The sequence below is a fragment of the Arthrobacter sp. RIT-PI-e genome (assembly GCF_001187915.1).
Lineage (GTDB): Bacteria > Actinomycetota > Actinomycetes > Actinomycetales > Micrococcaceae > Arthrobacter_D.
In genome coordinates, this window is the sequence record NZ_LGIU01000100.1 from 1 (window position 1) to 50,445 (window position 50,445).

Annotated in this window: 49 protein-coding genes and 2 pseudogenes; 22 read left to right on the plus strand and 29 right to left on the minus strand. The window is 70.4% G+C overall.

From position 1 onward, the window contains the following. The coding region (locus AC792_RS15315; protein WP_049831360.1) for a GAF domain-containing sensor histidine kinase at window positions 1-1,146 on the plus strand (1,146 nt) is incomplete at its 5' end. A 21-nt stretch (window positions 1,147-1,167) separates the two neighbouring features. On the opposite strand, the gene AC792_RS15320 is transcribed toward AC792_RS15315, so the two are convergent. Continuing rightward, window positions 1,168-2,883, minus strand: coding sequence for a sensor histidine kinase (locus AC792_RS15320; RefSeq protein WP_235436839.1), 1,716 nt, complete (start codon window positions 2,881-2,883; stop codon window positions 1,168-1,170). 246 nt (window positions 2,884-3,129) lie between these two features. On the opposite strand from AC792_RS15320, the gene AC792_RS15325 reads away from it, so the two are divergent. The 3 genes from AC792_RS15325 to AC792_RS15335 all read left to right on the plus strand — a co-directional run bounded on the left by AC792_RS15325 (window position 3,130) and on the right by AC792_RS15335 (window position 5,115). Further along, window positions 3,130-4,230 carry a PP2C family protein-serine/threonine phosphatase gene (locus AC792_RS15325; protein WP_049831362.1) on the plus strand — a complete coding sequence of 367 codons (1,101 nt, stop codon included), beginning with the start codon at window positions 3,130-3,132 and terminating at the stop codon, window positions 4,228-4,230. Between the two features lie 89 nt (window positions 4,231-4,319). Then, window positions 4,320-4,652, plus strand: coding sequence for an STAS domain-containing protein (locus tag AC792_RS15330; RefSeq protein WP_049831363.1), 333 nt, complete (start codon window positions 4,320-4,322; stop codon window positions 4,650-4,652). Further along, complete coding sequence (locus AC792_RS15335; RefSeq protein ID WP_082177810.1) at window positions 4,645-5,115, plus strand: ATP-binding protein; 471 nt, start codon at window positions 4,645-4,647, stop codon at window positions 5,113-5,115. Before AC792_RS15330 ends, AC792_RS15335 begins: the two co-directional genes overlap by 8 nt. 83 nt (window positions 5,116-5,198) lie before the next feature. Here the strand turns inward: AC792_RS15335 and AC792_RS15340 are convergent, their stop codons facing one another. Further along, on the minus strand, window positions 5,199-6,164 hold the full coding sequence (locus tag AC792_RS15340) for an alpha/beta hydrolase (RefSeq protein ID WP_082177811.1): 966 nt from the start codon (window positions 6,162-6,164) through the stop codon (window positions 5,199-5,201). A gap of 137 nt (window positions 6,165-6,301) precedes the next feature. Between AC792_RS15340 and AC792_RS15345 the strand changes: the two genes are divergently transcribed. The 3 genes from AC792_RS15345 (at window position 6,302) to AC792_RS15355 (ending at window position 7,900) form a co-directional block, all read left to right on the plus strand. Then, entirely contained in the window at window positions 6,302-6,937 is a 636-nt protein-coding gene (locus AC792_RS15345) for a trimeric intracellular cation channel family protein (protein ID WP_049831366.1), read from the plus strand. A 61-nt stretch (window positions 6,938-6,998) separates the two neighbouring features. Beyond that, on the plus strand, window positions 6,999-7,424 hold the full coding sequence (locus AC792_RS15350; RefSeq protein ID WP_049831367.1) for a hypothetical protein: 426 nt from the start codon (window positions 6,999-7,001) through the stop codon (window positions 7,422-7,424). Then, window positions 7,424-7,900: an HIT family protein gene (locus AC792_RS15355; protein ID WP_049831368.1), complete on the plus strand. Its 477-nt coding sequence runs from the start codon at window positions 7,424-7,426 to the stop codon at window positions 7,898-7,900. Before AC792_RS15350 ends, AC792_RS15355 begins: the two co-directional genes overlap by 1 nt. Window positions 7,901-8,026: 126 nt before the next feature. On the opposite strand, the gene AC792_RS17390 is transcribed toward AC792_RS15355, so the two are convergent. The 5 genes and pseudogenes from AC792_RS17390 to AC792_RS15380 form a co-directional block, all read right to left on the minus strand. Further along, on the minus strand, window positions 8,027-8,215 hold the full coding sequence (locus tag AC792_RS17390) for a DUF559 domain-containing protein (protein ID WP_049831369.1): 189 nt from the start codon (window positions 8,213-8,215) through the stop codon (window positions 8,027-8,029). A gap of 404 nt (window positions 8,216-8,619) precedes the next feature. Then, complete coding sequence (locus AC792_RS15365) at window positions 8,620-8,850, minus strand: hypothetical protein (RefSeq protein ID WP_049831370.1); 231 nt, start codon at window positions 8,848-8,850, stop codon at window positions 8,620-8,622. Window positions 8,851-9,046: 196 nt separating this feature from the next. Continuing rightward, window positions 9,047-10,141, minus strand: a complete 1,095-nt coding sequence (locus AC792_RS15370) for a polyprenyl synthetase family protein (RefSeq protein ID WP_049831371.1) — start codon at window positions 10,139-10,141, stop codon at window positions 9,047-9,049. 9 nt (window positions 10,142-10,150) lie between these two features. Continuing rightward, the gene (locus tag AC792_RS15375; protein ID WP_049831372.1) at window positions 10,151-11,467 is read right to left on the minus strand and encodes a geranylgeranyl reductase family protein; all 1,317 of its coding nucleotides are present in this window, start codon (window positions 11,465-11,467) and stop codon (window positions 10,151-10,153) included. A gap of 83 nt (window positions 11,468-11,550) precedes the next feature. Then, window positions 11,551-12,240 (minus strand): annotated as a pseudogene (locus AC792_RS15380) (demethylmenaquinone methyltransferase); the annotation flags it as partial. 109 nt (window positions 12,241-12,349) lie between these two features. Here AC792_RS15380 and AC792_RS15385 point away from each other — a divergent pair. The 4 genes from AC792_RS15385 to AC792_RS15400 all read left to right on the plus strand — a co-directional run bounded on the left by AC792_RS15385 (window position 12,350) and on the right by AC792_RS15400 (window position 16,176). Then, window positions 12,350-13,690 (plus strand): isochorismate synthase, encoded by a 1,341-nt coding sequence (locus AC792_RS15385; protein ID WP_049831373.1) that lies wholly within the window; start codon window positions 12,350-12,352, stop codon window positions 13,688-13,690. A 70-nt stretch (window positions 13,691-13,760) separates the two neighbouring features. Then, window positions 13,761-14,552 carry a transporter substrate-binding domain-containing protein gene (locus AC792_RS15390; protein WP_049831374.1) on the plus strand — a complete coding sequence of 264 codons (792 nt, stop codon included), beginning with the start codon at window positions 13,761-13,763 and terminating at the stop codon, window positions 14,550-14,552. A 74-nt stretch (window positions 14,553-14,626) separates the two neighbouring features. Then, window positions 14,627-15,412, plus strand: coding sequence for an amino acid ABC transporter permease (locus AC792_RS15395; RefSeq protein ID WP_049831375.1), 786 nt, complete (start codon window positions 14,627-14,629; stop codon window positions 15,410-15,412). A gap of 5 nt (window positions 15,413-15,417) precedes the next feature. Beyond that, a complete protein-coding gene (locus AC792_RS15400; protein ID WP_049831401.1) occupies window positions 15,418-16,176 on the plus strand; it encodes an amino acid ABC transporter ATP-binding protein in 759 nt (252 codons plus the stop codon). Here the strand turns inward: AC792_RS15400 and menD are convergent. Together menD and AC792_RS15410 are read right to left on the minus strand one after the other, a co-directional pair. Beyond that, window positions 16,173-17,948 carry a 2-succinyl-5-enolpyruvyl-6-hydroxy-3-cyclohexene-1-carboxylic-acid synthase gene (gene menD / locus AC792_RS15405; RefSeq protein WP_235436840.1) on the minus strand — a complete coding sequence of 592 codons (1,776 nt, stop codon included), beginning with the start codon at window positions 17,946-17,948 and terminating at the stop codon, window positions 16,173-16,175. The genes AC792_RS15400 and menD overlap by 4 nt on opposite strands. A 38-nt stretch (window positions 17,949-17,986) precedes the next feature. Continuing rightward, window positions 17,987-19,009 (minus strand): o-succinylbenzoate synthase, encoded by a 1,023-nt coding sequence (locus AC792_RS15410; protein WP_049831376.1) that lies wholly within the window; start codon window positions 19,007-19,009, stop codon window positions 17,987-17,989. Between the two features lie 87 nt (window positions 19,010-19,096). Between AC792_RS15410 and AC792_RS15415 the strand changes: the two genes are divergently transcribed. Further along, window positions 19,097-20,008, plus strand: a complete 912-nt coding sequence (locus AC792_RS15415; RefSeq protein ID WP_049831377.1) for a phosphatase PAP2 family protein — start codon at window positions 19,097-19,099, stop codon at window positions 20,006-20,008. Window positions 20,009-20,065: 57 nt separating this feature from the next. Here the strand turns inward: AC792_RS15415 and AC792_RS15420 are convergent, their stop codons facing one another. From AC792_RS15420 to AC792_RS15440, 5 genes are all read right to left on the minus strand, one after another. Next, entirely contained in the window at window positions 20,066-21,298 is a 1,233-nt protein-coding gene (locus AC792_RS15420; RefSeq protein WP_082177814.1) for an MFS transporter, read from the minus strand. 57 nt (window positions 21,299-21,355) lie between these two features. After that, a complete protein-coding gene (locus AC792_RS15425; RefSeq protein ID WP_049831379.1) occupies window positions 21,356-21,748 on the minus strand; it encodes a fluoride efflux transporter FluC in 393 nt (130 codons plus the stop codon). Continuing rightward, entirely contained in the window at window positions 21,745-22,140 is a 396-nt protein-coding gene (locus AC792_RS15430; protein WP_235436841.1) for a fluoride efflux transporter FluC, read from the minus strand. The genes AC792_RS15425 and AC792_RS15430 overlap by 4 nt, the downstream gene beginning before the upstream one ends. Window positions 22,141-22,212: 72 nt before the next feature. After that, window positions 22,213-22,959: a dienelactone hydrolase family protein gene (locus tag AC792_RS15435; protein WP_049831380.1), complete on the minus strand. Its 747-nt coding sequence runs from the start codon at window positions 22,957-22,959 to the stop codon at window positions 22,213-22,215. Window positions 22,960-23,034: 75 nt separating this feature from the next. Continuing rightward, window positions 23,035-23,559, minus strand: a complete 525-nt coding sequence (locus tag AC792_RS15440) for a GNAT family N-acetyltransferase (RefSeq protein WP_049831381.1) — start codon at window positions 23,557-23,559, stop codon at window positions 23,035-23,037. Window positions 23,560-23,614: 55 nt separating this feature from the next. Between AC792_RS15440 and AC792_RS15445 the strand changes: the two genes are divergently transcribed. From AC792_RS15445 to AC792_RS15455, 3 genes are all read left to right on the plus strand, one after another. After that, on the plus strand, window positions 23,615-24,163 hold the full coding sequence (locus AC792_RS15445; protein ID WP_049831404.1) for a GNAT family N-acetyltransferase: 549 nt from the start codon (window positions 23,615-23,617) through the stop codon (window positions 24,161-24,163). 42 nt (window positions 24,164-24,205) lie between these two features. Beyond that, window positions 24,206-25,822, plus strand: a complete 1,617-nt coding sequence (locus AC792_RS15450; RefSeq protein WP_082177816.1) for an SLC13 family permease — start codon at window positions 24,206-24,208, stop codon at window positions 25,820-25,822. 103 nt (window positions 25,823-25,925) lie between these two features. After that, window positions 25,926-26,894, plus strand: a complete 969-nt coding sequence (locus tag AC792_RS15455) for an NAD-dependent epimerase/dehydratase family protein (RefSeq protein ID WP_049831383.1) — start codon at window positions 25,926-25,928, stop codon at window positions 26,892-26,894. 22 nt (window positions 26,895-26,916) lie between these two features. Here the strand turns inward: AC792_RS15455 and AC792_RS15460 are convergent, their stop codons facing one another. The 6 genes from AC792_RS15460 to AC792_RS15485 all read right to left on the minus strand — a co-directional run bounded on the left by AC792_RS15460 (window position 26,917) and on the right by AC792_RS15485 (window position 34,015). Beyond that, complete coding sequence (locus AC792_RS15460) at window positions 26,917-27,825, minus strand: aldose 1-epimerase family protein (protein ID WP_049831384.1); 909 nt, start codon at window positions 27,823-27,825, stop codon at window positions 26,917-26,919. After that, window positions 27,822-29,333 carry an arabinosylfuranosidase ArfA gene (arfA, locus tag AC792_RS15465; RefSeq protein ID WP_049831385.1) on the minus strand — a complete coding sequence of 504 codons (1,512 nt, stop codon included), beginning with the start codon at window positions 29,331-29,333 and terminating at the stop codon, window positions 27,822-27,824. Before arfA ends, AC792_RS15460 begins: the two co-directional genes overlap by 4 nt. A 45-nt stretch (window positions 29,334-29,378) precedes the next feature. After that, window positions 29,379-30,308 (minus strand): carbohydrate ABC transporter permease, encoded by a 930-nt coding sequence (locus AC792_RS15470; RefSeq protein ID WP_082177817.1) that lies wholly within the window; start codon window positions 30,306-30,308, stop codon window positions 29,379-29,381. Window positions 30,309-30,311: 3 nt separating this feature from the next. Then, window positions 30,312-31,262 carry a carbohydrate ABC transporter permease gene (locus AC792_RS15475; RefSeq protein WP_082177818.1) on the minus strand — a complete coding sequence of 317 codons (951 nt, stop codon included), beginning with the start codon at window positions 31,260-31,262 and terminating at the stop codon, window positions 30,312-30,314. Between the two features lie 101 nt (window positions 31,263-31,363). Beyond that, window positions 31,364-32,713, minus strand: a complete 1,350-nt coding sequence (locus tag AC792_RS15480) for an ABC transporter substrate-binding protein (protein WP_049831386.1) — start codon at window positions 32,711-32,713, stop codon at window positions 31,364-31,366. 285 nt (window positions 32,714-32,998) lie between these two features. Next, window positions 32,999-34,015 carry a LacI family DNA-binding transcriptional regulator gene (locus tag AC792_RS15485; protein ID WP_049831387.1) on the minus strand — a complete coding sequence of 339 codons (1,017 nt, stop codon included), beginning with the start codon at window positions 34,013-34,015 and terminating at the stop codon, window positions 32,999-33,001. A gap of 143 nt (window positions 34,016-34,158) precedes the next feature. Between AC792_RS15485 and AC792_RS15490 the strand changes: the two genes are divergently transcribed. Further along, complete coding sequence (locus tag AC792_RS15490; protein WP_049831388.1) at window positions 34,159-35,424, plus strand: FAD-binding protein; 1,266 nt, start codon at window positions 34,159-34,161, stop codon at window positions 35,422-35,424. 158 nt (window positions 35,425-35,582) lie between these two features. Here AC792_RS15490 and AC792_RS15495 read toward each other — a convergent pair whose 3' ends face one another. Beyond that, window positions 35,583-36,443 carry an MBL fold metallo-hydrolase gene (locus AC792_RS15495; RefSeq protein ID WP_082177820.1) on the minus strand — a complete coding sequence of 287 codons (861 nt, stop codon included), beginning with the start codon at window positions 36,441-36,443 and terminating at the stop codon, window positions 35,583-35,585. A 227-nt stretch (window positions 36,444-36,670) separates the two neighbouring features. On the opposite strand from AC792_RS15495, the gene AC792_RS15500 reads away from it, so the two are divergent. Beyond that, the gene (locus tag AC792_RS15500; RefSeq protein WP_049831389.1) at window positions 36,671-38,866 is read left to right on the plus strand and encodes a S9 family peptidase; all 2,196 of its coding nucleotides are present in this window, start codon (window positions 36,671-36,673) and stop codon (window positions 38,864-38,866) included. Here the strand turns inward: AC792_RS15500 and AC792_RS15505 are convergent. The 6 genes and pseudogenes from AC792_RS15505 to AC792_RS15525 form a co-directional block, all read right to left on the minus strand. After that, window positions 38,797-39,876 (minus strand): LacI family DNA-binding transcriptional regulator, encoded by a 1,080-nt coding sequence (locus tag AC792_RS15505; protein WP_049831390.1) that lies wholly within the window; start codon window positions 39,874-39,876, stop codon window positions 38,797-38,799. The genes AC792_RS15500 and AC792_RS15505 overlap by 70 nt on opposite strands. Then, window positions 39,876-40,310 carry a family 1 glycosylhydrolase gene (locus AC792_RS18240; protein ID WP_442853629.1) on the minus strand — a complete coding sequence of 145 codons (435 nt, stop codon included), beginning with the start codon at window positions 40,308-40,310 and terminating at the stop codon, window positions 39,876-39,878. The genes AC792_RS15505 and AC792_RS18240 overlap by 1 nt, the downstream gene beginning before the upstream one ends. A 149-nt stretch (window positions 40,311-40,459) precedes the next feature. Then, window positions 40,460-41,341: pseudogene (locus AC792_RS18245) on the minus strand (glycoside hydrolase family 1 protein); the annotation flags it as partial. Continuing rightward, a complete protein-coding gene (locus AC792_RS15515; protein ID WP_049831391.1) occupies window positions 41,338-42,249 on the minus strand; it encodes a carbohydrate ABC transporter permease in 912 nt (303 codons plus the stop codon). The pseudogene AC792_RS18245 and the gene AC792_RS15515, both read right to left, overlap by 4 nt. Next, a complete protein-coding gene (locus tag AC792_RS15520) occupies window positions 42,246-43,232 on the minus strand; it encodes a carbohydrate ABC transporter permease (RefSeq protein WP_049831392.1) in 987 nt (328 codons plus the stop codon). Before AC792_RS15520 ends, AC792_RS15515 begins: the two co-directional genes overlap by 4 nt. A 3-nt stretch (window positions 43,233-43,235) precedes the next feature. After that, on the minus strand, window positions 43,236-44,528 hold the full coding sequence (locus tag AC792_RS15525) for an ABC transporter substrate-binding protein (protein WP_049831393.1): 1,293 nt from the start codon (window positions 44,526-44,528) through the stop codon (window positions 43,236-43,238). A gap of 454 nt (window positions 44,529-44,982) precedes the next feature. On the opposite strand from AC792_RS15525, the gene AC792_RS15530 reads away from it, so the two are divergent. Further along, complete coding sequence (locus AC792_RS15530; RefSeq protein WP_049831394.1) at window positions 44,983-45,870, plus strand: SGNH/GDSL hydrolase family protein; 888 nt, start codon at window positions 44,983-44,985, stop codon at window positions 45,868-45,870. Here the strand turns inward: AC792_RS15530 and AC792_RS15535 are convergent. Next, window positions 45,867-46,628 (minus strand): tyrosine-protein phosphatase, encoded by a 762-nt coding sequence (locus AC792_RS15535; RefSeq protein ID WP_049831395.1) that lies wholly within the window; start codon window positions 46,626-46,628, stop codon window positions 45,867-45,869. The genes AC792_RS15530 and AC792_RS15535 overlap by 4 nt on opposite strands. A 60-nt stretch (window positions 46,629-46,688) precedes the next feature. Here AC792_RS15535 and AC792_RS15540 point away from each other — a divergent pair, with 60 nt between their 5' ends. The 3 genes from AC792_RS15540 to AC792_RS15550 are packed head-to-tail and all read left to right on the plus strand — an operon-like array spanning window position 46,689 to window position 49,700. Next, window positions 46,689-47,642 (plus strand): 1,4-dihydroxy-2-naphthoyl-CoA synthase, encoded by a 954-nt coding sequence (locus tag AC792_RS15540; RefSeq protein WP_049831396.1) that lies wholly within the window; start codon window positions 46,689-46,691, stop codon window positions 47,640-47,642. Window positions 47,643-47,649: 7 nt separating this feature from the next. Continuing rightward, window positions 47,650-48,780 (plus strand): AMP-binding protein, encoded by a 1,131-nt coding sequence (locus AC792_RS15545; protein WP_049831397.1) that lies wholly within the window; start codon window positions 47,650-47,652, stop codon window positions 48,778-48,780. Between the two features lie 38 nt (window positions 48,781-48,818). After that, entirely contained in the window at window positions 48,819-49,700 is an 882-nt protein-coding gene (locus AC792_RS15550) for a 1,4-dihydroxy-2-naphthoate polyprenyltransferase (protein ID WP_049831398.1), read from the plus strand. A 30-nt stretch (window positions 49,701-49,730) separates the two neighbouring features. On the opposite strand, the gene AC792_RS15555 is transcribed toward AC792_RS15550, so the two are convergent. Beyond that, window positions 49,731-50,036 (minus strand): DUF4229 domain-containing protein, encoded by a 306-nt coding sequence (locus AC792_RS15555; protein ID WP_049831399.1) that lies wholly within the window; start codon window positions 50,034-50,036, stop codon window positions 49,731-49,733. A gap of 30 nt (window positions 50,037-50,066) precedes the next feature. Between AC792_RS15555 and AC792_RS15560 the strand changes: the two genes are divergently transcribed. Then, window positions 50,067-50,321 (plus strand): PLD nuclease N-terminal domain-containing protein, encoded by a 255-nt coding sequence (locus AC792_RS15560; protein WP_049831400.1) that lies wholly within the window; start codon window positions 50,067-50,069, stop codon window positions 50,319-50,321. Window positions 50,322-50,445: the final 124 nt, after the last annotated feature.

Here is a 50,445-nt window from a genome sequence, read left to right on the forward strand (position 1 = left end):
CCCGTGGAGCGGGCAGAGTACGAGACCCCGCCGGAACTGCTCGATCTGGTGAAACTGGCGGTGCGGGTCAGCGGCACGCAGTCCGGTGTCATCAACATCATCACCGCCGATCAGCAGCACCAGATCGCCGCGGTGGGCGTGGACGCGGGCATCTGCTCCCGCGAGGACTCCATGTGCTCCAAGGTCTTCCTCTCCCCCTCCATCACGGCTCTGGCCGACGCCTCGGCGGATCCGCGCTTCAGGGACAACCCCTTCGTGGACGGCAGGATCGCGACGGTCAGGTCCTACGCGTCCGTCCCGTTGGTGACGACGGACGGCTACGCACTCGGCAGCCTCTGCGTGTTCTCCCCGAACGTCGTGGCCCTCGACGACGAGCAGCGCGAGGGTCTCGAGATCCTCGCCCGCCAGGTGGTGGAGGTCCTCGAACTGCAGTTGAAGACCCGGCAGCTCATCGAGGCGCTCGAGGTGGTGCGGCGCAGCAACGAGGATCTGGCCGGTTTCGCCGCTCGTGTCAGCCATGACCTGAAGAACCCGCTGACGGCGATCCTCGGGTACACCGAACTCAGCGAGCAGGACACCGCGGTGCAGTCCGCGGGTCCGGCCGCACGCTACTTCAGCATCATCCGCGGGAGCGCGCACCGCATGCTCTCCACCGTGCAGGAGGTCCTCGAGTTCTCCCGGATCGGCGGGTCGATCACCCGGGAGGAGGTGCGGCTGAGCACGATACTGAGCGATGTGCTGCAGGACATCCTGCCGCTCACCACCTCGCACGACGCCGTGGTCCAGGTGCAGGAGGCACAGCTGCTGGTGGACCGGGCACAGGTCACGGCGCTGCTGCAGAACCTGGTCTCCAACGCCGTCAAGTACTCGGTCCCCGGTGTCCCGCCGCAGGTCCTGGTGCTCGCCGAGCGCGGTGAGCGCCAGGTCCTGCGGGTGATCGACCACGGGAAGGGGATCGACCCGGCGGACCGGCGTCGCGTCCTGGAACCGCTGGTACGGCTGCGGCGCGAGGACGACCCCGAGGGCAGCGGGATCGGCCTGGCGACCTGCGCGCGGATCGCCGTCGCGCACGAGGGGTCGATCGACATCACGGAGACCCCGGGGGGCGGCACCACCGTCACGGTGGACCTGGGACCGGCGTACTGACCGGACCGGCGGCTCCCGGCCTCAGGGCACCCGCGTCCCGTGGTCCGCGGGTTGCGGACCCTCGAGCGTCGCCGTGGGAGGGAGCCTGAAGGTGAAGGTGGACCCCCGGCCCTCCACGCTCCTGCAGCTGATCACGCCGCCGTGCTGTTCCACGATCGCCTTCGAGATGGCCAGGCCGAGCCCCACCCCGGGGATGGCGGCGTGGCGGGCCGCGGAGGTCCGGAAGAACTTCGAGAACACACCGTCGATCTCGTCCTCCGACATCCCGCTGCCCTGGTCCTCCACGCTGCACTCGATCCCGCCGTCCACCAGGGCCGCACCCACGCGCACGCGCCCGCCGTCGGGCGAGTACTTGACCGCGTTCGAGAGCAGGTTGTCGAGGACCTGGCCGATCCGCGCGGCGTCGCACCACGCCGCCATCCCGGCGGTGGTGAACTCCTCGAAATGCACCAGCGGGTTGACGTTGCGCTGGCGGGCCTGGTCCACCCGCTCGGCGACCAGGGCCGAGAAGTCGGTGCGGTCCGGGGCGATCTCGGGGGATTCCTCCGCGGAGGAGAGCAGGTCCACCACGAGCTTGTGGAGCCGCTCGGAGTTGCGGGAGACCACCTCGAGGCCCGAGGCCACCTCGGGTTCCAGGTCCGGGATGCTGGTGAGGAGTTCGAGATAGCCCCGGATCGCGGTCAGCGGTGTCCGGAGCTCGTGGGACACCGTGGCCACGAACTCGTCCTTCGCGTTCAGCGCCGTGACCAGCTCCGTGACGTCCGTGAAGGTCACCACGGATCCCTCGTGGGCACCCTCCTGGTTCCGCATGAGCCGTGACGACGTCGAGAGCACACGCTGCCCCGGACGTACACCCCACCAGATCAGGTAGTCGGAGAACACCTGGCCCTCACCGGCCCGCCGTGTGGGTCTGCGCGACGCGGGCAGCTCGGTGACGCCGTCCTGCTGGAAGATCGCGAGCCCGGCCTCACCGGTCCCCGCGTCCCCACCTGCGAGGGTACGCAGTTTCTCCAGCTTCCGGTTCGCGAGGACCTGGCGCCCCTCCTCGTCGACGGCGAGCAGCCCGGTGTCCACGCTGTTCACCACCGTGTCCAGCAGCCGCTCGCGACGGGCGCTCTCCTTCAGCAGCACCTGGAGTGCGGCGTCCTTCTCCTCCACGATCCGCTGCTGCGCCATCATGCTGCCGGTCATCACCCGGATGCTCACCCCGATGGCGAGCATGATGAAGGGCAGGAGGAAGGACTGGCTGAGCGATCCGGAGTTGACGGCGTCGTCGGTGAGGAAGAGGGGCAACCACACCACGGCGAGCGAACCGAGGAACCCCGCGGCGAGGGCGGCACGGGGGAACAGGCCCGAGGCCGCGAGCCAGACCACGGGGAAGACGCTGAGCAGGCCCACGCCCGTGATCACGTCCCCCGCGCCATGGCGCATGAGGCCGATCGGGACGAAGTCGAGGAGCGGGACGACGAGGAAGGTGGGGTGAGGGAGCCGGTCCCAGGGCACCAGGACGCAGACGGCGAGCAGGACCGCCTGGAGCCCGAGGCCGAGCAGGAAGACCTCGCTCAGGAAGAGCCGGGGGTGGAACAGGAGCCCGCCGACCACGATCAGCAGGACGGTGAGGAAAAGCGGCAGCTGACTGAGGACCACCCTGGCCCGGAGGGTCAGCTCGTGGAACTGCCGCGTGTTGAGCGTCAGGTAGGAGAGCACCTTGTCCATGAGCCGGCCTTGTCCTGTCATCGTCGAGCTGTCCCGTCCGTCTCCCGACGGCGCGGTCCCGGTGGCGGCGGACGAGCACGGGCGCGTCAGCCACCACAGAATAACGCGGCAGCCCGTTGATTCGGCTCGGATCATCGCGTTCCGTACCTCAAGATCAGGTCAGGTTCCGCTCAACAACCCGGGCATTCCGGCGAAGGTGCTCCACGTGTTCCCGGCGGAGGGCGCGGGAACGTCCGAGTAGTCGACAAGTAGCGTTTAATGAGAGCCATGACTGCCGCCCCGGAACACCGCCGCGCTCTGGTCGTCGAGGACGACGTCGACATCCGGAGCCTGCTCGTGCAGATCCTGAAGCGCGAGGGCTTCGAGGTGATGGAGGCCGGCACCGCGCGGGAGGGACTCGAGAAGGCCCGCGGAGGAGCGGATCTGATCACCCTGGACCTCAACCTGCCCGACGGCGACGGCGTGGAGGTGTGCCGCGAGGTCCGTGCCTTCTCCGACGCGTACATCCTGATGATCACCGCGCGGACGGACGAGATCGAGCGGCTCACCGGGCTGGAGACCGGCGCCGACGACTACATCAGCAAACCCTTCAGCCCCCGCGAGCTCGTGGCCCGCATCAACTCCCTGTTCCGCCGCCAGAGCCGGCAGGCCGCGGTGGACGTCGCCAACGCCGATGAGCGGCAGCGGGCGGCCGAGGTCCAGCACAACCTGCTGCCACGGGACAACCTGCGGTTGCCGGGGTACGAGCTGGCGGGCCGGTTCCGGCCGTCCAGGAGCGTGGCCGGGGACTTCTACGACTGGTACGGGACCGCGGACGGCCTGCACGTGACCGTGGCGGACGCCATGGGCAAGGGCATGGGCGCCGCCCTGATTGCCGCGACGGTCCGCGCCACCATGCGATCGGCGTCGCGGCAGCCGAGCATCGGCACCGCGTTCGAGATGGCTGCGCGCGCCACGGAGGCGGATCTCGAGCAGACCAGCTCCTTCGTCACGCTCTTCCACGGCCGCCTCGACGCCGCCACGGGCACGGTGGGCTACGTGGACGCCGGCCACGGGCTGGCCCTGCACGTCTCGGCCGGCGGGGAGGTGGCCCGGCTCGCCTCCTGCGGGCCCCCCGTCGGCGCGTGGCCGGACCAGACGTGGGTCCCGGGCAGCGTGGACCTCGCACCCGGCGACTCGCTCGCCATCATCAGTGACGGTCTGCTCGACATCTACGCGACGGTGGAGGAGTTCACCCTCGCCGTGGCCGGCGTGATCACCTCGGCGGCCTGCCCCGAGGAGGCCTGCGCCGTCCTGCTCGCTCTGGCGGACGTCCCCGAGGTGGCCGACGACGTCACCGTGGTGGTCCTGCAGCGGGCTCCGGTCTGACGGCGGACCCGGCGGGGCCGCCGGGACCGGTCGGTACGTCCGTGCGGACCGGAGATCCATGAACAGTGAACAGGAGAGAGGTACAGCAGATGGAATTCACCACGGAGGACAAGGGGCGCTACACGGAGGTCTCCGCCAACGGGCGCCTGAACATGGTGGCCGCACCGAAGCTGCGGGAGGTCATCGACGGCGTCGTGGGCGCCGGGGCGAAGCGGATCGTGGTCAATCTCGCGGACACCAGCTTCATGGACTCCTCCGGGCTGGGTGCTCTCATCGGCTGCCTGAAGCTCGCCCGGCAGTCCGGTGGCGACCTGCGGATCGCCGCGGTCCAGCCGCAGGTCAACATGGTGCTCGAACTCACCAGCATGCACCGGGTCCTCACCCCGCACGCCTCGCCCGCCGAGGCCTTCGGCAATGAATGAGCCGGTGGTGCAGCGCACCCTCGAGGAACCCGCCACCGAAGGGTCGATCGAGAACCTGCACGACATCCTCGACGACCTCTGGGTCGACGCGGACTTCGTCCCGCCGCTGGACCAGATGGCCTTCACCACCGCCGTGGTGGAGGCCGCGAGCAACGTGGTGCAGCACGGCGTCCCCGCCGCGGAGGCCCAGCTGCTGCTCGGGGTGGAGCTCACGGTGACGCGCGAACGGCTGCGCGCCGTGATCAGCGAGATCGGCGCCGCCCCGCTGCACGGTGTCGAGGGGTTCGGCGGCGACACCGCACCCGAGGGCTCGTCCTCGTCCGCTGACGACCTGCAGGAGAACCTCGACGAGTCCGGACGCGGCCTGTCCATGATCCGGGCGCTGGTCAGCACCGTGACGGTGGAGCGTCAGGGCACCACGAACAGGTGGGTGCTCTCGCGGGAGTCCGCGTCCAGGACCTGACCGCGGCCACCGCGCCCACCGCCGTCGTCGCCCCTGGTCCCGCTCCCCACGGGGTCACGGCACCCGTCGTCCTCCCGCAGCCCTCACGGAAGTGCCGGGCGCCCGAGGAACTCCTCGATGTCCGCGAACACCGCGCGCGACTCCGGCAGCCGGGGGAAGGCCGGGAAGACGTGGAACGCCCCCGGGTACACGCTCAGCCTCACATCCGCCCCCGCCGCGACCGCGCGATCACGGAACACCTTCGCGTCCGCCATGCACACGTCCCTGGTGCCCTGGTAGATCCGGGTCACCGGCACCCTGGACAGCAGCTCCTCCGGCGCGTGGGCCGGGCTCACCAGCGGGGTCCGCGGATCATCGCCGCCGGCCCACCACGACCCCGCCCGCACGCCTCCCGGGACGGAGAGCATGGGGTCCACGGCGTCGTACATCGGGATCTCCGGATTGGTACCGGTGACGTCGAGCCACGGTGAGATCGCGACCACCCGGCCCGGTGCGGGCAGGCCGGCGTCGCCGAATGCCCAGGTCTGGGCGATGGCGAGGTTGCCGCCGGCGGAATCGCCCATGAGGGTCACGTCCTCCGGCGCCGAGGTCCGCAGGACCTCCCGGTAGACGGACACCAGATAGGGGAACGCCTCCCGGTACGTGCTCTCCGGGGCCAGGCGGTACAGCGGCACCGTCACCGTGGCGCCCGTGCGCTTCGTGAGCTCGGCGATGATCCACCAGTGCGGTCGGCCCAGCTCGTTGATGAAGGTGCCGCCGTGCGTGTAGACGATGTGCGAACGCGTGGCGCCGAGCAGGGGCCGCACCGTGATGGTGCGCACGCCGTCGATCCGGCGCTCCTGGATGGTGTGGGTCTGCTTGAACGTCCACGGGAGGGCCGCCGTGGAGGGGTAGGCGCGATCCGGGTACGTCGCATCCACCCACTCGGTACCGCTCATGTTCCGCTTCGTGGGCAGCAGGCCGATCAGGCGGCACGCCAGGCGCATCGGCAGGGAACCGTCCCCCGTGCTCGGCCGGACGTCCTCGGGTGCTGCGGAAGGGCTCGTCATGGCCCCAGCCTAGTGCGGACCCCTCCCCGTGGCGCCTGCTCTGTCATGCTGGTCCAGGCCCTTCCCGCCCCGGTCCACGGACGTGCGGGCAGGGCCCGCCACCCGTACGGCCCGCTTCCCGATCCCCGGAGGAGACGATGGACGCAGCCTCCTCCGCGGGCCTCGCCGCGGATCTCCTCGGCGTGTTCTTCTTCGCCGTGTCCGGGTCCCTGCTGGCCGCCCGCAAGGGCTTCGACCTCGTGGGCTCGCTCCTCCTGGCCTCGCTGGCGTCCCTCGGCGGTGGCGTGGTGCGGGACCTCATCATCGGCGTACCGCCCGCGGCCTTCACCGCCCCGGTGTACCTCGTGCCGCCGCTGCTCGCCACCGTCCTGGTGTACTTCGTCCTCTCCGGCGTGGAGCGCGTGAAGCGCGTGCTCGTGGTCTTCGACGCCGGCGGGCTCGCCCTGTTCTGCATCACCGGGACCGTCAAGGCCCTCGAGGCGGGGCTCAACCCCTTCTCCGCCGCCCTCCTCGGGGTGACCACCGCCGTGGGCGGCGGGCTCCTGCGCGACGTCGTCGCGAACGAGATCCCCCAGCTCTTCGACCCCCGCGACATCTACGCGCTGCCCGCGATGCTCGGCGCCGCCGTCGTCACCGTCCTGTACGTGACGTCCACCTTCACGCTCGTGACCGGCATGCTGGCGGCGTCGCTCGTGTTCTCCCTGCGGGTGCTCGGGTGGCGCTACGGGTGGCGGGCGCCGCTCGCCGCCCGGGTGCAACGTGACCGGCGGTGAACCGCGCCGGGGGTGCGGCGGCTAGGATAGGAGCATCCCCACCACCACTCCTGGAGTACCTGTGACTGAGCTCTTCGCCGACAAATTCCGCGCCCTGGTACCGCAGTACTTCGAGGACGAGTGGGCGGAGGAGGACGGCCTGTCCGAGGCCGAACTCACGGAGTACCTCGAGGACAAGGACTTCGAGCTCCCGCTGGCCCTGTACGAGTTCTACCGTGCCGTCGGCGCCACCGAGGACGTCATGGAGGCCTTCCACTTCTTCTGGGACCCGGACGAGCTCGAGATCGAGGACGGCTTCCTCCTGTTCCTCGAGGACGAGGACGAGGAGTACACCTGGGGCATCCGGGTGGACCAGCTGGACGTCCCCGACCCGATCGTGTGGCGGCGGCACAACGCCCGCGGCGAGTGGCAGAGCGAGGAGGGCACGTTCACCGAGTACGTGCTGGATCTCTTCGAGTGGGTCTTCGAGGAGGACGAGGAGAACTGATGGAGTTCGCCCACCACGCCCCCGAGGGGTACCGGTGCCCGTTCTGCGATCTCGCCCGCGGGGACTTCGGCAACGAGAGGAACCTGTGCCGCCCCGGTGACCTGATCTACTCGGACGATCTCACGCTGGCGTTCATCGCGTCCCACGGCTTCGAGCCGAACCCGGGGCACGTGCTCATCACGCCGCGGGCCCACGTGGAGCTGCTGTACGAACTGCCCGACGACGCCGCGGCCCGGATCATGACCCTCACCCGGGACATCGCGATCGCCATCAAACGGGCGTGGGAGCCCGACGGCGTCTCCACGCGGCAGCACAACGAGCCCGCCGGCAGCCAGCACGTGTGGCACTACCACCAGCACGTCCTGCCGCGCTGGTTCGACGACGGCTTCTATTTCACCCCGAAGCGGCCCGTCGTGGACCCGGAGGTCCGGGCCCGGAAGGCGGCCGAGCTGAGGGCGTTCCTCCCGGCGTCGTAGGCCGGCCGAGGGCTGCGGCTGCGGCCCGCCGTCGTTCCCGCCTTCCCACCCGGACCAGCGTGTCGCGCGCCGACACGCCATGATACGGGCGTGTGAGCCGCGATACGCGTGAACGACGGCGACGCGTCACCGGATCGGTCGTCCCCCGAGGACCGCCAGGACGGCCGCGAGGACCCGGTCGGGGGAGAACATCACGTCCTCGTAGCAGAAGCGGAGCACCGTGTACCCGCTGATGATCGTCATGTTGTTCCGCTGACGGTCGCGGCGCAGTGCCTGCCGGCCGGTGTGGAAGGCGGCACCGTCGATTTCCACCACGAGGAAGTCCTCGACGAGGAGTCGACGCGCCCCACGTCCTTGATCAGCACCTGAGGCCGTACGGCCAGCCCCGCTCCGGTGAGCAGCAGGCGCACCACCACTTCGATGGCAGAGTCCGCCGAACAGTCCACCTTCGCCAGCGCCGCTCGCGCCTTCCCGTTCCGGGATCCGGGCAGCCGCGCCCGGAGGAAGGCCGGCACGGTGTCGCCCCGCCGTAGCGCGCATTCCACCACCGGCACCGATTCCTCCTCGGGCCGGCACTGCAGCACGTGCACGAGCACGTCGACGAGTCCGACGAGCGGCAGGCGGGGATGAACGGGCACCGAACGAGTGCGGTGATTCACGCATCCGGGCCCTGTGCCGTCCGGTCGGGAGAGGTGGAGTTCACCCGGCTCCCGTAGGCACTAGAGGCCGTAATGCCGTGCCGCCGAGACACAGGTGAGACGCGCGTGCTCGCTGACCGCTGTCACGAGATCGGACGGCGCGTCGGCCAGGGCGAGGATGCCCCGGCGGACCCTGATCACGCGATCCTCGTCGACACCGCGGGCGATCTCCCACCGGCTGATACCCCGGGCGTACAGGGCGTGCGTGGGGGCCGCTCCCCCGAGAGCGGTCAGGACGGTCTCGATCCTCATCCCGCCAGTGCACACCCTCGTCAGGAGGACGGAGGATACGCAGGAGCACTATGTGGACGAGCCTTGGCGACCAAGGGTGGTCTCAACGGCCATCGTCCGCGGTTTCAGGGACGCAGGGGCGTGTCGAGTCACGACACGCCGCATCCGGCCGCTGGTGCGTTCGAAGGCCGGCAACGACGGCGGGTGGGACCGCGGGTCAGACGTCCCTGCTGACCACGGCCTGCGCGAAGGCGGCCAGCGCCTGCTTGACCACGCTGTCCGGGAGGGGCTCCAGGGCGTCGACGGCGTCGTCCGCCCACTGCTGCGCCACGGCCCACGCCTGCTGCGTCTCGGGGTGGGAGCGGACGGCGGCCACGGCCTCGGCGAGGGCCTCGTCGGAGGTCAGGTCACCGTCCACGAGGGCGACGACGTCGGCCGCGGAGGCGTCCCCGGCGGCGGCGGCGCGGCGCAGCAGGATCACGGGGAGCGTGGGTACGCCCTCGCGGAGATCCGTGCCGGGGGCCTTGCCGGACTTCACCTTGAGACCCGTGACGTCGATGACGTCGTCGGCGAGCTGGAAGGCGACACCCACCTTCTCCCCGTAGGAGACCATGACGTCCACAACCTCGGGGGACGTGTCGGCGAACAGGGCGCCAAGCTGACCGGAGGCCGCCACGAGCGATCCGGTCTTGTCCGCGATCACCGAGAGGTAGTGCTCGAGGTCGTCCTGACCCTCGCGCGGTCCCACGGTCTCGTGCAGCTGCCCCAGGCAGAGCCGCTCGAAGGTGCGGGCCTGGATGCCGAGGGCCTCGCCGCCGAGCTCGGACACGAGGATGGACGCACGGGCGAAGATGAGGTCGCCGGTGAGGATCGCCACCGAGTTGCCCCACACGGCGTGGGCGGTGGGGGCGCCGCGGCGGTAGGGCGCGGAGTCCATGACGTCGTCGTGGTAGAGCGTGGCCAGGTGCGTGAGCTCGACGACGACGGCGGCCTGCACCACCTTGGAACGCGTCGGGTTGCCGAGGTGGGAGGCGAGGAGGGTGAGCAGGGGGCGGATGCGCTTGCCGCCGGCCTCCACCAGGTGCCGACTCGTAGCGTCGGCGAGGGGGTCCGAGTGGGAGATGGCCTCGCGCAGCTGCTTCTCCACCTCCGCGAGGCAGGAGGAGACGGACGGCCCCAGTTCCGGGTCCTCGGCGATGAGGGCGAAACCGGGGGGCAGTGGCAGTGAATCCCCGTCCACGGCGAGCTCCGTGGTGTCCAACGCGCCGGCACTGCCGCCGCTGGTCCACCCGGAGTTGAAGGAATGTGTCACGGACTAAGACTAACGAAGGAGGGCGGCGCTGCGCGCACGTGGGTGGTGCACCGCGGCGGGTTGGTTGGTGGTGGGCGGGACGAGGGACTCGAGCAGGTGGATCACGCGGTCCTCGAAGCCCCGGCCGCCGGCGTCCGTGAGATTCGCGAGCATGCGCACCACGAAGCGCATGAGCACCGGCACCGGCATGCCGGTGCGCAGGGCGAGCGAGAGGATGGCTGGTTTACCGATCAGCTGCGCGAAGATCCTGCCGAGGGTGAAGTGGCTGCCCCACTGCTCACGGACGTACGGCGCGTACCCGGACATCACCTGGTCCCGCCCCAGGGGTGAGCCCACGCCCTGCGACCGCTCGATGAACTCGGCCGCGTACCGCGCCGACTCCATGGCGTAGGAGATGCCCTCACCGTTGAACGGGGACACCATCCCGCCGGCGTCACCGAGGAGCAGGAGGCCGGGGCTGTAGTGCGGTGTGCGGTTGAAGCCCATGGGCAGTGCCGCGCCGCGGATCTCCCCCACCTGGTTCTCGGGGGAGAAACCCCATTCGGAGGGCATCCCGGCGGTCCAGTCCCGGAGCACCTGCTTGTAGTCCAGCTTGCCGAACTCCGCCGAGGAGTTGAGGATCCCGAGGCCCACGTTGGAGGTGCCGTCGCCCACGCCGAACACCCAGCCGTACCCGGGCAGCGGCCTCCCGGTGGCGTCGGGGAGCTCGAGCCAGCCCTCCATCCAGTCGTCGTCGGTGCGCGGGCTGGTGAAGTAGGTGCGCACGGCCACGCCGAGCGGGCGGTCGTCGCGCTTCTGCATCCCGAGGCTGACGGCGGTGCGGGTGGAGTTGCCGTCAGCGGCGAGGACGACGTCGGCGGTGAAGGTGCGCGTCTCACCCGTCCTCCGGCCGTCGGCGTCGAGCACGTTCGCGATGACACCGGTGACGCGACCGGCGTCGTCGCGGACGGCGGAGGTGACCGCGTGGCCCTCGAGGATGGTGGCACCGGCGGCACGGGCGTGCTCGGCGAGCGCTTCGTCGAAGCCGAGGCGCGTGCGGACCAGACCGTAGTCGGGGAAGTCGCTGAGCTCGGGCCAGGGCACCTCCACGGTGCGGGACCCGGCGATGAGGCGCAGGCCCCTGTTGCGGCGCCAGCCCTCGCTCTCCTCGTGCGGCAGGCCGAGCAACTGCAGTTCGCGCGTGGCCCGGGGCGTCAGTCCGTCGCCGCAGACCTTCTCGCGGGGGAAGAAGGTCTTCTCCAGCACCGTGACCTCGATGCCGGCGCGTGCCAGGTAGGAGGCGGCGGTGGACCCGGCCGGCCCTGCCCCGACGACGAGGACGGACACCTAGCCCGCCGCCGGCGTGGTACGGCGCCACCGGACCTGTCCCGGCAGCAGCGGCGGCTCCCCGTGCCCCTCCCCGGGCGCCCCGGCCTTGGGGGCGCGGGGCCGGCCACGACCCCGCCGTTGAGGTTCCGGTACTCGACGTCGCCCCAGCCGCTCTCCGCGATCCAGCCCGCGAGCTCGTCCTGGTCCGGCCAGGCGCGGATGGACTCGGCGAGATACACGTAGGCGTCGGGGTTGGAGCTGACCCTGCGGGCGATCGCGGGCAGCGCCCGCATCAGGTACTCCGTGTAGACGGTGCGCCACGGGGCGAAGGTGGGGGATGAGAACTCCGCGATGACCAGACGCCCGCCGGGACGGGTGACGCGCAGCATCTCGGCGAGCGCGCGCTTCGGCTCGTTCACGTTCCGCAGCCCGAAGGAGATGGTGCTCGCGTCGAAGGAGTCGTCCGCGAACGGCAGGTTCGTGGCGTCACCGGCCACGAAGTCGATGTCCGGGCGGCGCCGCTTGCCCACCTTCAGCATGCCCAGGGAGAAGTCGCAGGCGACGACGTCGATCCCGGCGTCCGCGTAGGGTTCGCTCGAGGTGCCGGTGCCGGCCGCGAGGTCGAGGACCCGCTGACCCGGCTCCGCGCCGACGGCGTCCACCACCACGCGCCGCCAGCGGCGCGTCTGTCCCATCGACAGGACGTCGTTCACGACGTCGTACTTGGGCGCCACGTCGTCGAACATGGCTGCCACTTCATCCGGGCGCTTCTCCAGCGATGCACGATTCACCCGACCATCATCTCAAAGAAACCCTCACCGCCCGAACTGCGGGAGGGGTGCGCGAGCTCACTCGTCGGCACCCGGGAGGCGCTCCGCCGCGGAGTACGCTGGGGGGATCATGAGCACTCCGTCCCTCGCCGCGCTGTCCCCTGCCTCCGGGCGGTCCCGCGGGCTCCGCAGCATCACGGTGAGCAGGACCAGCATGGACCCCCAGACCGGCCTCCTCGACCATGTGGTCCGCAACGATGCCCACACCTGGATCCGGCGCGGCGGCGGTCTGGTGGCCTACGGCGAGACGGCCCGCTTCACCGTCACCGGACCGGACCGCTTCACCCGCGCACAGGACTGGTGGCGCAACGAGCTCGCGGGCGCCGAGATCGTCGATCACCTCGGCGTCCCCGGCACCGGGCTGATCGCCTTCGGGTCCTTCGCCTTCTCCAAGACCTCCCCGCACGCCTCGCGCCTGATCGTCCCCGAGGTGGTGGTCGGGTGCAGCGAGGGTACGAGCTGGCTGACCCTGATCACGGACGACGCCGACGCCGAGCTGAGCGCGGAGGCGGCGGAGGCCGCCCTGGCCGCCTACCTGCTGGAGCCCGACGGTGATCGCTCCCCCGGATCCGGCGACCGCCTGGAGCCCGGGGTGGTGAGCGAGGAGGGGTACCGCTCCGCCGTGGCCGAGGGTGTGGAGCACATCCGTGCCGAGGAACTGACCAAGCTCGTCCTGGCACGGGACGTCGTCGCCCGGCTCGACACCCCGGTGGCCACCGCGCAGGTGCTCCGTGAGCTCGCGGTCCGGTACGAGGACTGCTGGACCTACTCGGTGGACGGCCTGATCGGGTCCACGCCCGAGATGCTGATCAAGGTGGAGGAGAACACGGCGCAGGCCCGGGTGCTCGCCGGGACCCTGGACCGCGCCCAGGCGCCGAAGGACGATCCGGGCTACGCCACGCGTGTTCTCGCCGGATCGGAGAAGCAGCTCCACGAGCACCGGATCGCGATCGACTCGCTCACCGGGACCCTGCGGCCGTTCACCCGCTCCATGACGGCTCCGAGCGAGCCGTTCGTGCTGCAGCTGCCCAACGTGTGGCACCTGGCCTCCGACGTCCGGGCGGAACTGGCACCGGACGAGGACGGGCAGATCCCCACCTCCCTGGCCCTGGTGCAGGCCCTGCATCCCACGGCCGCCGTCTGCGGCACACCGACCACCGTGGCCGGCGCGCTGATCCGCAAGATCGAGCAGCTGGAACGCGGGCCCTACGCGGGTCCGGTGGGGTGGATCGACGCCGCCGGCAACGGGGAGTGGGGCATCGCCCTGCGGGGAGCGGTGATCGAGGAACCCACGAGGATCAGGCTCTACGCCGGGTGCGGGATCGTGGACGGATCGCAGCCGGAGGCCGAGCTCGCCGAGACCTGGAGCAAGTTCCGGCCCATGATCGAGGCCCTCGGGCTGTCACGCTGAGCGCTGCCCGTTCCCGGATCGGTAGAATCGGTCACGATCTTTCCCACCAGTCCGTCCTGAAGAGGTACCCATGTCCACCAAGAAGACCGCCGTGCTGGCCGCCCTGGCCGCCGGCACCCTCGCCCTGAGCGCCTGCGGGGGCGGCGACGACGCCGGGTCCGGCTCCGAGGAGGAGAACGGCCTGGGCCTCGTGTCCGCCGGTTCGCTGACCGTGTGCTCGGACATCCCGTACCCGCCCTTCGAGTACGAGGAGAACGGCGAGTACACCGGCTTCGACATGGATCTCATGCGCGAGATCGCCACGGGCCTGGACCTCGAGCTCTCGGTGCAGGACGTCGGGTTCGACGGTCTGCAGAGCGGCGCCGTCCTGGGCGCACGGCAGTGCGACATCGGGGCGAGCGCCGTGACCATCACGCCGGAGCGCGAGGTGAACCTCGCCTTCTCCGATCCGTACTACGACTCCCTGCAGTCCGTCCTCGTGCCCGAGGACTCGGACATCACCTCGATCGACGACCTCGCGGGCAGGAAGGTCGGCGTGCAGCAGGGCACTACCGGTGCCACCTACGCCGAGGAGAACGCCCCTGAGGCCGAGCTCGTGCAGTACCCCTCCGACGCCGAGATGTACGCCGCGATCCAGGCAGGCAACGTCGACGCCCTCCTCCAGGACCTCCCGGTCAACCTGGGCCACACCGAGGACGGCGCCTTCACCATCGCGGAGGAGCTGCCGACGGACGAGCAGTACGGCTTCATCATGATCAAGGACGGCAGCGAGGACCTCGTCTCCGCCGTCAACGAGCAGCTGACCGAGCTGCGCGACAACGGCAGGTACCAGGAGATTTACGACACCTACTTCTCGGAGTAGACACATCGCACCGTTCGGCGTCGACGACGGCGCCGAACGGTCCCATCTCCTTCGAAGGAAGGTAGTTCCTCCGCGTGAAACGCTCGACCCGCAGACGCCTCACGCAGGGCGTCCTCTACGCGATCTTCGCAGCAGTCGTCCTCCTCGTCCTCCTGTCGATCGACTGGGGGAGGATCCAGCCCTACTTCTTCAATGTCGACGTGGCGCGGGACGCCTTCCCCGGGATCCTCACCATCGCGGCGAAGAACACCGTCGTCTACACCGCGATCGCCTTCGTGGGTGGCATGCTGTTCGGGCTCGCGCTCGCGCTCATGAAGCTCTCGCCGGTGCTGCCGTACCGCTGGCTCGCCACCGCCTACATCGAACTCTTCCGCGGACTGCCCGCCCTGCTCGTGATCTTCGGGTTCGCGTTCGCCGTGCCGATCGCCTTCTCCTGGCAGGCTCCGGGCGGCAGCGTGGGTGCCGGTCTGATCGGCCTCATCGTGGTCTCGGCGGCATACATCGCCGAGACCATCAGGGCTGGTATCGAGGCCGTGCCCAAGGGTCAGGTCGAGGCGGCACGGTCCCTCGGCATGAACCCCGCCTGGACCATGATCACGGTGGTACTCCCCCAGGCCTTCCGGATCATCACGCCTCCCCTGACCAACGAGCTCGTGATCCTCATCAAGGACACCTCACTCCTGTTCATCGCGGGTATGGCGATCGGCGACCGCGAGCTCACGACCTTCGCCCGCGACTCCCTGACGAACTCCGCGAACGCGACGCCCCTGGTGGTGGCCGCACTGCTCTACCTGGTGATCACGCTCCCGCTCACCCAGCTGGTCGCGAAGCTCGAGCGACACAACAAGAGAGGCCGGTGATCCCGGTGGCCCACACAGCATCCGGTAGCGCGGCGGTCCCCGCGATCGAGATCCGGGCGCTCCACAAGTCCTTCGGCGACAACGAGGTGCTCAAGGGCATCGACTTCCACGTGGACCAGGGCGAGGTGGTCTGCGTGATCGGCCCCTCGGGCTCCGGCAAGTCCACCCTGCTGCGCTGCGTCAACCGGCTCGAGGAGCCCACCAGCGGCACCGTGCTGGTGGAGGGCATCGATATCACGGACGGCGAGACGGACCTCGACGGGGTGCGCACGCGCATCGGGATGGTGTTCCAGCAGTTCAACCTGTTCCCGCACCTGAGCGTGCTGAAGAACCTGACCCTCGCCCAGCAGCGCGCGAAGAAGCGCAAGCGCGCCGAGGCCGTGGACATCGCCCGGCGGAACCTCGCCAAGGTGGGGCTGGCGGAGAAGGCCGATGCGTTTCCCGCGCAGCTCTCGGGTGGTCAGCAGCAGCGCGTGGCCATCGCCCGGGCCCTGTCCATGGACCCGGACATGATGCTCTTCGACGAGCCCACCAGCGCCCTGGACCCCGAGCTCGTGGGTGACGTCCTTGAGGTCATGAAGCAGCTGGCCCGCGACGGCATGACCATGATGGTGGTGACCCACGAGATGGGCTTCGCCCGCGAGGTGGGCGACCGCGTGGTGTTCATGGACGGCGGCGTGGTGGTGGAGCAGGGCAGGCCCGAGGACGTCCTGGGGGATCCGCAGCACGAGCGCACCAAGCTGTTCCTCTCGAAGGTGCTCTAGGAGCCTGGTGCCGGGGTGACCACTGCGGCGGCCACCACCGCCCGGACGCGGGCGTGGAGTTCCCGCAGGGTGGTGCGGTCGGCCTTGATCTCGAGGACCGAGCGTCCCCGGACGGGTTCCTCCAGCGCGGCGTCGAGCTCCTCCACCGTGCCGGCCCGCTGGTGCTCGAGGCCGTAGGCGGCGGCCAGGGCGGCGAGGTCCACGGTGTGCGGGGTGCCGAACAGGCGCTCGACGGCGGCACCGTAGCGCGCCGTCGTGGGCTCCGCACCGGGCGCGAGCAGACCGAAGATGCCGCCCCCGCCGCCGTGGAGCACCACGAGCTGCAGGTCCGGTTGCGGCTCGCCGACACCGAGGAGCAGCCCGCCGACGTCGTGCAGGAACGTCAGGTCCCCCATGAGGGCGCGGGTGGGGATGCCCGCGGCGAGCGCCACGCCCGTGGCCGTGGAGACGGTGCCGTCGATGCCCGCGAGGCCGCGGTTGGCGAACACCTCGAGCGGGTGCTGGTCCGTGGCGGCCACGAGATCCACGTCGCGGATCGGGTTGGAGGAGCCGAGCACCCGGTTGCCGTCCGTGTGCTCCCAGACGGCGTCGGCCACGTGCAGACCGTTGAGTCCCGGCCCCGCGGCGAGGAGTGTCTGCACCGCGGCCGCGGCGGCGGCGCCCGCCCCCCGCCCCGGGGCGGGCCGCCCCGCCCCGCCGCGGCCCGCGAAGCCCAGCAGCTCGGGCGGGGGGTGGATGATCCGCTCGGGGCGCCGCCCGTCCTCGAACCAGGCCACCGGCTCCGGGAGGTAGAGGGCGTGCTCGACGTCGGCGCGGGCCAGCAGCGCCGCGACCGGCCGGGACAGCGTGGGGCGGCCGAAGGTGACCACGCGGGTGATCATCGGCCCGAGGTGCTCGAGGAGCAGGCGATAGGGGGCGATCGCGCTGCCGCCGAACCGGGCGTTGGACGACGGCTCGGCGAGCAGGGGCAGTCCGAGGTGGGCGGCGAAGACCGCGGCGAGCTCTCCCGCCCCGTGACCGGCGACCACCACGGTCCGGCCGGTTCCGGGGTCCTCCGGCACGGACGCCTCGTGGTCCGTCCCGGGGGCCGGTTCGGCATCCTGCACCGGTGCGACGTCGGCCACGGGACCGCCGCCGTCCCGGGCGGAGGACGAGACGGAGTCCGGGACCAGCGGGTCGCGGAAGGCGAGCTTGAGGGGCACCGGGCCGGGCGGCAGCGCGGGCTCACCGGGTGCGGAGCGCCCGACGGCGGGGCGGCGCGCCCGCGCGACGCCGTGGTACGGGTCCACCCCCGCCGCGAGGTCGGAGCCGGCCCGCACGTGCACACCGAACAGGCCGGGCTGCACCGTGGTCTGGTTGGCGCCCGTGCCGCGCAGTTCCTCCGGGCGGTCCGCGGAGAGCACCACGAGGGGGACCGCCGCGTGGTTGGCCTCCATCACGGCCGGCAGCAGCTCGCCCACCGCGGTGCCCGACGTCGTCAGGACCGCTGCGGGCCGGCCGGCCCCGAGGGCCAGCCCGAGGGCCGTGAAGGCCGCCGACCGCTCGTCGATCCGGACGTGGAGGCGCACTTCCCCGGCGGCCTCCGCCTCCGCGAGCGCGTACGCCAGGGGCGCGCTCCGTGACCCGGGGGCGACGACGACGTCCGTCACGCCACCGGCGACGAGGGCCCGCACCACGCGGGCGGCGGATGCCGCCGCATCCAGGGGTGCCTTGAGGGATGCATCGCGGGCGGGGTCGAGCGGGGCGTCGGGAGCAGCGGGGATCTCGGTCACGGTCCCATCCTCACACCTCGGTCCCGGGCGCACCCCCTTCAGGAGCCGGCGAGCACCGCGTAGGTCCGCTCCAGCCTCCGTGACCACCACTCCACGCGGTCCTCGGGCGCGGCCAGCAGGCGTAGCCGCTCCTCGGAGACCCGCACCTCCCGCACCGGCAGGGCACCGTCCACCGGGACCAGGGACTCATCGGTGACGTCGTCGGCCATGCGGGACACCGTGGCGAGGCCGCACGCGAAGGGCAGCTCCGGCAGCGCGGCCGCGAGCGCCACCCCGGCCCCGATCCCCACGGACGTGTCCAGGGCCGAGCTGACCACCACGGGGAGCCCCGCCCGCCGGACGATATCCAGCGCCCGCCGCACCCCGCCGAGCGGGGCGGCCTTGATGACCAGGAGATCGGCGGCGTCCTCGCGGGCCACCCGCAGCGGGTCCTCCTGGCGCCGCACGCTCTCGTCCGCCGCCACGAGTGTCCGATCGCCGCGGCGGCGCAGCTCCAGGCGTACCTCCCGCAGTCCGGCGATGTCCGGGACCGGCTGCTCCACGTACTGGAGGTCGAACCTCCCGAGGGCCTCGAGGGCCACCAGCGCCTCCCGCACGTCCCAGCCGCCGTTGGCGTCCACCTTGATGCCCGCGTGCGGCAGGAGCCTGCGTACCTCGGCCACGCGCTCGACGTCGTCGGCCAGGGTCTGCCCCCGCTCTGCGACCTTGACCTTGACCGCACCCACCTCACCGAAGCGGGCCAGCACACTCTTCACCGGAGCCGGTCCGACGGCGGGGACGGTGGCGTTGACGGGGACCGACGTCCGGTGGGCCGCCGGGAAACCGTGCCAGGCGGCCTCGATCGCGGAGGCGAGCCAGGGAGCGGACTCGGCGTCGTCGTACTCGAGGAACGGGCAGAACTCACCCCAGCCCGCGGGCCCCTCGATGAGGAGCGCCTCACGGACCAGCACCCCGCGGAACTTCACGCGCATGGGGATCGATACCACCCGGGCAGCGGCGGACACCTCCTCCAGGGAGGGCAGGGAAACGGGGCCGGGAGGAGTGGGGTATTGCTCGTGCACGCCCTCAGGCTACGTGACCCCGGGGATACGCCCCGAGGTCACGGGAGGGGCACGGGACCTCCCCGATCGTGTGGAACCATGGGAAGGATGACGTCGCGGCCCACTTCCCCCCGGCAGCCGCGGGCACCGCGCTCGCCGCTGCTCTTCGTGGTGGCCGCGCTCGCCTGCGCCGCGGCCCTCGGCTGGACGTCCTGGGCCTTCGTGCGCACGAGCACGGGCCAGTTCGCCGACGCGGCCGCCTGGCGGGAGGCCGGGGTCAGCTCCCCGGACCTGCCGCTGCCGTTCCTGCAGGTGCTCGACCCCCTGCCCGCCGTCTCCCTGGTCATCGCCGCCGGTTCCCTCCTCTTCGTGGTGCTGGTGCGCCGCCGGTACGCCGCGGCCTCGGTGGCGGTGGGCGTGATCCTGGCCTCGACCCTGACCACGCAGCCCCTGAAGACCGGGGTGTCCGCCCGCCCCGATCGGGGCATCGACACCCTGGCCTTCAATTCATTACCGTCCGGGCATACAACCCTGGCGGCATCGGCGGTCGCGGCGGTCTTCCTCGTCGTCCCCCCGCGGCGGCGCCCCTTCGTGGCCGCCCTGGGCGGGGCGTACTCGATCGCCGCCGGCGCCGCGACGTACCTCAATCTCTGGCACCGGCCGGCCGACGTCGTCGCCGCACTCCTGGTGGTGGGCACCTGGACCCTCGTCGGCGGGCTGATCGTGCTGCGCACCGGAAATGGATGGAACCGGTGGCAGGGGTTCGGTGCGGGCTGGATGTCCTCCCGGGTCTGGCTCGCGCTGTGCTGGGTGCTCGGACTCGGCGGCCTCGCGGTGTCCGCCGTACTGTACTTCTCCGTCCAGGCGATCGGGCCGGCGCCCGTCCCGGGGACGGCGCGTCTTCCGCTCTTCTTCTGGTCGGGGCTCGCCCTGATCGTGGGCACGGGCTTCAGCCTGTCCGCCGCCGCCGGCTGGCTCTTCGCCTCGCAGGCGGTCCTGGTCAGGCCCGGCCGCCGCTAGGCGGCGGCTCGGTCAGGTTCCGGGTCAGCCCCGGACCAGCCCCGGACCAGCATCAGGTCAGCCGCGCGTCACCGCCTGCTCTGCGGACCCCGGCGCGGCCCGGGGGATCCAGTACCAGAGCACCCCCGCACCCAGGAAGCCCAATGCCGCCGTGGCCCAGATCCCCGCCGACAGCGTGGCCAGGGCGGTGACGAGCGAGAGCAGGGCCGGGCCCGCCATGGTCCCGGTGTCCGTGAGCAGGCGCCAGACACCCAGGAACTGCGGGCGGCCCGGGGACGGGGAGAGATCGGCGCCGAGAGTCATCACGATCCCGGAACCGATGCCGTTGCCGAAGCCGATGAGCAGAGCGACCAGGAGCAGCCCGACGGCGTCCCCCGTGAACGGCAGCAGGGTGAGGGAGGCCCCCATGATGAGCATGCACGGGACGGCGATCCAGCGGCGGCCCTTGACGTCCATGATCTTGCCCGAGGGGTAGAAGATCAGCATGTCGATCGCGCCGGAGAGCCCGTAGATCAGGGCCGTGGCGGAGGCGTCCAGCCCGATGCTCTCCGCCCAGAGCGGGAGGACCGCCTGCCGGGTGGCACGCACGGCGGCGATCAGGAGGACGCCCACCCCCACCGTGCAGAAGATCCTCGTGTGGCTGCGCAGGGTGGAGCGCACCGTGGGGGTCGGTGCGAGCACCGTCCCGAGCGGTGAGGTCGCGGTGAGTGCCACCCGTCCCGGCGCTCCGAGCTCGGGGACCCGCCAGCTCAGTGCGGCGGCCGCGAGACTCGCTCCCCCGCCCACCCAGTACGCGCCGCCGAGCCCCAGCGGTCCCATGGCCAGCGCCGCGGCGAAGGGGCCGAGGAAGATCCCGATCCGGGTCACCCCGCCGAGCGTGGAGAGCGCGCGTGCCCGGAAGTGCACGGGTACCGCCTCCGTGAGATAGCTCTGCCGCGCCAGCCCGAAGACGGCGCCGGCCATCCCCACCATGAACACTGCGGCGGCGAACACGGGCAGGGTGGGTGCGGCGAGCGCCAGGAACATGGCGGCCGCGCACCAGAGCGCCGCGCCCACGAGGGCCTTCCGCTCACCGAAGCGCGTGGCGATCAGGGTGGCGGGCACATTGGTGACCAGGGAACCGATGCCGGAGAGGGTGATCACCAGGGCGGCGGTGGCGATGTCCGCCCCGAGGTCCCGTGCTGTCAGGGCGATCACGGGGAGGATCGCGCCCGTGGCCACCCCGTACAGCAGGGAGGGCCCGTAGGCCCCTACGGCGATCGCTCTGAGGTCGAAGGTTTCCTTGGGCACCTTTCCCACCCTAGTGTGGACCGGTACCGCCGAACAGGGCGGTCCGCGTCCGCACGGTCAGCCCGCCGTCGCGGTCAGGACGAGCCCCAGGGCGAGCCCGCCTCCGGCTGCGGCCAGGGCCACCACGGCCGTACCGAGCCCGGCGGCGACAGCTGCGCGGAGACGACCCGCCTGGATCAGCCGGGCCGTCTCGCTGCTGGCCGTGCTGAACGTGGTGTACCCGCCGAGGAAGCCCGTTCCGCACACGAGCGCCCACCCGGCCGGGAGCGCGGACCCGAGCCCGGTGCCGGCGAGGACCCCGAGGAGGAACGATCCGCTGACGTTGATGATCATGGTGGGGAGCGGAAGGGCGCCGGGGAGCCGGGAGCGGAGCACGCCGTCGAGCACGAACCGCGCCACCGCGCCGAGTCCGCCGGCGGCACCCAGCGCGAGGACGAGGGCCACGCTCACGACGTCGCCCGCCGACCGGCAGCACGACCGCCGAGCAGGATCCCGGCGGTCGTCGCGCCGAGGCCCACCACCACCGTGAGCAGGAGGTACCCGATGCCCTCGAGGATGCGTCCGCCCTCCAGCAGCAGTGCGGCGTCCACGGTGAGCGCACTGTAGGTGGTGAAACCGCCGAGGAAGCCGGTGCCGAGCACCAGCCGGAGAGCACGACGTCGGCCCTCGTCGGGTCCATGGCGGAGGAGCGCCTCGAGCAGCAGACCGAGCGCGAAGGCGCCGACGACGTTGATCACGAAGATCCCGAGTGGAAGCCCGCGCGGGGTGGGGAGCACCTCGGCGAGGGAGTACCGGGTCAGGGTCCCGGCGCTCCCGCCGAGGAACACCAGGAGTAGGTACACGGGTCTCAGGTGCGGCTGCCCGCCCCGGGGTAGCGGACTGCGCTCCGGGGCAGGATCGGGCCCTACCACCGGTCAGGCCACGTGACGGGCGAGGAACTCCAGGGTTCGTGACCAGGCGTCGTCGGCGGCCTCGGGCCGGTACGCGAACCGGTTGGAGTCGTTGAAGAACGCGTGCCCGGCACCCGGGTAGACCTTCGCGGTGAAGTCCACGCCCGCCTCGGCCATGGCGGTCTCGAGCCCGGGCAGCTCGGTGATGAGTCCGTCGTCGTCCTGGCCGTAGAACGCGAGGACCGGCGCCGTGATCCCGGCGAGCTCCTCAGGGCTGAAATCCGCATGGCCGTAGAAGGGCACACTGGCCAGCAGCCTCGGCTCGTGGACGGCCAGGGAGAAGCTGTAGGTGCCGCCGAAGCAGAACCCGGTGATCCCCACCCGGCCGGCCACGTCGGCGTCGGCGTACAGGTGTTCGAAGCACGCCTGCACGCGCCTCGTGGTCAGGCGGCCGAACTCCGGGTCCTGCAACGGCGCGAAGATCTTGCGGAGCCGGGGCTGGGCCTGGTTGCGTGCCTCGTCGTCCGGGCCCAGCAGCACCTCGCCGAGCCCTTCCGTGCTCGCCTCGGTGATGCCCTGGTCCGCGAGCAGGTCCGGAGCCACCACCACGTACCCCTCCCGGGCGAACCGCTCCGCGACGTCGCGGGTGTGGGCCACGAGACCCCACACCTCGTGGATGAGCACGAGCCCGCCGCGCACCGGGCCGTCGGGGCGCACCACGTAGGCGGACAGGTGGCCGTCGGCGGAAGGGATCTCCTGGAGTGAGCTCATGGGCCCAGGTTTGCACGCCTGCACCCGCCACGCCAACCACCGGCAGTACCGGCGGCCTGCCACTCCCGGGCGGCGTCACCCGAGGGCGCCGGCTGAGACACGGAGCTCGTGCAGCGCCGGGGTGAAGCGGCCGTCCTCCTTGGTCACGCCGTCCACGTGCCAGCCGTGCCGCGCGTAGAAGCTGACGGCCCGCGTGTTGCCGTCCGCCACCCACAGGTACCCCCGCAGGTACCCCATGGCGGCCAGCTCCTGCACCGAGCGCGAGAACAGCGCCGAGCCGAACCCTCTCGACCAGTACTCCGGACTCACGTTGAGCGCGTGCACCTCACCGACGCCCGCGTCGACGTCGTCCCGAGGAGCGCCCATCCCGGACCATTCGACGACGTCGGACCCGACGCAGAGCGCCAGGTGCCGTACGTCCGGTCCGGCGTCGGCGATCCGGCGCTCCCAGCCCGGCGTCAACCGGTCGGCGTCCAGTCCCGCGAGGTGATCCGGACTCAGGATTCCCCGGTAGGCCGCACGCCAGGCAGCCACCTGGGAGCCGGCGAATGCCCCGGCATCACCGGGAACGGCATGACGGACGGTGCAGTCCTCGGCCATGACCCTCCTCGTCGGCGGCCCGGCACCGGGCCGCCCCATCGGTTACAGTTGCGCGGTGTCATCCACCAGCCTGCCATCCGGGGTCCGGCTGCGCCCGCTCGCCACGGCGGACGCGGGTGCGCTCGCGGAGGCCTACCGGGCCAACCGGACCCACCTCGCCCCGTGGGAGCCGCATCGCGACGAGGTGTTCTTCACAGCCGCGGGGCAGGCTGACCGCATCTCGGCCTCGCTCGCCGCGGCTGCCGCCGGGACGGAGGTACCGCGGGTCCTCGCCTCCGCGGACGGCATCGTCGGCATCCTGAACCTGACGGGCATCGTGCGCGGCCCGTTCCTCAGCGCGCACGTGGGGTACTGGGTGGATGCCGGCCTCCAGGGCCGCGGCGTCTGCTCCGCTGCCCTGACCGCCGCGATGGACCACGCCCGTGACCACCTGGGCCTGCACCGCCTGCAGGCCTCGGTCCTGCCGCACAATGCAGGGTCGAGGGCCGTGCTCACCCGCGCGGGCTTCACGGTGATCGGCACCGCGCCGTCGTACCTGCGGATCGCGGGGACCTGGCAGGACCATCTCCTGTACCAGCGGATCCTGGACGACCCCGACCTGTAGGGTTGTGAAGCACAACACACAATGTCGTGCGGAGGAACCACCATGAGTCATCAGCCCGAGAAACACTCGTCCGGCACCCGGACAGCCTCCTCGAGCGGGACATCGACCAGTTCCTCCTCGCGTTCCGCCTCCCGCCCCTGGGTGATGCGAGGACTCGGGCTGGTGATCGCCGCGGCCATCTACCTCCTCCTCGGGGCCTCCGAGCTCCCCGGCGACGCGCGTGCCGTGGCAGCGATCGCCGGGCTGATGGCGGTGTGGTGGATGACCGAGGCACTGCCCCTCTCCGTCACGTCCCTGCTCCCGATCGTCCTGCTCCCGATGCTCACCGCGAGTACCGTGGCCGAGTCCACCGGCCCCTACGCCAACCCCATCGTCTTCCTGTTCCTCGGCGGTTTCCTGATCGCCATCTCGATGCAGAAGTGGAACCTCCACAGGCGTATCGCCCTGCTGACCCTCCGCCGCGTGGGTACCCATCCCCGCAGAATCATCCTGGGCGTCATGATCTCCACCGCCTTCCTCTCGATGTGGGTGTCCAACACGGCCACGGCCCTCATGATGCTCCCGATCGCCCTCAGCGTCCTGACACTCGTCGTCGAGAACAGCCGGACCAGCACGACCACGCAGGGGCAGGCCGGGGAGACCCTCGCCGCCGGCAATGCCATCAGCGACGTGGTCGAGGACAAGGAGGTCCGGGTGTTCGGGGTGGCCCTCACCCTCTCGGTGGCATGGGCTGCGACCATCGGCGGCCTGGGTACCCTGCTGGGCAGCCCGCCCAACGCGATCGTCGCCGGATACATCAGCACCGAGCTCGGCCAGGAGGTCGGCTTCGTGCAGTGGATGATGCTCGGCGTGCCGATCGTCGTCGTGTTCATCTGGATCGCCTGGATCCTCATCACCCGGGTCATCTTCAGGTTCTCCCTCGAGGAGATCCCCGGCGGCAAGGAACTCATCGACAACGAGATCGCCAAGCTCGGCCCCATGAGTCGGGGCGAGAAGGTGGTGCTCACGGTCTTCGCGGGTGCCGCGTTCCTGTGGATCATGCCCAGTCTCCTGTCCAGCATCGAGTCCGTCGACGACGCCCTGCCCTGGCTCGGCACCTTCGACGACACCGTGATCGCCATCGCCGCGGGCATCGCCCTGTTCATGATCCCCGCGGACAGGAAGGGGAACATGACGCTGGTCTGGAAGGACGCGGAAGAGGGCCTGCCCTGGGGGGTGCTGCTGCTCTTCGGCGGTGGTCTCTCGCTGGCCGCCGCCGTCGCGCGGACCGGACTCGATGCCTGGTTCGGAGAACAGGTGAGCGGTCTGGGCGCCCTGCCCGTCGTCCTCCTCCTCGCCGCGGTGGTGACCATCGTGCTCCTCCTCACGGAGATCACGAGCAACACCGCCACCGCCGCCGCGTTCATCCCCATCCTCGGCGGTGTGGCCGTGGGCATCGGGATCGACCCGCAGACGCTCCTGATCCCGGCTGCCCTCGCCGCGACCTGCGCCTTCATGCTCCCCGTGGGCACCCCGCCGAATGCCATCGTGTATGCCACGGGGAACGTGAAGATCTCCGAGATGGTCCGTGGCGGTCTGGTCCTCAACGTGGTCGGCGTGGTGCTGATCACGCTGTTCACCGTCCTGATCGGGCCTCTCGCCCTGGGGCTGGTGCTGTAGCTCGGACGGACGTCGCGGTCATGGACCGCGTCCGGCGGGAATGGGCTTCGCCCAGGGTGGACACCCCTTCCCCGGACGTGTCCCGTCGTGTCCAATGGCACATATGGGACGGGTCCTGATCCTCGGCGGCACGGCGTGGCTGGGCCGCCTCCTGGCCGAGAAGCTCATCGACGACGGCGACGACGTCACGTGCCTGGCCCGGGGGACAGCGGGACCGCCGCCGGCGGGGACCACGTTCGTCCGCGCCGACCGGGATAATCCCGATGCCTATGCGGCCGTCCGGGACACCGCGTGGGACGAGGTGGTCGAGCTCTCCTGGGACCCCGACCACGTCGCGGGGGCCCTCGGCGCCCTGGCCGATCGGGCCGCACACTGGACGCTGGTCTCCTCCGTCTCCGTGTACGCCTCCGACGCCGAACCGGACGCCGGCGAGACCGCGGCGCTGCACGAGGCGACCGATCCCGCCGATTACGCCTCCGCGAAGGTCACGGCCGAGCACGCCTCCGGAGCGGCTCTCGGCGGGAGACTGCTGGTGGTCCGCGCCGGACTGATATCCGGCCCCGGGGACGGCAGCGACCGCTTCGGTTACTGGGTCTCACGCCTCGCCCTCGCCGGGCACGGGGACGTGCTGGCCCCGGTCGTCGCCGATCGCTTCGTCCAGGCCATCGACGTCCGCGACCTCGCCGGGTGGATGATCCGCGCAGGGCGGTCCGGGGTGACGGGGGTGGTCAACGCCGTCGGCGAGAGCACCCCGTTCGGCACCCTGCTGACCTCGGCGCGGGAGGTGGGTGGCCATACGGGCGCGCTCGTGGAGGCCTCCCCGGAATGGCTGGCGGAGCAGGGGGTCGCCTACTGGGCGGGTCCGCGCTCTCTGCCCCTGTGGCTGCCGGAGGACCTCTCCGGGTTCTCCCGACGGAGCAACGCCGCGTTCCGGGCCGCCGGTGGCACGCTGCGGAGCCTGCGGCACACCCTCGTCGACACGCTCGACGACGAGACAGCACGCGGCCTGGAACGCGGGCGTCGATCCGGGCTGGACCGGCGGGAGGAACTGGAGCTGCTCGCGAAGCTCTAGTCCCCCCTGCCGGTCCCGAAGGTCACAGGGCCGAGATCGTCCATCCGGTCCGGTGCACGGCCCCGGGTTCGAGCACCACGAGGTCCTCCCCCGTGTTGAAGGCCTCCGGCGGGCAGGTCATGGGTTCGACGGCGAGGCCGAGCCGGGTGCTCTCGGGCTTCTTCGGGAGATCCGCCGTGTGGATCTGCACCCACGGGCAGGTACCGTCCCACGTCATCATCACGCCCGTGCCCGCTGCCGGGTCGAGCACCCGCACGGTCGCCATGCCCTCACCGTCCCGGGTCAGCGCGGTGAACGCGTGGTCGATCTGCACGTCGTCGATCCGGTGCTGCGCCCGGAAGTCGAAGGGTGTCCCGTCCACGGGTTCCTTGGCCACGGGCAGCAGTCGGTCAGGGGTGACCGTGAGGACGGCGGCGGCCGGGAGCTCCAGTTGCCAGTCGTCCAAGGGGGAGGTGCCTGCGAGCAGGTACGGGTGCGGGCACACCCCGTACGGCGCCCTCCGCTGCCCGGTGTTCCGCGCCGAGATCTCGGTGGAGAAGCCTTCCTCCCCCACGCTGAAACGCGCCTGGATGGACACGCGGAAGGGGTAGGCGTCGCGGGGCTCGATGGTGCAGGCCAGCGTCACCGAGGACGCCGTGCGCTCCACCAGGTCCCAGGGGACGTCGTACACGAGCCCGTGCAGGGCCGTGCCCCGCTCCGGCTCGTTGATCGGCAGCGTGTACTCCACGCCGTCGAAGGTGTACCGCCCGTCGGCGATGCGGTTGGGCCACGGTGCGACGAACGCGCCACGGAAGTTCGGCATCTGCTCCTCGGCACCGAAGCCGACCACGAGCGGCCGGCCCCGGTGGGTCAGCTCACGGACGGTGGCACCGAGGCCGAGGACGGCGGCGGAGTAGCCGCCGCCCTCGATCCGGTAGTCGGGTGTGTTCATGCGAGGGAGACTGCCGTCCACGACACCGGTGGGAGCGTGATGGTCACGGAGCCGCCGTCGAGCGTGGCCGAGGTGTTGGCCTTCATGCCCACGCGCTCGGGCTCCTCGAGGGTGTTCTTGGCGTACACGTCGTCGTCGAACAACGACTGCGCATCCAGGGTGGCGAACTCGCCGAGGGCCGCGACGTCGATGGTCACCGTGGTCTCCTCGGTCTGGGAGCGGTTCACGAGGAACACGGCTGCGGCGCCGGTCGCGTCGTCGTGCGTGGCCACCGCATCCACGAGCGACACGGTGCCGTACTCCTTGCTCTCGTAGGTCCCGGCGTCGAGCTTGAGCTCCAGGACGGAGCCCTGGGCCAGCCTCGAGGTGAGCGCGAACGGGAAGAACGTGGTCTGCCGCCAGGCCGGTCCGCCGGGCTCGGTCATGATCGGGGCGATCACGTTGACCAGCTGCGCCAGCGACGCCGAGGTCACGCGGTCCGCGTGCTTCAGCAGCGAGATCATGAGGTTGCCGAACACCACGGCGTCGGCGACCGAGTAGCAGTCCTCGAGCAGGCGCGGGGCCACGGGCCAGTTGTCGAGGCCTTCGATCTTGTCGACGTTCTCGAAGCGGCTGATGTACCAGACGTTCCACTCGTCGAAGGAGATGTTGATGGTCTTCGAGCTGCCGCGCACCGCCTTCACGTGGTCGGCGGTGGCCACCACGGACTCGATGAAGTGGTCCATGTCGACGGCGGAGGCGAGGAACGAGCCGAGGTCGCCGTCCTTCTCCTCGTAGTAGGCGTGGCAGGAGATGTAGTCGACGTCGTCGTACGTGTGCGAGAGGACCACACGCTCCCACTCACCGAAGGTGGGCATGTGGGCGCTGGAGGAACCGCACGCCACGAGCTGGATCGAGGGGTCGAGCTGGCGCATGGCCTTGGCGGTGCGCGAGGCGATCTTGCCGTAGTCCTCGGCGGAGCGGTGGCCGAGCTGCCAGGGGCCGTCCATCTCGTTGCCGAGGCACCAGATCTTCACGTCGAAGGGCTCGGTCCGGCCGTTGGCAGCACGCTGTTCCGCGAGCGCGGTGCCCTTGGGCAGGTTCGAGTACTCGAGGAGCTCGAGCGCCTCGGCCGTACCCCGGGTACCGAGGTTGACGGCGAGCATGAGGTCGCTGCCCACCTTCTCGAGCCAGGAGGCGAACTCGTGCATGCCCACCTGGTTGGTCTCGGTGGAGTGCCAGGCGAGGTCCAGGCGGGTGGGACGCTGCTCGCGCGGGCCCACGCTGTCCTCCCATTTGAACCCGGAGACGAAGTTACCGCCCGGGTAGCGGATGGTGGAGACACCCATCTCCTTGACGAGCTCGATGACGTCCTGGCGGAAGCCCTCGCCGTCGGCGCTCTCGTGGCCGGGCTCGTGGATGCCGTCGTAGACGTGGCGTCCGAGGTGTTCCACGAATCCGCCGAAGATGTTGCGGTTGATCCGGCCGACCGTGAAGTGCGGGTCGAGCGTGAGACGTGCGTTCTGCATCGAACTACTTTCTTTCGAAGGTGTCAGGTCTGGGAACGGGCGAGGCTACTTGAGCGAGCCCAGGGACAGTCCGCCCTGCCAGTACTTCTGGAGGGAGAGGAAGGCGATGATCAGCGGGATGATCGAGATGAAGGCACCCGCTGTGATGAGGTTCCACAGCGCCTCGCCGCCGCTTCCGGCGTTCGAGAGGGCCGTCCATCCGTTGAGCCCCACGGTGACGGGCAGCAGCAGCGGGTCGGTCAGCACGGCGAGCGGCAGGAAGAAGTTGTTCCAGGTACCCACCACCGAGAGCAGGAGCACCGTGACGATGCCCGGGCGGAGCAGGGGGAGCGCCACCTGGAAGAACGTGCGGATCTCGCCGGCGCCGTCGATCCGCGCGGCGTCGAGGAGCTCGTCCGGGACGGCGTCCTGGGTGAACACCCGCATGAGGTAGACACCGAAGGGGCTGAGCAGCGAGGGCAGGATGACGGCCCAGATGGTGTTGATCAGGCCCACCTCGCTGAGGAGGACGAACGTGGGGATCACGAGTGCGGTGAGCGGCACCATGACGGCGCCGAGGAGGACACCGAAGAACGCGGTACGGCCCCTGAACCTGTACTTCGCGAAACCGTACCCGGCGAGGACCGCCAGGACGGTGGCTCCCAGGCCACCGGAGATGGCGTACAGGAAGGAGTTGCCGAGCCACCGCCAGTAGATGCCGTCCTGCCGTTCGAACAGTCCCTGGATGTTGCTGAAGAAGTGGAACTCGTCGTCGAACCAGAGGGGCCCGCCGCTGCCACCGAAGAGGCCGGGGGTGTCCTTGGTGCTCGCCACCGTCAGCCACCAGAGCGGCGTGATGAAGTAGATGACCAGGATGAGCAGGAAGATGTGCGAACCGATCCGGGGTCCGCCGTTGCGCGCCCGGTTCCGCGCCGCGGTGCCACGGGGCTTCCGGCGTCCGTCCTGCTCCTGAGGTGTGTCTGTCACGAGTGCCATGGCTTATTTCAGTCCGCTCTGCTTGCGGGTCAGGAAGAGGAAGAGGAACGAGAACACGAAGACCACGATGCCGAGGGCGAAGGAGATCGCGGACGCGTAGTTGAACTGGCTGTAGGAGAAGGCCAGCGAGTAGGCGTACATGTTCGGGGTGTAGGACACCGGGATGGCTCCCTGCGCCACACCTCTCAGGACCTGCGGTTCGGTGAAGAACTGCAGGGTGCCGATCAGCGCGAAGATGACCACCATCACGAGGGAGGAGGAGATCATCGGGATCTTGATGCGCGTGGCGATCTGCCGGTCCGAGGCGCCGTCGAGCACGGCGGCCTCGTAGATCCCGGGGTCGATGCCGCGCAGGGCCGCGTAGATGATGATCATGTAGTAGCCGGCCCACTGCCAGGTCACGATGTTCACCAGGCTGCCGAAGATGTTGTCCTGGGAGAGGAACTCGGGGGCCGAGAGTCCCACGAGGTTGAAGATGCTGGAGGCCGGGCCGAAGCGCGGGCTGTAGAGGAAGCCCCACATGAGGGCACCGATGACCACGGGGATGGCGTAGGGGACGAAGATCATCAGCCGTGAGAACTTCGATGCCCAGGTGGCCAGGTTGTCCAGCACGAGCGCCGCGAGCAGCGCGACGATCATCTGGGCGGGGATCATGATGAGCGCGAACTTCGCCACGGTGGCGAGCCCGCCGAGGAAGATCGGGTCCGTGAACGCCTTGATGTAGTTGTCCGCGCCCACGAAGTCCGTCCCTGCGGCGAGGGTGTTGGTGAACAGGCTCATCCGGAAGGCGTAGGCCAACGGCAGGATGAGGAAGGTGATGAAGACGACGGCGAAGGGTGCTACGAAGAGCCAACCCCAGCGTTGCCTGCGACGGAAGTTCCGATCGGGGCGGTGGTCGCTCTTCGATGACACATCGGCGTGACGTGACGACGCCTGTGTGCTGGTCGTGGCCATGGGATGTCTTTCCTCGGGCTGGCGGATATCACGGAGATGGCCCCTCGAAGGGGGCTGTGCGGGAGGGCGCCCGCGGCGACGCGGGCACCCTCCCGGGGGGACTACTTCAGGGTGAAGCCCTGCTCGGTCGCATACTGCTCGAGCGATGCCTGGAGGTCGTCGAGCGCCTGGCCGCCGTCCTTCTCGCCCTGGACCATCGCGTAGATCTGCTCGGTGAGCTGGTCGTAGGCGTAGTTCTGGAACGGGCTGAACGTGGCACCCTCGTACCCTGCGGCGGCATCGAGGAACACCTCCTTGTTGATCTGCTGCCCGCCGAAGAACTCGTACTCCTTGTCCGCGAACTCGGTGGAGTCGAGGACCGGCGCGTAGGACGGGAACAGGGCGCCCTCGTCCACGCCGAGGTTCATGCCCTCCTCGTTGCCGAAGATGTTCATCGCGACCCGGGCTGCGAGATCCTTGTCGGAGGCCTGCTCGGTCACGGCGAAGGTGGAACCACCCCAGTTCACCTGGACGGGGTCCGCGGCGTCCCACTGGGGCAGCGGGGCTGCACGCCAGACGGCCTCGGGATCCGCATCGGAGAGACCCTGCAGGTAGCCGGGACCCCAGGCGGCCGCGAGGTACACGGCGTAGGAGCCGTCCACGAGCTTGGTGTTGTAGTCGGCGGTGAACGCGTCGTCGGTGGCCACCAAACCGTCCTCGACGAGGCCGTTCCAGTACTCGAGCACCTGCTTGGCGCCGTCGTCGTTGACGTTGATGCCGATCTCCTGCGGGTTCGCGGAATCGTACTCGAAGGGGGTGGAGCCCGCCTGCGCGAAGAGCGCCTGGTTGAAGGCACGCCCGTTGGTGGGGAAGTCCGCGATGACCGCGTCGCTCCCGGACTCCTTGAGGGTGCGGGCCGCGGCCTCGAACTCCTCCCAGGTGGTGGGCACCTCGATGCCGGCGGCGTCGAAGATGTCCTGGCGGTAGAGCATGCCCATGGGCCCGCCGTCCACCGGGATGGCGTAGACGGCGTCGCCGCTGGAGGCGTCCTCCCAGGCTCCCTCGGCGTAGTCACCCTTGACGTCGTTCGCACCGTACTCGGTGAGGTCCACGAGGGCGTTGCGGATGGTGAAGCTGGAGAGGACCTCGGACTCGAGCTGGATGACGTCGGGGGCACCGGAGCCGGACTCGATCGAGGTGGAGAACCGGGTGTACTCGTCGTTGCCCTGGCCCGCGTTGGTCCAGCAGATCTGGACGTCGTCGTTGGCGTTGTTGAACTGGTCCACCACCTGGTCGAACGCCGGATACCAGGCCCAGACGGTCACCTGCGGTGCCTCGGTGTTGACCACGGTGTTGGTGCAGGATGCGGCGGCGGCCTCGCCACCCTCGCCGCCTCCTCCTCCGGAGCAGCCGGTCAGTGCTACGGCGGTGGCGGCTACGATGCCGGCCGATGCCAGGAACTTGGCTTTCATGTCTTTTGCTTCCTCTCGCGGTGGTGATCCACCGTGGCCCGCCCCGCGGCGGCCGGTCCAGGTACTGCAGGAAGGAGGATCTCCGTGGCGATACGTGCTCGCCAACTCGAATCTCCGTTGATCCGGGTCCGTCCTCATGCAGGTCGCCTCGTCCTACGAGGCCGCCCTGTACGCTCCGGGTCCGTTGTTTACATCGTTGTAGGTAAACGATGTAGAGAAATCATGCAGAGTGATGGGTGTCACTGTCAAGCGGCTCAGGGGATTTTCTGCGTCACAACTGAACCGTTACCCGGCGACCTGCGAGGACTCCCGCTCGACGAGCCGGAACCGGGCCTCGATCTCACGTGGTGGGCGGTCGGCGTCGCCCTCCGAGATGCGCTCCTGGAGCACACGGACGGCGGTGTCGGCGATCTCTGCCCTCCCGGGGTCGATCGTGGACAGGGTGGGCAGGGAGTACTGCCCCTCGTCCAGGTCGTCGAACCCGATCACCGCCACGTCGTCGGGGATGCGCAGCCCCGCCTCCTGCAGCACCCGCATGGCCCCGAGGGCCAGGGTGTCGTTGAGACCGAAGACGGCGTCGAACTCCACCCCGGAGTCCAGCAGCTCGCGCATGGTGGTGGCACCGTTGGACCGGTGCCAGAGCGTGGTGTACCCCACGAGTGCGGGGTCGAAGGGTATGCCCGCCTCCTCGAGCGCCTGCTGGTAGCCACGGAGCCGGAGACCGGCGGAGCCGATGACCTCGTCCCGGTGCCCACCCACCACGGCCACGCGGCGTCGGCCCTTCGCGAGCAGATGGGCGGTGGCCGCACGCGCGGACTCGACGTTGCTCATGGTCACGTGGTCCGTGGGCCCGCCGAAGATGCGCTCGCCGAGCAGCACCAGGGGGAAGGTGACGTTCAGGTGGTGGGAATCCTCGTTGGACATGCCGAGCGGGCTGAACAGCAGCCCGTCCGTCATCTGCAGACGCGGACCCGAGAGGATCTCCAGCTCACGATCGCGATCACCGCTGGTCTGCTCGATCAGGACCTTCAGCCCCCGCCGCTCGGCCGCCTTGATGATCGCGTCCGCGAGTTCGGCGAAATAGCTCAGGGACAGCTCGGGGACGGCGAGCCCGATCACGCCGGTTTTGCCCGAACGCAGGCTCCGCGCCGAGAGGTTCGGGCTGTATCCGAGCTCCGAGATGGCCTCCACCACCCGCTGCTTGGTGTCGGCGCGGATGTGCTGGTAGTCGTTGATCACGTTGGACACGGTCTTGATCGAGACACCCGCTGCCCGCGCTACGTCCTTGAGTGTGGCAGCCACAACGCTCCCCCGGTCCCGCCGTGATGCCCTGTACGTCACGCGTGAGGTGAGTGTACAACGTTGTAGGATGGCCGGGCACCCCTTCGACGTGTTGCCGTGGACGCTGCTCCTGCGATGGTGACACCCGCCAGACAAGGACCACCATGCTCGAGGAACAGGTACGGGACACACTCAACTGGGCGGGTAACTACGAGTACCGCGCGCGGACGATCGAACACCCCACCACGCTGGGCGAACTGCAGCGGGCGGTCGCCTCCGCAGGGCACGTGAAGGCCCTCGGCTCACGCCACTCCTTCAACGACATCGCCGACTCCCCCGGGACGCTGGTGTCCCTCGACCTCATGGATCCCGACGTCGTGATCGACGAGGCCGGGCTCACCGTGACGGTGGGGGCCGGCGTGCGCTACGGCGTCCTCGCCGAGCAACTGCAGCGGCGCGGGTTCGCGATCCACAACCTCGCCTCGCTCCCGCACATCTCGGTGGGCGGCGCCATCGCCACCGCCACGCACGGTTCCGGGAACGGCAACGGCAACCTCTCCACCGCCGTCGTCGGCCTGGAGATCGTCACCGCGTCCGGTGACGTGGTCACCGCCACGCACGGCAGCGGCGACTTCGACGGCATGGTGGTGGGCCTGGGGGCCCTCGGGATCACCTCCCGCGTGACGCTGCGCGTCGAACCCACGTTCGAGGTGCGCCAGAACGTCTTCACCGGCATCCCGTGGGACGCGGTCCTGGCGGACTACGACGCCGCCACCTCCTCCGCCTACAGCGTCAGTCTCTTCACCGACTGGTCGGGGGACAGCATCGGGCAGGCCTGGCTGAAGAGCCGGACGGATGCCGCCCCCGTACCCACCGACTTCTTCGGCGGCCGGGCAGCCGACCGTGCGCTGCACCCGGTGCCCGGGGTGGCCGCGGACCACTGCACCCAGCAGCTCGGCGAGCCCGGACCGTGGTCCGACCGTCTGGCGCACTTCCGGTTGGCCTTCACCCCCAGCAACGGCGAGGAACTGCAGACCGAGTACCTCGTGGGACGCGAGCACGCCGTGGAGGCCATCAACCGGATGCGCGCCCTCGCTCCCCGCATCTCCCCCCTGCTGCAGGTCTCCGAGGTGCGCTCCATGGCCGCGGACGAGCTCTGGCTCAGCAACAACTACCGGCGCGACGGCATCGGGCTCCACTTCACCTGGAAGCCGCTGCAGCCCGAGGTGGAGGCGCTGCTGCCCGAGCTGGAGGCCGCCCTGGCCCCGCTCGGGGCGCGTCCGCACTGGGGGAAGCTCTTCGCCGCGGACGCCGCGGGGCTCGCGCCGCTCTACCCGCGGTTCGACGACTTCCGCGCACTGGCGCAGCGCATGGACCCCGAGGGCAAGTTCCGCAACGCGTTCCTCGATCGCACGGTCTTCGGGGTCTGAGGGAGCAGCGCGGAGGCGGTCCGTGTCCATGCCGGTGGTCGGCACCACCGGTTCCATGACCCTGCTCGTCCTCGTCGGGGGCGCGCTCCGCGGCATGCGAGGGCGGACGCTCGGTGCACGGGGGATCGAGGCCTTCGTGCGCCGACCCTCCGCACGGGTCAGTGCTTGCGGGTCAACCATTTCCAGTGCGCGAGGGTCCGGAGCCTGACGAGCAGGGCCCGGGACTGCTCGGGGCCGTAGGGCAGGATCGGGATGGCCTTGGTCATGTCCATCGAGGCCTCGTCCATGGCGAGCCGCGTCACGCGGATCCCCTGGCGCATCGTGTTCAGCTGGGTGGCCACCGCCTCCACCCCGACCGGCTCCCCGTGCCCGGGCACGAAGACGTCGTACAGGTCCTCGAGCGCCATCATCTTCCCCAGTGTGCGCACCCAGTCCGCGGGGAACGAGTCCTCGAACGCAGGATCGGCGCCCTCCTCCACCAGGTCCCCGGTGAACAGCACGTTCCCGGCGCCCACCAGAAGGTCGTGGTCGGTGTGTCCGCGCCCGAGGTGGAAGAGCGTCACGGACACCCCTCCGAGGTCCAGGTCCACGGGTTGGCCCTGGACCAGCCGATCGGCCGGACGGAGCTCCGTGTGCTCGCCCTCCCCCGCCGCCATCGCGGGTTCGGTGTCCGCCACCAGGGCGCGCTGGTCCTCCGAATCGGCCTGGACATCGCTGCACCGCGAGGTGGCCCAGAACTCCGCGACGCCCTGTGCCGCGAAGTAGCCGTTGCCGAAGAAGTGGTCGCCGTGGGCGTGGGTGTTCACCACCACGAGCGGCAGATCGGTGACCGCCCGTACGTTCCCGTACAGCTCCGCCGCCTCGAGCGGACCCGCCCCCGTGTCCACCACGAGTGCCCGCTCGTCCCCGACCACCAGGCCCACGTTCACCCCGAAACTCGATGTCCGCAGGGTGAGGACGCCGGGCGCGAGCTCATGCCAGCGGCTGGGGGTCTCGGCGTCGACGACGTCGGTGGTCATGGGGTCCTCTCGGTCGGCTACGGGCTTCCCAGTCTAGGGCGGGACAGCCGCGTTCCACGGACCGTGGCCTCCCCGTCGGCCCATAGATCCGCCGATCCGCCGAGAGGGCAGCTGTGACCGGGCATCCCGCGGATACCCGGTCACACCTGCCCTCTCGCGCTGCACGGACCGGCGACCGCGCATGGACGGGCGCAGCGGACGGGGGGCGCAGTGGCAAGATGGGAGCCATGACCGCCGACGCCGCTCGTGTACCCGTTCCCGTACCTGCCCCCGCCCGGAAGGTCCCCTTCGAGCGAACGCACCACGGCGACACGGTCGTGGACCCCTACGAGTGGATGCGCGAGAAGGAGAGCCCGGAACTCCTCGAGTACCTCGAGCGCGAGAACGCCTATACGGAGGCGGTGACACAGGATCAGGCGAGCCTCCGCGAGGCCATCTTCACCGAGATCAAGGACCGCACCCAGGAGACCGATCTCTCCGTCCCCGCCCGCAAGCGGGGCTGGTGGTACTACTCGCGCACCGAGGAGGGCAAGCAGTACGGCATCCAGTGCCGCGTCGCGGCGGAGGACACCGGTGACCTCGCCCGTGACTGGACCCCGCCCGAGGTGGTGCCCGGCCGGCCCGTGGCGGGAGAGCAGGTGATGCTCGACGGCAACGAGCTCGCCGAGGGCAAGCCCTTCTTCTCCCTCGGCGGACTGTCCGTCACGGAGGACGGCACCTTGCTCGCCTACTGCGAGGACAACGCCGGGGACGAGCGCTTCACGCTGCGCATCAAGGACCTCGGCACCGGCGAACTGCTTCCCGACGAGGTGCCGAACATCTTCTACGGGGTGGCCTTCTCCCCCGACGGCACGCGCGTCTACTACACCGTGGTGGACGACTCCTGGCGTCCCTACCAGGTGCGCTCCCACACGCTCGGCACGCCGGTGACGGACGACGTCGTGGTGTACCAGGAGGACGACGTCGCCATGTGGACGGGTTTCGAGGTCTCCGCGGACCGCTCGGAGCTGCTCATCAGCATCGGCTGCTCCGAGTACAGCGAGTACCGGGTGCTGGACCTCGCGCGCCCCGAGGACGGCCTGAGAACGCTGATCCCGCGCGACGAGCGGATCCTGTACGACGCCGAGCCGCTCACGATCGCCGGCGTCCGGCACTACCTGCTCACGCACGACCGCGACGCGAGGAACTCGATGGTGAGCCTGGTGGCGGTGGACCAGCTGACGCGTCCCCTGGCCGAGCAGGAGTGGGCCACGGTGGTGCCGCACGACGACGCCGTCCGGGTCAACGGCGCCTCCGTCACCTCCACGCACGTGGTGCTCTCGGTGCGGAAGGACACGATCGAGCGCGTCCAGGTCATCCCGCTCGCCGGTCTCGCGACGTCGGACCAGCAGCTCCCCGCGGAACCGGACTTCGACGAGGAGCTGTTCCCCTGCAGCCTCGCGACCGCCGAGTTCGCCTCACCGGTCATCCGCCTGTCCTACACCTCCTCCCCCACCCCGCCCCGCGTCCACGACTACGTGCTGGCGGACGGCTCGCTGGAACTGCGCAAGGAGACCGAGGTGCGGGGCGGGTACGACCCCGCCGACTACGTCGCCGAGCGGCAGTGGGCCCCGGCGGCCGACGGCACGCTGATCCCGCTCTCGGTGATCCGCAGGGCGGGCCTCGCCCAGGACGGCACGAACCCCGCCGTGGTCTACGCCTACGGCAGCTACGAGGCCAGCATGGACCCGGGCTTCTCGGTCGCCCGGCTCTCCCTGCTGGACCGCGGGATCGTCTACGTGACCGCGCACATCCGCGGTGGTGGTGAGATGGGCCGGAGCTGGTACGAGCAGGGGAAGAAGCTCGCCAAGAAGAACACGTTCACCGACTTCGTGGACGCCACCTCCTACCTCGGGACCTCGGGCTGGGTCGATCCCGCGCGCATCGCGGCGATCGGCGGTTCGGCCGGAGGCCTGCTCATGGGTGCGGTGGCGAACCTCGCCCCGGAGAAGTTCCGCTCGATCGTGGCGCAGGTACCGTTCGTGGACGCGCTCACCACCATCCTGGATCCCGAGCTGCCGTTGTCCGCGCTCGAGTGGGAGGAGTGGGGCAACCCCATCACGGACCCCGAGGTGTACCGGTACATGAAGGAGTACACGCCCTACGAGAACGTGCGGGCCGTGGACTACCCGCGGATCGCCGCCGTCACGAGCTACAACGACACCCGGGTGCTCTATGTGGAACCCGCCAAGTGGGTGGCACGGTTGCGCGAGACCACCACGGGCAGCGAGCCGATCGTGCTGAAGACCGAGATGGACGGCGGACACGGTGGCGCCAGCGGGCGCTACTCCCGCTGGCGCGACGTGGCCTGGGACTACGCCTTCACCGCGGACGCCCTCGGGGCCACCATGGTGCTGGCACGCTCCACCAGTTCGGTGGAGTAGACCACGGGCTCCGGGTGCGAGCCCGGGGCCTCGATCTCCTCGAGGAGCATGGCACCGGCCCGGACCGCCATCTGCATGATGGACTGCGTGATGCTGGTCAGCGGAGTGGACGCGGTCCCCGCCACGGCGTGGTTGTCGTAGCCCATGAGGGCGATGTCCCCGGGGACGGTCCTGCCCGACGCGTGGACGGCCTCCAGCACGCCGAGCGCCATGAGGTCGGACGCGGCGAAGATGCCGTCCACGTCGGGGTGATCGGTCAGGAGCTGCCGGGCTGCCGCGGCAGCGCCGTCCGTGGTGAAGTCTGCGTGGACCACCGGGCCCTCGGGCAGCCCGGCGTCGCGCAGACCGGCCTGCCAGCCGCGGAGCCGGTCGACGGCGGCGGTCATGTCGGCCGGCCCGGCGACGGTGGCCAGGCGGCGTCGACCGATGCCGGCGAGGTGTCGGGCGGCGAGGCGCCCGCCTCCCTCGTTGTCCGTGTCCACGTACGTGACGTCGGACGCGGTGTCCCAGGGGCGGCCGATGAAGATGGTGGGAAGACCGGTCTCGGAGAGCGATCTCGCCCACGAATCGGCCCTGTGGTGCGAGACCACGATCGCCCCGTCCACGTGTCCCCCGCGCAGGTAGCGCAGGGTGCGGGCGGAGTCGTCGCCGGTCCTGGACATGAGCAGCACGAGCTGCACGTCGGTCTCCCGGAGTGCCTCCGTGATCCCCGTGATGACGACGGCGAAGAAGGGGTCCATCATGACCCGGACGTCGGGCTCGGGGATGACCAGCGCGATCGAGGAGGTACGCCGCGTCACGAGCGAGCGGGCGGCCCGGTTCGGGATGTACCCGAGGTCCGCAACGGCGCGGTCGACGGCGGCCCGGGCCTCGGGGCTCACACGGTCCCCTCCGTTGATCGCGCGCGACGCCGTGGAGCGCGACACCCCGGCCGCCAGCGCCAGGTCCTCGAGCGTGGGGCTCGGGCGGCCTGGTACCTGGTGCAGCGACCGGGGCGGGGAGGTGTTCATCACCTCGACAATACGACACCCGACTTCCCGACGTCCGCGGTCGCGGCGTCCTCACCGAGGGTGTTCGTCGCTGCGAGGCGGGCGTACCAGAGGGCGCTGGCCTTCGGGATGCGTTCCTGCGTCCCGTAGTCGACGCGGACCAGTCCGAAGCGCTGGTGGTAGCCCCACGCCCACTCGAAGTTGTCCAGCAGTGACCAGGCGAGGTACCCGCGGAGGTCCACGCCGTCGTCGATCGCGTCCTTCATGGCACGGACGTGGACGTCGAGGAAGGAGAGACGGTCCTGGTCGTCCACGAAGCCCGCGGCGTCGGGGACGTCGTCGTACGCGGCCCCGTTCTCCGTGACGTACACGGGGATCCCCGCCGGTCCGGTGTACTCGTCCTGCAGCCGGTTGAGCCGCCGGCGGAGGCCGTCGGGCTGCACCCCCCAGCCCATCGCGGTGACGGGCAGCCCGCGCGGTACCGACCGCACGCCGTGGGCCGCCACGTAGGGCGAGGAGACCGGGGGTCGAGCGGGGCGTGACCCTCCTGCGGCACGGACGCCGCGGCGGGCGTCGTGGTGACCGCCTCACCGTGGTAGTAGTTCACCCCGAGCACGTCGATCGGCGTGCCGATGATCTCCAGGTCACCCTCGCGGACGTGCTCCACCAGGCCGAGGTGCGCGACGTCCGCGAGGACGTCGGCGGGATAGGCGCCCCGCAGCACCGGGTCGAGGAAGATCCGGTTGAACTGCCCGTCGATCCGGCGGGCGGCGTCGCGGTCCGCCTCGCTCCCGGGATCCAGGGGATCGGGGACGGTGAGGTTCAGGGTGATGCCGAGGGTCGCGTCCGCGTCGCGGCCCCGCAGCTCCCGGGTGGCGAGCCCGTGCCCGAGCAGGAGGTGGTGCGCGGCGGCGAGCGCCGCCGTCGGGTCCTGATGGCCGGGGGCGTGGATGCCCGCGGCGTAGCCCAGGAATGCCGCGCACCAGGGTTCGTTGAGCGTGGTCCACACGCGGACGCGGTCCCCGAGCGCCTCGTGCATCACCCCCGCGTACTCGGCGAACCGGTACGCGGTGTCGCGTTCGGTCCAGCCTCCCGTGTCCTCGAGCGCCTGCGGGAGGTCCCAGTGGTAGAGGGTGAGCCACGGCATGATGCCTGCCTCGAGGAGCTGGTCCACGAGCCTGGAGTAGAAGGCGATGCCCTCCGCGTTGGGGGTGACGCCGTCGGGCATGCAGCGCGACCACGACGTGGAGAACCGGTAGGCCTTCAGGTTCAGGCTCTTCATGAGCGCGACGTCCGAGGCGGAGCGGTGGTAGTGGTCGCACGCGACGTCGCCGTGGTGGGCGTCCGCCACCGCTCCCGGCACCCGGGTGAAGGTGTCCCAGACGGACGGGCCACGCCCGCCCTCCTGGGCTGCGCCCTCGATCTGGTAGGCCGCGGTGGCCGCTCCCCAGAGGAATCCCTCGGGGAAGGTGATGGGTCCGGTCATCCTTTGACTGCTCCTTGCATGATTCCTGCGACGAGTTGGCGGCCCGCGACGGCGAAGAGGAGCAGCAGCGGGATGGTGGAGAGCACGGCACCGGCCAGCACGATCGAGTAGTCGACGAAGTGCGCGGCCTGGAGCAGCTGCAGGGCCACCGGGAGGGTGGGGTTGGAGGGGTCCAGCACGATGAACGGCCAGAAGAAGTTGGTCCACGTGGCCACGAAGGTGAACAGTGCGAGCATGGCGGCGGCGGGCCGGGCGGCCGGGAGTCCCACGTACCAGAAGGCCTGGATCATGGAGGCGCCGTCGATCCGCACGGCCTCGATCAGCTCGTCGGGGAGTGCATCCCTCAGGTACTGCGTCATCCAGAACACCCCGAAGGCGGTGACTACGCCGGGCACGATCACAGCCCAGAGGGAGCCGGTCCACCCGAGCTTCGACATCACGATGAACAGCGGCACCACACCGAGCTGCGTGGGGACGGCCATCGTGGCGATGACGAAGACCAGCAGGCCCTTGCTCCCGCGGAAGCGGAGCTTGGCGAAGGCGAACCCCGCCAGGGTGGAGAACAGCACCACGGACGCCGCCGTGACGGTGGAGACGATGACGCTGTTGCCGAGGGCCTTCCAGAACGGGATGCTGTCCAGCACCGTGGAGGCGTTCGCGAGGAAGTTGCCGCCCGGGACCAGCGGCACACCCCTGCTGATCACGGAGCTGTCGTGGCTGCCCACGAGGAAGGACCACCACAGGGGGAACACCGAACCGAGGATCACGGCACCGAGGAACCCGTAGGTCAGGAACCCCGGGCGGCGCATCGAGCTCCCCCGGCCCCGGCGCTCCGAGCCCAGCCCCCGCTGGGCGGCCCGCGCCGCACCGCCGCCGGCGGTCTGCGCGATCATGGGGATGGAACTCATCGTCGTCCTCCTTGGTCGGCGATACGGCGGGTGGGGAGGAAGTTCGCCAGGGGGCTGACCACGATGATCAGGAACAGGAGCCAGGCCACGGCCGAGGCCCGTCCGAAGTTGCGCTGGCCCCAGCCCAGTTCCCAGATGTACATGGTCAGCGTCTGCCACTGGCGGTCCGCGCCGCCGAGCCCGCCCTGGTCGAAGACCCTGGCCTCGTCGAAGATCTGCAGCCCGCCGATCGTGGCCGTGATGACCACGAAGATGACGGTGGGACGCAGCATCGGCACGGTGACGGAGAGGAACTGACGGAGCCGGCCCGCCCCGTCGATGGTCGCGGCCTCGTAGACGTCCCGGGGGATGGCCTGCATGGCGGCGAGGAAGATCAGTGCGTTGTAGCCCATCCACCGGAAGTTGACCATGGTGGCGATGGCGATGTGGCTCGCGAAGGAATCCGCGTGCCACCGCACCGGGTCCAGCCCCACCCCCGTCAGCAGCTCGTTGAACAGGCCTGCCTGGTCGGCGAAGAGGTTGTTGAAGATCAGCCCGACCGCCACGGGGGCCACCACGAAGGGGACGAGGACGCCCATCCGCCAGAACGTCCTGGCCCTCAGGTTCGCATCGAGCACCGCCGCGATGGCGATGGCGAGGACCACCTGGGGGACGGACGAGAGCAGGAAGATGCTGAACGTGTTCCCCACGGCGTTCCAGAAGAACGGCTGCACGAGCACGAACCGGAAGTTCTCGAGTCCCGTGAAGTCACCCTGGCCACCGATGAGGTTCCACTCGTGGAGCGACACCCACGCCGTGTACAGCAGGGGGAACAGGCCTGTGACGGCGAAGAGCAGGAAGAACGGCGAGATGTAGAGGTACGGGGACAGCTTGACGTCCCACGTGGACACCTTCCGGGAGAAGGCCAGCCGTTTCACGCGCCTGTCGCGTGGGGGGCGCTGCCGCGTGGGGGGTGGGGTGTGGACCCGGTCCGTGACGGCCATGCGCTACAGAGCGCCCACTGCGGTGACGAACTTCTCCCACGAGGAGTCGGCGTCATCGGTCTGGTTGACGTCCACGCGGGTCAGCGCCTGCTGCAGCGCGGTGTTGATGGGGAAGTACTTCGGCCCCTTGAACGGCCGGACCTCGATCGCGTTGGCGCGGTCCACGAGGATCTCACCGGTGGGTGCGTCGTTGAAGAAGGGGTCCGTCTGGCTCAGCAGGGTCTCGCTCTCGAGCGCCTCGACCTGGCTCGGGAAGTTGCCCTTGGACTCGAAGGCCTTGATCTGCTGCTCCGGGGCGGTGAGCCACTCGGCGAACTTCTTGGCCTCCGCCTGGTGGGCACCCTGGGTGGGCACCGTCAGGTAGGACCCGCCCCAGTTCCCCCCGCCGCCGGGGAACACGTCGGCGATGTCCCATCCCTCGACGCCCTCCGCGTTGCCCTCGATGATGCCGAGCATCCAGCCCGGGCACAGCTTCGTGGCGAACGCGTCCGACTGGAAGCTCGCGACCCAGTCGGGCTCCCACTGGGTCAGGTGGGCGGAGAGACCGTCCTCCACGGACGCCTGCAGGACCTGCTCGTAGATGTCCTTGACCTCGGGGTTCTCGGTCGCGATGACCGTGCCGTCGTTCTCCTCGTAGGCGTTCTCGACCTGGTTGATCATGCCCTGGTAGGTGGCTCCCGCGGAGTCGAACCAGGCCACGCCGTCGCTCGCGGCCACGAACTCCTTGCCGGCGTCGAAGTAGTTCTGCCAGTCGCCCTCGAGCATCTCGGCGACGGCCTCCCGGTCGCTCGGCAGCCCGGCCGCCTCGAAGAGATCGGCCCGGTAGCAGACGCCCTGCGGCCCGGCGTCGGTGCCGTATCCGATGAGCGCCCCGTCCTCGGTGGTGGCGGCGGCGGACTTCCAGTCCAGCCAGCGTCCCTCGACGGCGGGATCGGCGAGGTCCGCGAACTGGTCGGAGTACTCGAGCAGTTCGGGCAGCCAGTCCATCTCGATGCCCTCGATGTCCGAGAGGCCGGATCCGGCGGCGAGCCTCGTGGTGAGGTTGTCACGCGCCTCGTCGGAAGTGGCGGCCTTCTTGTGCTCGATGGTGACGTTCGGGTTGAGCTCCTCGTACTCCGAGAAGAGGTCCTCGTAGCCGAACTCGTTGAACGTGCCGATGGAGAGGGTGACGTCCTCGGCGCCGGTCTCCCCCTCCACCCCGCTGTTCTCGGAGGCCCCGGAGCTGCAGGCGGAGAGGGCGAGGACCAGGGATGCAGCGGCTGCGGACAGGGTGATGAATCGCGTTCTGGGGTTCACGGGTGACTCCTTCGTCAGTGGATCCCGTGCGTGGGCAGGGGATCGTCGTCTCGGCTGAATACGATCGGGGAAGCTCGACGGCGCGGTCGAGGAACGGGTCCGCCCCGGGTCCGGTGGATGGCGAGGAGCGAGAGCAGATCCTCGCCGCGGTGTCGGACGAGTACCGGGAACGACTTCCCTCGATCTTCCGGAGGAACCGTGGGAGCGCTCTCACTCCGTGGAACCATCGTGGATGTGACGTACGGCACTGTCAAGTGGGAGCGCTCCTACAGGCGGGCCGCTTTCCCGCGATCCGGCATCGATGCAGGTCAGGGGCTCGGAGGGGTTCGCGGCGAGACCGTATCGTTACAGTGCGCTGCTCGCCGTCGACTCCTCTGGGTAGCCCTGCGATCCCCTCGGGAACGCGCAGCGGGAGTCCCCCGGGACATCTGCCTCACGGCGGTAGCGTTGGAGGATGATCTCCCCTCGACCCCCAGCCCGAACAGCCCGGACCGGCGGGGTCGCCGTCACCCTCTGCGCGGTCGCCGCGCTCCTGGGGTGCAGCTCCCCGGCCCAGGACGAACTCCCGACGGCATCCGCCGCCCCCGCCGCTGCCCCGGTGGACTACGTGGCCCTCGGGGACTCCTACGCGTCCGGCTACGGCGCCGGCTCCTACGTGGGCGAGTGCGGCCGGTCGCCGCTCGGGACCCCGACCCTCCTGGGCGCGGAGGAGGGCATCACCCTCGCGGCCGATGCCACGTGCGCCGGGGCACGGGCCGCATCCGAGCCCGGCGGGCCGGCGGCCCCCCCCGGGCAGGGGGCCGACGCCGTCGACGCCGGTCGGCTCTCACCGGACACGGGGCTGGTGACGGTGTCCGCGGGCGGGAACGATGTCGGCTTCGGGGAGGTGGCCGGAGTATGTGCCGCCGAAGCGCCCCCGGTGTGCCGGGAGGTGATCGCGACGCAGAACGCCTCCGCTCTCCCGGTACTCGAGAGCGATCTCGACACCCTGTACGGCACCATCCGCTCGGCGGCCCCGGACGCCACCGTGGTGGTCACCGGGTACCCCCACCTGTTCTCGCCCGAGTTCGGGCAGACGCTCCTCCCGCCGGAGTCGCAGGAGGCCTTCAACGCCGGGACCGACGACCTGAACGAGGTCCTCCGGGAGCGGGCCGACGCGCACGGGTTCGTCTTCGCGGACCTGGTGGAACCGTTCCGGGGGCACGGACTGGGAGCACCCGAGCCGTGGATCACCTTCCAGGAGGGCGCCCCGGACAACCTGCACCCCACGGTCGAGGGATACGGCTCCGGGTACCTGCCCGCGATCCTGGGATCCGTGGACCTCGACGGGTCGCGACGCTAGGACTCCCAGCCCGGGTCGGTGAGCCGTGCGCGCAGCGCCGTCAGCTCCGCCCCCGTGAGCCCTGCCCGCTTCAGGAACGCCGCGGCGTCCAGTCCGGTCAGCAGCTCCTGCAGGTGCCGCCGGGCGTACTCGAGCCACGCCGCGAGTTCCTCGTCCGATCTCGGTTCCTCGTGCGGTGTCTCCTGGCCCCGGTAGCGGTCGTTCATGGCGGTCACCGCCACCGTGTAGTCGCCGAGGATCGCCTCATGGGGGACACCGGCGGCGGCCAGGAGCAGCGCGAGCACCATCCCGGTGCGGTCGCGCCCGGCAGCGCAGTGCACCACCACTCCCCCGGGCCGCGCGGAGAGGAACGCACGGGCGATCGCGGCGAACTTCTCCGGCCAGCGCTCCAGATTGTCACGGTAGTACTCCGGCGTGCTGAGGTACGGGCCGGAGAGCGCCATGAACTCGGCGTCCGACTGGTCCTCGGTGGGCAGGTTCACGAACTCGAAGCGCCCCAGCGTGCCCTCGCCCACGGGCGGGTCCGTCTCGCGCCGGCCGAGCTCGAAGGCGTTGCGGAGGTCGATCACCGTCCTCACGCCGTCGTCCCACGCCTCGTGCCACCCGGTCTCGCTCACCCACTCGTGCCGGCCCATCCGGTAGAGCCGGCCCGGTTGCACCACCGCACCGACGCCACCCAGGTCGCGGGCGTTCACCGCCCCCTCCCACAGCACCGCCGGGTCGGGGGCCGAGGTGGGGAGCTGCGCGTCGTCGTCCATGCCGGAAGCGTAGCCGCCGCCACCGACGGGCGGCGGCCAGCACGCCGCTAGACTCGACGGGTGACTTCAGAGCTCCCCGCCCAGGTATCCGACCTCTTCGACCCGTCCCGGTGGCGAGTGGTCACGGGCTTCGAGGACTTCACGGACCTCACCTACCACCGTCAGGTGGAGCGCGACGCCGCCGGCGCCGTGGTGCGGGACCTCCCCACGGTACGGATCGCGTTCGACCGCCCGGAGGTGCGCAACGCCTTCCGCCCGGCCACCGTGGACGAGCTGTACCGGGCGCTGGACCACGCCCGCATGACACCCGACGTCGCTACCGTGCTGCTCACCGGCAACGGTCCCAGCCCGCGTGACGGCGGACACTCCTTCTGCTCGGGCGGCGACCAGCGCATCCGCGGGCGTGACGGCTACCGCTACGCGCAGGGTGAGACGAAGGAGACGATCGATCCTGCCCGCGCCGGACGCCTCCACATCCTCGAGGTGCAGCGGCTCATCCGCACCATGCCGAAGGTGGTCATCGCCGTCGTCAACGGATGGGCGGCCGGGGGTGGGCACAGCCTGCACGTGGTGGCGGACCTCACCCTCGCCTCGGCGCAGCACGGGCGCTTCAAGCAGACCGACGCCACCGTGGGCAGCTTCGACGCCGGCTACGGCTCGGCGCTCCTGGCCCGGCAGATCGGCCAGAAGAAGGCCCGCGAGATCTTCTTCCTGGCACGTGAATATTCCGCACAGGACATGGTGGAGATGGGCGCCGTCAACGAGGCCGTGGACCATGCGGAACTGGAGGCCACGGCGCTGGCCTACGCCGCGGACATCGCCCGCCAGAGCCCGCAGGCCCTGCGCATGCTGAAGTTCGCCTTCAACCTCGCGGACGACGGCCTCGCCGGCCAGCAGGTATTCGCGGGTGAGGCGACGCGCCTGGCCTACATGACGGACGAGGCGGTGGAGGGCAAGGAGGCGTTCCTCGAGAAACGCGCGCCCGACTGGTCCTCCTTCCCCCACTACTTCTAGGAGCCGCGTGGAACTCCTCCCCGTCCACACCCCCGAGGGTTACGACCCCCTCGACCTGCTGAAACCACTGGCCGCCGCCCTGTCCGGCGAGGGCCCCGCCGTCGCCCCGCACCTGCAGCCCGACCGGACGTTCCAGGGGGAACTGCCCAACGACGAGATCGCGGCCGTTATCAGCACCTCGGGATCCACCGGCACCCCCAAGCAGACGATGCTCAGCGTCGACGCCCTGGCCGCGTCCGCGATGGGCACGGCCTTCGCACTGCGCGCGGAGGGGCAGTGGCTGCTCACCCTGCCCGTGCACTACGTGGCAGGGTTCCAGGTGCTCGTCCGTTCCCTGTACGCGGGGACGCAACCCTGGGTCATGGACACCTCCTCCGGGTTCACCGCGCAGGCCTTCGTGGACGCCGCGGCGGAACTGACGGACCGGGTACGGTTCACCTCGCTGGTCCCCACGCAGCTGCACCGCCTCCTCACCGACCCCGCACCGGAGACGCTCCGGCTGCTCCGGCGCTTCGACACGATCCTCCTCGGCGGCGCACCCGCGGGTGCCGCGCTGCGCTCCCTGGCCCGCAGCCACGACCTGAAGGTCGTGGAGACCTACGGCATGAGCGAGACCTGCGGTGGATGCGTGTACGACGGCGTACCGCTCGACGGCGTGGAGCTCAGCTCGGAGGAGGGGCGACTGTGGATCGGCGGCTCCGTCCTCGCCGACGGGTACCTCGACTCCCCCGCACTGACCGAGGAGAAGTTCACGTTCAACTCGGGACGGCGCTGGTTCGCCACCGAGGACGCCGGGGACGTGGCCCTGGACGGCACCGTCACGGTCCACGGACGGCTCGACGACGTCATCATCACCGGCGCGCTGAAGGTCTCGGCCGCCAAGGTCGCGGACGTGATCGAGGCGCTGCCCGGGGTGGAGCAGGCCATGGTGCTGGGGATCGCCAGCGAGGAATGGGGTTCCACCGTGGCGGCCGCCGTGGTGGGGGACATCGACGCGGAACTCGTCCGGCAGGCCGTGCACGTCGAACTGGGGGCGCACGCCGTCCCGCGATCGATCGTGACGCTCGACGCCTTCCCGCTCCTGCCGGGCGGCAAGCCCGACCGCCGGACCATCAAGACGCTCCTCGAGCACGCCTAGGCGCGACTCGGCACCGACCACCTACGAAGGAACATCCCGTGGCAACTGCCGCCCAGTGGCTCGAAGGAGCCCGGCCCCGTACCCTGCCCATGGCCCTCGCGCCGGTGATCATCGGTAGTGCCGCCGCGTACGGTCTCGGCGCCTTCGTCCCGCTCAACGCCGTGCTGGCCGGCGTGGTGTCCGTCCTGCTGCAGGTGGGCGTGAACTACGCCAACGACTACTCGGACGGCATCCGCGGCACGGACGACGCCCGGGTGGGACCGTTGCGCCTGACCGGCTCGGGGGCGGCCCCGCCCCAGCCGGGGAAACGGGCCGCCTTCCTCTGCTTCGGGGCGGCGATGCTCGCCGGGCTCGTCCTGGTGGTGCTGGCCGGGGCGTGGCTGCGGATCCTCGTGGGGCCCGCCTGCGTGGCCGCGGCCTGGGGGTACACGGGCGGCAGGAACCCCTACGGCTACCGTGGGCTCGGTGACCTCTTCGTGTTCGTGTTCTTCGGGCTGGTGGCCACGCTCGGCACCACCTTCACCCAGGCCGGTCAGCTCAGCGGGGCGGCCTGGATCGGTGCGGTCTCCAGCGGGCTGATCGCCACGGCGCTGCTGATGGCCAACAACGTCCGCGACATCCCCACGGACCGCGAGGTCGGCAAACGCACCCTCGCCGTGCGCCTCGGCGACCGGCCGGCCCGTCTCAGCTACGTCCTGATGCTGGCCGTGGCGATCCTGCTCCCGCTGCTCCTGACCCCCACGTACCCCTGGATCCTGCTGGTGCTGCTGCTCGTCCCGCTCTGCGTGGCGCCCGCCCGGCTCATGCTGCGGGGGCAGCAGCGGCAGAGCCTGATCCCGGTGCTCAAGCAGACCGGGATCATCGGCCTCGTGTTCGCCGTCCTCTTCGCTCTGGGGATCGCGCTCACCACGGCGAACTAGCGCCGGCGCGCCCTCCGCCGGCGCGAGCCGTCACCCGGCGGTGTCACGCGGCCTGCGGTCCGCGTTCACCGGGCCGTTGGGGTCGAGTGCGTCCTCGGCGGCGGCGTCGTCCACCTCGGTGGCGGTGCGCACGGGCGGGGCTCCCGGTGTGAATCGGCGCTGCAGGGTGGTCGCGGCGTCGTCCCGGAGCCTCCTGAAGAACAGGTAGGTCACGCACCAGGCGAGGATCGCCGACACCAGTGCGGAGAAGAAGAACCCGAGCCCGAGCTGGACGCACACCACGAAGAACACCACGATGAGCAGCAACCGCAGGGCTGAGAATTTGAGGAAGGCCACACGCCGAGTTTACTCGCCTACAATTGGTGGATGCCCCGCATCCTCCTCTTCGCCGCGATCCTCGGAGTAGCAGTCATCATCTACGCGCTGGTCGACTGCGTGATGAGCCGGAAGCACGAGGTCCGGAGCATCTCGAAGACCGCATGGTTCATCACCATCCTGGTCCTGCCGATCATCGGCGCCGGGATGTGGTTCCTCTTCGGCCGGCCCCGCAGCGAGGGCCCGTCCGGACCCCGCCGTCCCGCCTGTCTCTTATACACATCTGACGCTGCCGACGAACCCTAGGGGGTCGGGCGCGGGGGGCGCCCGCTTTACAAGAAACCTACACGCCGTGCTGCAGGCGCTGACAAAGTCATGGCTGCGGCCAGCCTGCGTGCCGGAAGTGGCACGCGTAGCGCGAGGACAGGCC

Excerpts from the sequence above, each read along its gene's own strand:
- AC792_RS15320 (WP_235436839.1), bottom strand. The coding sequence starts at position 2,883 with ATGACAGGACAAGGCCGGCTCATGGACAAGGTGCTCTCCTACCTGACG.
- AC792_RS15325 (WP_049831362.1), top strand. The coding sequence starts at position 3,130 with ATGACTGCCGCCCCGGAACACCGCCGCGCTCTGGTCGTCGAGGACGAC.
- AC792_RS15330 (WP_049831363.1), top strand. The coding sequence starts at position 4,320 with ATGGAATTCACCACGGAGGACAAGGGGCGCTACACGGAGGTCTCCGCC.
- AC792_RS15335 (WP_082177810.1), top strand. The coding sequence starts at position 4,645 with ATGAATGAGCCGGTGGTGCAGCGCACCCTCGAGGAACCCGCCACCGAA.
- AC792_RS15340 (WP_082177811.1), bottom strand. The coding sequence starts at position 6,164 with ATGACGAGCCCTTCCGCAGCACCCGAGGACGTCCGGCCGAGCACGGGG.
- AC792_RS15345 (WP_049831366.1), top strand. The coding sequence starts at position 6,302 with ATGGACGCAGCCTCCTCCGCGGGCCTCGCCGCGGATCTCCTCGGCGTG.
- AC792_RS15355 (WP_049831368.1), top strand. The coding sequence starts at position 7,424 with ATGGAGTTCGCCCACCACGCCCCCGAGGGGTACCGGTGCCCGTTCTGC.
- AC792_RS15365 (WP_049831370.1), bottom strand. The coding sequence starts at position 8,850 with ATGAGGATCGAGACCGTCCTGACCGCTCTCGGGGGAGCGGCCCCCACG.
- AC792_RS15385 (WP_049831373.1), top strand. The coding sequence starts at position 12,350 with ATGAGCACTCCGTCCCTCGCCGCGCTGTCCCCTGCCTCCGGGCGGTCC.
- AC792_RS15390 (WP_049831374.1), top strand. The coding sequence starts at position 13,761 with ATGTCCACCAAGAAGACCGCCGTGCTGGCCGCCCTGGCCGCCGGCACC.
- AC792_RS15415 (WP_049831377.1), top strand. The coding sequence starts at position 19,097 with ATGACGTCGCGGCCCACTTCCCCCCGGCAGCCGCGGGCACCGCGCTCG.
- AC792_RS15435 (WP_049831380.1), bottom strand. The coding sequence starts at position 22,959 with ATGAGCTCACTCCAGGAGATCCCTTCCGCCGACGGCCACCTGTCCGCC.
- AC792_RS15440 (WP_049831381.1), bottom strand. The coding sequence starts at position 23,559 with ATGGCCGAGGACTGCACCGTCCGTCATGCCGTTCCCGGTGATGCCGGG.
- AC792_RS15450 (WP_082177816.1), top strand. The coding sequence starts at position 24,206 with ATGAGTCATCAGCCCGAGAAACACTCGTCCGGCACCCGGACAGCCTCC.
- AC792_RS15455 (WP_049831383.1), top strand. The coding sequence starts at position 25,926 with ATGGGACGGGTCCTGATCCTCGGCGGCACGGCGTGGCTGGGCCGCCTC.
- AC792_RS15460 (WP_049831384.1), bottom strand. The coding sequence starts at position 27,825 with ATGAACACACCCGACTACCGGATCGAGGGCGGCGGCTACTCCGCCGCC.
- arfA (WP_049831385.1), bottom strand. The coding sequence starts at position 29,333 with ATGCAGAACGCACGTCTCACGCTCGACCCGCACTTCACGGTCGGCCGG.
- AC792_RS15470 (WP_082177817.1), bottom strand. The coding sequence starts at position 30,308 with ATGGCACTCGTGACAGACACACCTCAGGAGCAGGACGGACGCCGGAAG.
- AC792_RS15475 (WP_082177818.1), bottom strand. The coding sequence starts at position 31,262 with ATGGCCACGACCAGCACACAGGCGTCGTCACGTCACGCCGATGTGTCA.
- AC792_RS15480 (WP_049831386.1), bottom strand. The coding sequence starts at position 32,713 with ATGAAAGCCAAGTTCCTGGCATCGGCCGGCATCGTAGCCGCCACCGCC.
- AC792_RS15490 (WP_049831388.1), top strand. The coding sequence starts at position 34,159 with ATGCTCGAGGAACAGGTACGGGACACACTCAACTGGGCGGGTAACTAC.
- AC792_RS15495 (WP_082177820.1), bottom strand. The coding sequence starts at position 36,443 with ATGACCACCGACGTCGTCGACGCCGAGACCCCCAGCCGCTGGCATGAG.
- AC792_RS15500 (WP_049831389.1), top strand. The coding sequence starts at position 36,671 with ATGACCGCCGACGCCGCTCGTGTACCCGTTCCCGTACCTGCCCCCGCC.
- AC792_RS15505 (WP_049831390.1), bottom strand. The coding sequence starts at position 39,876 with ATGAACACCTCCCCGCCCCGGTCGCTGCACCAGGTACCAGGCCGCCCG.
- AC792_RS18240 (WP_442853629.1), bottom strand. The coding sequence starts at position 40,310 with ATGGGCTGGGGGGTGCAGCCCGACGGCCTCCGCCGGCGGCTCAACCGG.
- AC792_RS15515 (WP_049831391.1), bottom strand. The coding sequence starts at position 42,249 with ATGAGTTCCATCCCCATGATCGCGCAGACCGCCGGCGGCGGTGCGGCG.
- AC792_RS15520 (WP_049831392.1), bottom strand. The coding sequence starts at position 43,232 with ATGGCCGTCACGGACCGGGTCCACACCCCACCCCCCACGCGGCAGCGC.
- AC792_RS15530 (WP_049831394.1), top strand. The coding sequence starts at position 44,983 with ATGATCTCCCCTCGACCCCCAGCCCGAACAGCCCGGACCGGCGGGGTC.
- AC792_RS15535 (WP_049831395.1), bottom strand. The coding sequence starts at position 46,628 with ATGGACGACGACGCGCAGCTCCCCACCTCGGCCCCCGACCCGGCGGTG.
- AC792_RS15560 (WP_049831400.1), top strand. The coding sequence starts at position 50,067 with ATGCCCCGCATCCTCCTCTTCGCCGCGATCCTCGGAGTAGCAGTCATC.